Raw genomic sequence first — 57,671 nt, 5'->3', positions numbered from 1 at the left:
AGTCAACTATATAAACCAATTGTTAATATATCATATTTTAAGTTTTATATCTATAAGTATTGTATAATTCCTTAGCTAAAAAAATAAAAGGAGTCACCTTTATTATTAGGATTCTCCTTTTTACTTTATCATTACTGAACTTGTTTTCCTAAGAAAGAAGCTGCAACCTTTATTAATTTTTCATCATTTTCAGTTATTTCACCTTCTTCTTTATTTGCAACTATAATGGCACCAACTGCATCTCCACTTTCACTTATTATCGGCATTATAACTTGATTGTTATACTCCGTAGAATCTCCTTTAAATACAGGAACAGTCTTATTATCCTTAGCAAGATTTGATGCTCTACTCTCTATTAAGTCTTCTAATTCTTGACTTATAGCCTTATCTTTATATTCCTTCTTAGATAATCTAGATACTGATATTACACTGTCTAAATCAGTTATAACAACACTAAATCCAGTGTGTTCGGCCAATGTTTCACTATATTCCTGTGCAAATTCATTCATTTCACCAATAGGAGAATATTTTTTAAGTATTACTTCTCCATCCTTTGCAGTAAATATTTCAAGAGGATCTCCTTCTCTTATTCTAAGTGTTCTTCTTATCTCTTTTGGTATAACAACTCTTCCTAAATCATCTATTCTTCTAACAATTCCTGTAGCTCTCATCTTCATCCCTCCATAATATATGTGTAAATATATTTTTTACCAAAAGTAAAAAAATATACAAAATTTTTTCCACATATGCTAAATTATTTTAATTATCTAGAATCATTCCAAAAATTAACAGGATCTTCATTGTAATCTATTGCTATAACTTTGTATCCATTTTTGGTTAAATAATTCAGTATTTGAGGAAGAGCAATAGATGAACTCAGGGTCTCGTGCATAAGAATTATAGGGGCTATCTTATTTTTTTCATGTTCTTGAACTTGTTGTATGACATTTTTTATTATTATGCTCGGTTTTATATTTTTTCCAAGTGCGTCTTTGCTGTCTACATTCCAATCCCATATTCTATATCCTTCACTTACACAAGCATCTCTATATTCTTTAGTCATATACGGGAAGCTTCCGTATGGAGTTCTTATAACGTTTGATGTGAAACCGATTTTGCTCATAACAACCTTTGAGTCATTTTGCATCTCTGTAACTAAACTTACAGGTGATTTGTAAATTTGTTTTACATCATGACTCACTCCATGAAGTCCTATACTATGTCCACCTTCAACTATCTTTTCGAGTTCATCTGGATATTTTTTTATACTACTTGATAGTACAAAAAAAGTTGCATTTGAATTATACATTTTAAGGCTTTTAAGTATATCCTGAGTATATAAAGAGGGTCCATCATCAAATGTTATATAAGCGATCTTCTGTTCTTCTTTATTATTATTATTTTTGTTTCTACACTTAAAAATTTTATTTTTTAATTTCTCAATCAAGCTTTCATCGCTTATAACTGAATCATTATCAGTAGCCCTTATTATGTTCTCACTTTCTATATAAGAAACTGTATATCCAAAATAGCTTGCTATAGATTTAAACGGTATCATCAAGCATCCATCTTCTACATACATATTACATATTATACAATTACCATCATTAGTTATTATTATTTCATTATCAAAATCTATTTCTACTTTTTTATCGCCCTTTATTATAGTAGCAATATCTTCCTCTTCATCCCACTTTATAATCCCATTTATAGATGTCGCAAACATCTTTATCGGAAGAAATGTAGTTCCACACTTTATCTGAGGAGAAATATTCTCGTAATATATTAAATCTTCATTGATTACTATAAGTGGCTTATTATAATTATCCTCAGCAAATATAGTCAATGAAGTAGATATAACAATTAATATGCAAATTATTACTTTCCTCATCCAAATATCTCCCTTCAAAAAAACTATACTCTGTAATAATTTGCTCTATATAGTCTTTTTTATTAATGTAATTTATTAACAAAAAAGGACTATCGTAAGATAGCCCCTTTAATTTATTTCTTTATATTCTTTTCATGTCTTTCAATTTTATTACCTTTTTCAAGCTGTTCAATCTTTTCTTTATATGAATCAGTTTCTATAGTAGCCTTTATTTGATCCTTAACATCTTCAAAAGGTATAATTTCATTCACTTTATCAATAACCTTTATTATATGGTATCCAAATTGACTCTCTACTAAATCAGATATTTCTCCAGTTTTCATTTCAAAAGCTGCCTTTTCAAATTCTGGAACCATAACGCCTTTTCCAAAATATCCAAGATCTCCACCATTATTTCCTGAAACAGTATCTTCTGAGTATTCTTTAGCAAGAGATGCAAAGTCTTCTCCATTCTTTGCTCTTACTAATATATCATCAGCTTTTTTCTTTGCTGCCTTTTTGTCTGCATCTGATACAGGCTTCATATCGTCCCCAACAGTCTTAAATAGTATATGAGAAGCTTTTACTTCTTCTTTTTTGTACTTTTCTTTGTTAGTCTCATAGTACTCTTTTAATTTCTCGTCGTTCATTTCTAAAGATCCTATATAATTTTCTTTGTATTTAGATATTAATATATCTTTTTTAAGTTGATTCTTTAAGAATTGATCGTCTATATTATTTTCTTTTAAGAAGTTCTTAAATTCTTCATTTGATTCAAGTTGAGTTTTGAATTGTTTAAGCTGAGCATCTAAGTCTTTATCTTCTACAGATATATTTTCTTTTTGAGCCGCTTGATAAACTACCTCATCATTTATCATATTGTTAAGAACTTGTTCTTTTATAACCTCTATTACTGTCTTTCCTTTTTCAATTTCTTTAGTCCATATATCTGGTCCATATATTCCCTCAAAATTCTTTTTATACATAGCTAGCGTCTTTTCGTATTCACTAACAGTTATTACTCTATCATTAACCTTAGCGACTACGTCTTTTGATTCTTTCGAGCTACATGCTGTAAGCGAGAATACCATTAAAGCCATAAGCAGTGCCACCATTATTTTTTTCATATCAAACATCCTCTCATTTTTTTTAACAAGGTTATTATATCATCTTTTCCAAAACGTTAGCAATTTCTGTAATCAATTTGTAATGATTTTTTTCCTTGGGTTTAAATTTATAATACGGTTTTAGATATACTGTATCTTTTAGCTGCTTTATAGATTCTACTTTTAGCTGTTTTCCAAGTGCTTTAATATATGCTATCATTATTAAAGTTTTAAGAGGAATAGGTATATCAGAGAATCTATCTTCTATTTCTTCTTCTATATCATCTTTGTCTTTCTTATTCTCTATAGCTGCTATTTTTTTGTATATCTCAATCTTGGTTCTCTCATCTTCTATATAATTACCAGGTATATAAGCATTTACATTTAAATCTACTTCTGTATCTATTTGTTCAACTACATCTTCGCCTTTTACTTTTCTTATAGATTCATTTAGCATTTTGACATAAAGATCATATCCTATTACCGCCATATGACCATGTTGTTGAGATCCCAGTATATTTCCTGCTCCTCTTATTTCAAGATCTCTCATAGCTATTTTAAATCCTGAACCAAATTCAGTAAATTCCTTTATAGCTTTAAGTCTTTTTTCTGCTACCTCACTTAGCATTTTATTTTTTTCATACATAAAATAAGCATATCCCTGTCTTGATGACCTTCCAACTCTTCCTCTTAACTGATAAAGCTGAGATAGTCCCATTTTGTCTGCATCGTATATTATTATTGTATTTGCATTTTGGATGTCCATTCCAGTTTCTATTATTGTAGTACAAACCAATACATCATATTCTTTTTCAAGAAATCCTATCATTATCTTTTCTAAATTTCTAACACTCATCTTTCCATGCCCAAGGGCCACTCTTGCAGATGGTACGAGTTTTTTTATAAGGGTAGCTATTCTCTCAATGCCCTCAACTCTATTGTAAACAAAAAATACCTGACCTCCTCTTGATATTTCTCGCTCTATTGCATCAGCTATAATGCTTTCTTTAGATTCAACAACATAAGTAAGTACAGGATGTCTTTCTTGAGGTGGCTCCTCTATTAAAGACATATCTCTTATACCACTAAGTGACATATGTAAAGTTCTCGGTATAGGCGTTGCAGAAAGAGTTAATACATCCACTGATGCTTTTAATTTTTTAAGCTTTTCTTTATGCTTAACTCCAAATCTTTGCTCCTCATCTATTACTATAAGTCCTAGTTGCTTAAATTCAATATCCTTAGATATTATTCTATGAGTTCCAATTACAACATCTACAAGTCCTTTTTTAATATCATCAATTATTTGTTTTTGTTGCTTTGGAGTTTTAAATCTACTTAAAACTTCTACCCTTATAGGAAAATCTTCAAATCTTTTTTCGAATGTATTAAAGTGTTGTTGAGCTAATATTGTAGTCGGCACCAAGAACGCTACCTGTTTTGATTCCATACAAGCTTTAAATACCGCTCTTATTGCTACCTCTGTTTTTCCATAACCAACATCTCCACATATTAGCCTATCCATTACCTTATCGCACTGCATATCCGATTTAACATCTTCTATTGCCTTTATCTGATCCCCAGTTTCTTCAAACGGGAATAAAGATTCAAACTCTCTTTGCCAATGGGTATCCTCGTTGTATACATATCCTTTTGCTTTTTTCCTTTTTGCATAAAGTTCTATTAAATCCTTTGTCATATCTTCTATTGATTTTTTAACCTTATTTTTTGCCTTTGACCATTCATTATTTCCAAGCTTATTTAGTTTTACATTCTCAACATTTTGACCTATATACTTTTGAACCTTATCCATTTGATCAGTTGGAACAAACAAACTATCTGAGTTTGCATAAATTATTTTTATGTAGTCTTTTTTAATTCCCTCTACTTTTAATTGTTCAATTCCAGCATATCTTCCTACTCCATGGCCCTCATGTACCACATAATCTCCAACACTAAGTTCTAAGAAACTTTCTATCTTTCTCCCATTCTTGAACTTCTTCTTTTTCTTTTGAGATATTCTTTTGTGAACTCCAAATATTTCTTTATCAGTTATTAAAGCATACTTAAAATCACTACATAAGAAACCTTCTGATATACTTCCTGGAGTTATCATTATTTGAGAACTTTTAATTTGAGAACCTTTATCTTTTGAAAATATAACTTCAACTCCTAAGTCTAGTAAGTCATTATATATTTTTTTGGATTTTTCCAAAGATCCAGGTACTATTAGTATTTTGTATCCTTGTTTTTTTAGATTATTTATTTCATCTATAAATAATTCCATTTTTGAATTAAATACTGTTATTTCTCTTGAATTAAAATTAATTATACTATTTGGCTTAAATTCCTCTACTTGCTTTGATAACACACTATTTTGTATTATAAACCTATCCTTAATGAAATAATCTAATTCTTCAAATCTATTTATCAAATTTATTTGAGATGATAAAACAGTATGTCTTTCTAAGTTGACCTTGTAGTTTGACTCAAATTCTTCATAATAGTTTTGAGACTTTTCTTTTATTCTCTCAGGTTCATTAAATATAATTAAAGCATCTTTTTTTAGATAAGAGAATATACTTTTGTCTTGATCTTCATACATATAATCTATATAATTTTCAAGTCCTTCAAAGTACATAAGTTCTTTTATCTTTAACATATTAGAGTGAACATCATCACTAGTATCATCTTTTATTTCATTTTGAAGATTATCTAGAGTTTTCTCTATATCATCTGGATATAGAATCTCTCTTGATGGTATTATCTCAAACTCTGTTATCTTCTCTATCGATTTTTGAGATATTATATCAAACATTCTTATAGAATCTATTTCATCATCGAATAATTCTATTCTCAAAGGGTAGTCTGTATTTGCACAGTATATATCTATTATTCCACCCCTTATACTAAACTGTCCTACTCCCTCAACCTTATTAACTCTTTCATACCCAAGCCTTACAAGCTTTGATGATAGTTCATCTATATTTATAGTATCATCCATAGTATATTTCAATATATTATTTTTAAATACATCTTTTGGTATATATTTTTTGAGTACTGCCTCTATTGAACATACAATTACTATGTTTTCTTCTTTTACAAGCTTTAATAGAACTTTCATCCTCTTAGACTCTTCTTGTCTATCCTTTGCATCTAAGAAATAAAACAATATTTCTTCAAAAGGTAAATATACAGCTTTATCTCCCATATAAAAATTCAAATCTTCATATATATTCTTAGCTTCAAGGTCACTATGAGTTATTATTATAGCCTGTCTATTTAATTTATTTATAATACTATAGCTCATATGAGTTCTTTGAGAAGGTATTAGTCCATTTATCAAAAGAGGAGACCTCTTATTATTTATCATTTCTAATAGAGTATTAAATGCCAAAGAATTATTCAATGGATATGTGAAGATATTATTCATATTTATCACCTTTCATTAACCATTATATTTATTCATAGATACATCAATTCCCTCTTTTATTATAGCTTCAACAGCGTATGCTGATCTTTGTAGACTTTCATTTAAAGAATCCATCTCTTCTTTTTTAAATTTAGACAGCACAAATGAAGCTAGGTCTTGACCATTTTGAGGTCTTGATACACCTACTCTTATTCTTTTAAAATCATCAAATTTAAGATTATATATTATAGATCTCATTCCGTTATGAGTACCAGCGCTTCCTTTTTTTCTTATTCTAATTTTACCCACGTCAAGATCTATATCATCGTATATAACTATTATATTATCAGGCTCTAGTTTATAGAAACTATATATATCAAGTAAGCTTTGTCCACTTAAATTCATGAAAGTCTGTGGCTTTACAAGTATTACTTTCTCAGTTCCTATTCTTCCCTCTCCTATAATAGCTTTATGCTTTATTTTGTTAACTTGTATATTATTATCCTTTGCTAAAATATCTATAACATCAAATCCAACATTGTGTCTTGTTTTATCATATTGCTTCCCTGGATTCCCAAGTCCTACTACTACATACATTTAAAATCCTCCTGTTTTTGCATTTTTGGTAACTATATTATTATAACATATTTAAAAATTTTTATATTACAATATAAAAACAAATTCATATGCTTAATTCAAAAGAAAAAACGTTAAAATACCTCTACGCTGTTGATTTATGTAGGTTATTAAAAACTGTCTACAAAAATACCGTGAATACAACGATATCTTTATCAAAATATCTAAAATCATTCACTAACATTTTTATAGACAGTTTTTTAATATTAATACCTATAAACTAAAATTGATCCTACCTCATTACTGCTGTAGCCCACGATTCCTAACGGACTCCGTTGCTCAAAATAGTTTTTACTTATGTTTTCTTGCCAATATCATGAATAAGTTTAAAATCATACAATTTACATGACAATTAAAAATGACGCTCATTTAAATGTTAGCTACTTTTAGTTAATATTTTACTATAAAACTTAAATTGTGGTGTTAAAATATCCGTTAAGAAACTTCTTTGTCTGACCAAAGGAAGTTTAAGAAGTTTTAGGATATTTTATAAAGCATAATTTGTAGTTTTATTAAAATATTGACTAAGTAGCGTTATTTCAATGAGTGTCATTTTGAGCTTAACAACTAAATTCAGTTATTAATTCTAATCTTTTATAACAATTATATTTTAAATACCTTTATTTCATCTGTAAGCTTCATAGCAAGACCATTAAGATTATCTGCAAGCTTTGCTACTTCTTCAACTGCTACTGACTGTTGTTGCATAGAAGCATTAACCTCTTCAGATGATGATGCACTTTCTTCTGATACTGCTGCTATATTTTGTATTGACTCTACTATCAAATCTTTTTCTTTATTCATATTCCTTATAAAATCACTTATAGAAGATATCTTATAAGCTATATCTCCAACAGACCTTGATATAACATTGAATGAATCATTAACCTTGTTAACTGAATCTACTTGTTCTTTTGATACTTCTTTTACTTCATTCATAATACTCACAGCATTATCACTATCTTTTCTTAAATTATCTATTATATTATTTATATCATCCGTTGCAACTCTTGAACCCTCTGCAAGCTTTCTTATTTCATCTGCTACAACTGCAAATCCCTTACCATGTTCTCCAGCCCTTGCTGCCTCTATAGATGCATTAAGTGCTAATAAATTAGTCTGGTCTGCTATATTTGTTATCGTATTCAATATATTTTCTATATCGTGAGATTTTTTATTAAACTCTACTATAGCTTCTTCTACTTTAAGAGTAGCATCTGAGTTTTTATTAGTTTTTTCGATTAATTCTTCAACAGCTTCAAATCCAGCCACATTTGAATTAGCCACATTTTCAGCGGACTTAAACATATCGTTAGTATTTTGATTTAATTCATCAAACTTACTTGCAAGACCTTCTACTAGTTCATATCCTTTTTCAGCCTCTTGAGCTTGAGACACAGCTCCACTTGCTATTTCTTCAATAGTAGCTCCCACCTGTTCTGAAGTTGCACTACTTTCTTCTGCTATTGCGGCTAGATTTTCAGATGATTCTCTTACATTAATAGTCACATCAGTTATATTAGTTATCAATCCTCTTAATGTATTCATTGTGCCATTAAATATATCAGCAAGTTCTTCAAATTCATCTCCAGTTTTAATTCTAGATTGTACTGTTAAATCACCCGATCCTACATTTTGAGCATGTTCTATTATAAGTCTTATTTGTTTAGTTATATAGTTAGAGAATATGTAAGCTATAGATATCGCTATTAATAAAAATAACAATCCAACTATTAAAGATTTTTTTAACATATCATAAGCTTTATTATATATTTCATCAATATACATACTTCCTATTATTGTCCATCCAGTTGATTCCATAGTCTTAAATTCTGCATACTTCAACTTTGATTTTCCATCTTCTTCATGTTCATATTCTACGCTAGTTTTATTATCATCAAGTGCCTTTGCTATATCCTTAGAGTCTATAAATTCACCTATTTTTTCAGGATTTTTGTGACTCATCATTATCTTATCAGATGATATAAGAATAGGATATCCATTACTCCCTATAGTCATCTTATTTATATTTTTTGATAGTGTATCAAGATCTATATCTATACCTATAACCCCTATAAAATTATTGTTAGTATCATATATAGGTACAGATGCCGTTACTACTAATTTATTACTATGTACATCTATGTATGGCTCTGTCCATGATATAGAGTTTTTTTCAACTGCATTTTTATACCACGGTCTTTGCTTTGGATCAAATCCATCTTCATATTCAGCATGAGGATATGTATACATACTATTATCTTCAAGTCCTAAATATATAGATATAGAGTCTTTATGTGAATCTATAAAATCTTTAAAAATATGCATCATAAATTCTTCATATTCTGGATGTTCTGCTATTGATTTGACATCTATATTATTTGATATCATATTTATACTTTCATTATACCCATTCAAGTAATTATCTATAGATATCTCTATTCCATTCATAGTACTAGATGTAAGTTCCTTTAAATCTTCATCTATTATAGATATACTTTTTTTATAAGAACTTATTCCAAGAACTATCAAAGGAATACTGATAAGAACTGTAAACATTATTATCATTTTATTTTTTATTCCCAATTTCATGTCTTAATTCCTCCTTATGCTTATATTATACTTTCATATCTAATTTTAACATATATTTATGTTTTTTTCATACTTTTTGCACTATTCCCTATTCTTCTATTAATATATTCCTAAAAACAAAAAAAATGGCTAAATAGCCATTTCTTTTATTTGAATAAACAACTTACAGATTCATTTGAGAATATTTTATTTATAGCGCTTGCAAGTATCGGTGCAACAGATTGTACCTTTATCTTGTCTATTCTTTTGTCTTCTGGCAAGTTTATAGTATCAAGAACTATAAGCTCTTTTATAACCGAATTTTGTATTCTCTCTATTGCAGGTCCTGATAAAACAGGATGTGTACAACAAGCATATACTTCTTTTGCTCCAAATTCTTTTAAAGCATTAGCTCCATTAACTATTGTTCCTGCAGTATCTATCATATCGTCTACTAATATTACATTTTTACCTTCTATATCTCCGATTATATTCATAACCTCAGATACATTTGCCTGTTGTCTTCTCTTATCTATTATAGCGATTGGTGCATCTAATTGATTAGCAAAGTTTCTGGCTCTTGTAACACTTCCAAGGTCTGGTGATACAATTACTAAATCTTCTATTTGTTTTTCTTTAAAGTATTTAGCAAGTATTGGTACTCCAAGTAAATGATCTACTGGTATATCGAAATATCCTTGTATTTGAGCAGCATGTAAGTCCATAGTAAGTACTCTATCTGCTCCCGCAGCTGTTATTAAGTTTGCAACTAATTTCGCTGTGATTGGATCTCTAGATTTTGCTTTTCTATCTTGTCTAGCATATCCATAATACGGTATTACAGCTGTAATTCTACCTGCTGATGCTCTTTTTAATCCATCAATAATAATTAATAATTCCATTAAGTTATTGTTTACTGGACTATTAGTTGATTGAATAACGAATACGTCTGTTCCTCTCACTGTTTCTTGAATGTTTACAGATATTTCTCCATCACTAAATGTTGATACATCAGTTTTTGCTATGTCTGCATTTAAATGCTCAGCTATTTTCTTTGCAAGTTCAGGGTTAGAGTTTCCTGTAATAATTTTGATTTCACTACCACTAGTATTCATATATGAATAACCTCCCAGAAGAATTTTGTATATAATTATTTTTTAAATATACCTTTTTTATCTACCCAACCTTTTTTGTTAACTTGTTTTGCTCTTGCTATTGACAAAGATCCATTTGGAACATCATCTGTTATAGTAGATCCTGTAGCTACATATCCTTTTTCTTCAACTGTAACAGGAGCTACTAAATTACAGTTTGATCCTATGAAGGCGTTATCTTTAACAATTGATTTAAATTTATTTTTTCCATCATAGTTTACAAAAACTACTCCACATCCTATGTTGACATTTTTACCAACACTTGCATCTCCTATATAAGCTAAATGAGACGCTTTTGAATTATCTCCTATTGTAGAGTTTTTAACTTCTACGAAGTCTCCTATTTTTACATTCTCACCTATTGAGCTGTTGGGTCTTAAGTATGCATATGGTCCAACTGTTGTATTATTTCCAACAGTGCTGTCAATTATAGTAGATGATTGGATTTTAACATTATTATTTATTAAAGAATTCTCGATTCTACAATTAGATCCTATTGTACAATCTTCTCCTATTGTAGTATTTCCTTTTATTATAGTTCCTGGATATATTATAGTATCCATCCCTATTTTAACATCACATTCTATATATGTATTGTTAGTATCTATTATAGTAACTCCATTTTCCATATGGTATTGATTGATTCTATTTTTTAGTATGTTCTCTGCTCTTTGAAGGTCTACTCTTGAGTTTACACCCATTAATTCTTCTATAGTCGAGCCTTCATAAGCCCCTACTTTATGCCCTTCATTCTTTAAGATTTCTATTACATCTGTAAGGTAGTATTCACCTTGATTGTTATTATTAGATATCTTAGATAAACTCATTTTAAGCTCTTTTCCATTGAAGCAGTATATACCAGAGTTTATTTCATTAACCTTTGCTTCTTCTTCTGTCGCGTCTTTTTGTTCAACTATTTTTAATACATCTTCATTAGCATCTCTTATTAGTCTGCCATATCCTGTAGGATTATCTACCTTCGTAGTTAAAACAGTTGCAACGCATTTATTTTCTTTGTGATAATCAAATAGCCTTTGTAGAGTAGACTCTTTTATAAGAGGTGTATCCCCGCATAAAACTACTATTTTATCATCTTCTTTTATATGATCTTTAGCCATTATAACAGCATGTCCTGTTCCTAACTGTTTTTCTTGTATAGCAGTTTTTACAGTATCTTTTAGATTGTCTTTAACCATTTGGGCTTCATGTCCAAGAATCACTACATTTTCACTGCATCCAGCCTTCATAGCTATGTTTATAACATGATTTACCATTTCAGTTCCACATACTTTATGCAATACTTTAGGAAGCTTAGATTTCATTCTAGTTCCCTTACCAGCAGCAAGTATTATAGATTTTAAATTCATAATTTCACCTCATGTACATATTAGTGTATCACTTTCACTTAAATACTATAGCATTTTTTGTCCAAAAAGTACATAATAATACGATATAAAATAATGGATATTATATATTTCGTTCGATTTTGATTTTTTGAAAATCTTTAGAAAACTCAAAAAAAAATACTTATACTATTAAGATTTTTTTCTTAACAATATAAGTATATTTATCAATTTTATATTATTCCATTGCAACTTCCATTTTAGCTAAAGCTTCCTCGTAAGCATTTAGTATGCTGTCTTGAAGTACTTGTCTCATATGAGAGTTAATAGGATGAGCTATGTCTCTAAACTCGCCTTCTGTTATTTTTCTGCTTGGCATAGCTATAAAAAGACCATTTTGTCCTTCTATAATTTTTATATCATGTACCACAAATAAATTATTAAAAGTAACAGATACAATACCTTTCATCTTACCATCATCTGTTATCTTTCTTACTCTAACGTCTGTTATTTCCAAAATACCCACTCCCCTTTATAAAAAAGTCTTTCTTTGAATGTTTTAAATGTATACTTTTTTGAAATTCGTAACGGAAATTATACTTACCTATAATTTAAATATGAATATAATTCCCTACTCATTATAAAAAGTTACATCGTTATTAATATATTCTATGGTAATATATTCTATGGTAATATATTCTACAAACTTTTTCAATTCCCTTTTAATTTTTTTACAATTTTTATGTAATACTTACTGATTTTAACACATTATTTTTTTATTTTATTTTCAAATAAAAAAAATGCAATTTTTATAAAAATTGCATTTTTTACTTACTAGAAAATTATAAAATTTTCAATTTATAGATAACGTTGATTAAATTACTAAATTTGCAACTATTTTAAGCAACCGAGACCGTAAGACTCGTTGGCGACATGAGCCATGCGTTAGCATGAAGCCAATTTTTTGACTAATCTGTTATAAAGTTTTTATTCGGTTCAACATTTATAGTTCCATTTGATTCGTCTATTCCTTTTAGGTCTATTAAAGATACGTAATCTTTTACAAGTTTTTCATTAGGAGTAGTTGTAGATATTAAAACTCCTTTTCCTATAACTTCAGCATTAAATTCATTCATAAGATCCTGCATACCTTTTAATGTTCCTCCACCTCTCATGAAGTCATCTATTAGTATTACCTTAGATCCTTCTTTTAAGGCCTTTCTAGGAAGTGTCATAGTTTGAACTATATTCTTGCTTCCTGATACATAAGTTATGTTAAGAGATGAACCTTCTGATGCCTTTGTATCCTTTCTTATTATAAGAAGAGGTAGATTCATAGCTTTTGCTGTCATAAGTGCCATAGGTATACCTTTTGTCTCTATTGTAACTATATAATCAGCTTCACTATAATCTATGTATGATGCAAATATCTTACCTATTTTTGATGATATCTCTGGACTATATATAAGATCTATTAAGTATAAAAATCCTCCTGATAAAATTCTAGATGGGTCATCTATCTTCTTACACAGTTCATTTAAGAAAAGTTCATTATCTTTGGCTGATATTTTTGGAATATATTTAACTCCACCTGCAGCTCCTGCTATTGTTATGACTTTTCCTAAGTCTAGTTTTTCAAATACATTTTTTACGACCAATATATCTTCACTTACAGTTGATTTTGCAGCATTAAATTTTTCTGTAAAATGGCTTAGCGTAAATACTTTATTTGGATTGTCTGAAAGTATTTTAACTATTGCTCCAATTCTTTCAGTTCTTTTAAATTTCATATACTACCTCCTGTTAAATTGTTTTGCACAATAAATTTATACAACTCAACCACTAAAATATATTATTATGTTATAATAGAATTTACGTTTTATACATATTAATAATAATAGATGTAATTTATTATTTGTAATTTTTTCAAATAAATGTAAATCATATGTGTTTTATCGATTTTATATTATTGTATTTCAAAAAGTCTATTTTATAAAATTTTTAGATATAGACTTTTTCATTATAACATAATATCAGTTATTAAGGAGGGATGATTTTAGATGCATATACACTTTATAGGAATAGGCGGAATAAGCATGAGTGCACTAGCTAAGATATGCTTAAATAAAGGATATGTGGTTTCTGGTTCTGATTTTAAAGATTCAGATACTGTGAATAATTTAAGAAAGCAAGGTATGAGAGTATTCGTTGGTCACAAGAAAGAAAACATATCTGATGATATAGATTTGGTGGTTTATACAGCTGCTATAAGTGATGATAACGAGGAGCTTAAAGAATCTCATTCTAAAAATATAAATACTTTATCTAGGGCTGAGTTTTTGGGTCAAATAATGAAGGAGTATGAAAATTCTATAGCAGTATCTGGAACTCATGGAAAAACTAGTACTACTTCTATGTTATCTGTGATTTTTGAGTATTCAAATCTTGATCCTACTATACTTGTAGGTGGTAACTTACCGGATATAGGTGGTAATGTTAAAATAGGTAATTCAGAAAATTTTATAACTGAAGCTTGTGAATATGTTGATAGCTTTTTAAATTTCAATCCTAAGGTATCTATTGTTTTAAATATAGAAGCAGATCACCTTGATTATTTTGATGGTCTTGATGATGTTAAAGATTCTTTTAATAAATTCGGTAAACTTCTTCCTAATGATGGATACTTCATTGTGAATGGGGATGATTCCGACTGTATTGATGTTTTGGATGGTGTAAATTCTAATATTATACGATATGGAATATCAGTTGATAACAATATGGTTATTAGTGATATTTCATTTAATAAATTTGGGCATGGCTCATTCTCTCTTTCACTTGATAATAACAATCTTGGAAAATTCGATCTTTGCGTTCCAGGACTTCATAATATATATAATGCAACAGCTGCTATATGCGCATCTTTAGTTTCTGGTGTAAATGTAGATATTATAAGAGATAATATATATAAGTATAAAGGTGTCGGAAGAAGATTTGAGTACAAGGGTACTTATAATGAAGCTACTATAATAGATGATTATGCTCATCATCCAACAGAAGTTAAGGCTACTTTAGCAGCAGCTAAAAATATGTGTAGTGGAAATCTATGGTGTATATTCCAACCACATACTTATACTAGAACTTCTTCACTTTTAGATGAGTTCGCAGCTTCTTTTAATGATGCTTCTTTTGTTATAATAACTGATATATATGCAGCAAGAGAGAAAAACGATGGATCTATTCATTCTAAGGATTTGGTTGAAAAGATCAAGGAGTATAATGAGAATGTTATTTATATAAAGGATTTTGATGATATTGCTGATTATATAAGAGATCATGTTAAGAAGGATGATGTGGTTATAACTACTGGGGCTGGAAGTATATATGAAGTTGCCGATAAATTGATTTAAGTTTTTAATCGCAATAATTAAAAATTTAATTATAATAGATTAATCAATTAAGCAGTATGTAAATAATTTTGTGTTTTTACAAATGTTTTTCAATCCCTTTACTTACCAAAGTATGCTTGATAAAAAAGTACCTGTCAAGGTTGAAACAAACAGACTTACAGCCGATCTTGACAGGTACTTTTTTATCAAAATTTAGAGCTTTACAAGGGGTTGAAAAAAGTGGCTTAAATACCGATTTATTTATATAACTCAATTTAAGAAAGTTTTTTAATTATTTTAGTTAAAAAAGATGGTTATTAATTTAATTATGTTAGCTCCGCTTAGGAATCAAAATATATACTTAGTATAATAATTGTAAATCTTAGAATACATGTAGATACATTGCTAAAATAGAACTCTGCGACAGCACCGTACCATATAAATCATCAGTATTTACTTACCAATATAAAAATGACGCTCATTTAAATGTTAGCTACTTTTGGATTAATGTTTTTCCATAAAACTTAGATTGTGCTGTTAAAATATCCGTTAAGAAACTTCTTTGTCTGACCGTAGGGAGTTTAAGAAGTTTTAGGGTATTTTATAAAGCACAATCTGTAGTTTTTAAGCAACGGAATTCATTAGAATTCGTTGGCGCCATGAGCCTAAGCGAATTTTATTAAAACATTAATTAAGTAGCGGTATTTAAATGAGCGTCATTTTTCACTAGAGTACCAATACCCTTTATTTTGGTGTTAAATAAATCTTATATATTATTAACCACAGAATCTACAATCAGATCTGCTCCATTTATTTTATAATATTTATCCTTTATCTTTATATGATTCTCATATACTGTTATATCTTGTTCTTTTGAATCACCTTTAAGCTTTAGCTTGTATCTTTCAAATTCATAATCCTTAAATTCAACTGGTTCTTTAATTTCACTAAATAAATATTTTACTAATTCGTCCTTTAATTCTCCTTCTAGTTCTTCTTCTATATCATTTGTCTTATCTTCTACTTTGATTGTTTTAATCCATTCATATCCTATTTCATCTGATTCATTTTCATCTTTTGATATGAATAATACATCACAAAGGTAGTTATATAGTGTATCATCTATTTCATAATATGCCGTATAGTCTTTATAATATATTCCAAGTCCAGTTTTTCCTAGTGTCTTTGCATATATTTCATAACCATTTAATTTTATGTTTATATCGAAATTTTCTTTAACCTCATCCATAAGTTTTGATGCTTTGTACTCACTTATATTTGATTTTTTATGTATTTTATCATTGAATTCTTTTATGTTTTCAAGTTTTTTTTGCTTGTCCTTATAAGATATTTGAACTTCCTTTATGTCCTGAATTTTTTTTATAGTATCAAATGATGTATTTATAGCTTTGTCTATAAGACTTTTTAGCCCTTTGGCTTCTTTATCTGATATTTCATAGTATTTTGTGTCGTTATTTTTCATTATTTTTATATAATTAAAGTCTGTGCTAAACTTTATATCATCCGAATATCCAGTTAACACTTCCTCAAATTCAGCTTTTTCTATTTTCTTGCTTTTTTGAATGTAGTATTTAAAGTCATTCAAATAATCTTCTTCTATTTTTATGTCTTTTATATTTTTATTTGATAACATTATATTTTGTTCTTTTAATAAAATGTTCATAAGGTTGACTTCTTGAGTCGTTGTAGTTGTTGCTTGTTCTTCTTTTGGTTTAGTTTTTAAGCTGGTTATGAAAAAGCTTAATAAAAATACTATTCCCGAAAATATTAATATAGATTTTATTACTTTTTTATTCACTATATCACCTCATTATATTGTAGTCTTATGATTGCATTTTTCACAGCAATTCACCTTGGGTTCAACGTGTACTATAACAGCTTTTATATTGTCTGTGCTATTTATTATATTTGCTTCTACGTTGTGTGCTATTTCATGGCCCTCAAATACACTGATTTTACCATCAACGCATATTGTTAGGTCTATGTATGCCATGGCTCCATGACGTCTACTTCTAAAGCTTTTTACATTACAAACTCCTTTAGTATTCATAGCTATATTATTAAGCTTATTTTCTTCTTCCTTTTCTATAGAATAGTCCATAAGTTCATTAGATGATGACATTAATATTTCTATACCAACTTTTATTACGAATAATGATACTACTACTCCTGCAAGTGGATCCAAAATCTTAAATCCAAACATAGCTCCTATTATCCCTATTAAAGCTCCAATAGTTGATAAAGAGTCTGATCTATGGTGCCAAGCATCTGCCTTAAGGGATGGTGAATTAATTTTATTAGCTACCTTTATTGTTATATAATACTGATATTCTTTAAAGAATATAGATATAATTCCAACTATTAATGGAAGCATATTAGGTGTTTTAACTTTATCTAAGTTAAATAAAAGCTTAAAAGAATTAATTCCTATCTCAGCTCCAACAAATAACAGAATTAGTGATAGTACGAATGCAACTAATGTTTCAGCCTTTTCATGACCGTAGTTATGCTCTCTGTCTTGTGGTTTTTTCGATATATTATTTCCAATTAAAACTCCTACAGATGTAGCTATATCAGAAGCAGAATGCATACCATCTGCAAGCATTGCATTAGAATTTCCAAAAAAACCTGCTAATAGCTTTATAACTGTTAATACAATATTTATTATTATAGATTTTATGGTGACGGTTGTTGACTCTTCATATCTTGTTTCCATAATACCCTCCTAATTTGATAATGGGCATTCAACTTTATCCAAAAGCTAAATACCCATATATAGTATTATTAATTTGAATCAAATGGTATCTTTATTTGTATATTGATTGTACCATCTTTATTTTTAATAATATCTAACTTACCATTATTAAATTTGATTATTTTTTTTATCATATTTATGAAATCATCGTTCAATCCTTTATCTCTATCTCTTTCGTACTTATTACTGTATATATTAAATTGCATATATTGTTCGTTAGTTTTTTGAATACCAATTTCAACTAATCCATTCTTATCCTGAGCTTTTATTACATGTTGAATTATGTCTATTATAATAAATCTAAGGTTATCCTTTGAAAACCCTATATTAGGAAGAGATTCGTCTATATTATACTCTATATCAACATCCTTTAAAAGACCTGCTGCCTCTATTAAATAATGTATTTCTTCTATTATTTCATGAGGTTGGTAAGATTTTTTGTTTTGATTTAAAGGTTTTGATAATTTTAAAGATTTATTTAATATATTCTCTATCTTTTTTAATTCATTTATAGCTATATGTGATAAATCACTAGGTTTTTTAGCGTGATTGATTTGTACATATCCTTTAATCGTAGATAATGGATTACCTATTTCATGAGCAATTCCCGCAGATATTTGAATTAACATCTCCATTCTTTTTCTTTTATATATCCAAAAATCCTGCTCCCTTTTCATTTGAAGATAATATATCTTTATAATCAGGTATATTATCATTCCTGTAAATATCAATATAGTTAAATTCATTATAAATTCTTCAAACAAAGGTATATATATTTTATTCATGTTTTTTGCATATAAAACAGTCCAAGGAGAATCCTTTATTTTTTCATATGAAATTATATTTTCTTTCCCATTAATATTTATTCTATTTATATATCCCTTTTTGTTTTGTCTTAATTTTTTTTTAATATCTTTTGCTAATTTATCATTTGTATTAACTATTATTTCTGTATTTATTTTAAAAGGCTGTAGCACATTATTATTATTATCATCTATTGCAAATATATATTCATTCTTATACTTAGTAGCACTATCTAAAATTGAAAATAATTTTTGAGAATTTATATTTATAAAAAATATAAGTTCCTTATCTTTATCTTTATAAGGGCTTAATATTGATATACAATTTTTATATGTTTTAATACCTTCTATAATATCTACGGTATTTTCCTTAGATAAAATATAATCTACATATTCTTCGTCTATTACAGGCTTATTAAAGCTGGTTTCGTATAGTTGTGTATTCTTACTTATATAATTTGTAACTATTCCTTTATTATTTATTATTCCTACACCTTCTATACATTGTTCTTGTTTTATTATACCTAATATTATTTCCTCTATATCAAAATTATAATTGTTAGATTCCATAGAATGATAACCATATTTTATTATCTTCAAATTTTCTTCTTCATCTTGTAAATAACTGTTTATTTGGCTGACTATAGAATGTAATTTTTCATTGTTTAGATTTATCATAATATTCTTATTATCTACTATTGTTTGAAATAACATATAATAGCATATAATACTAAATAGAAATACTAAAATAATTAAAAAATAAATTTTTTTGTCATTGCAAAAACGTTTCATATATTATCAGCCCTTCTTCTTACCCATATTCATTCAAGTAATTATTATATCATTCTTCGTTTAAAATAAAAACTGATTTGAATAATATATTTACTCAAAAAAATACGGTAATGAATTTTTAAAGTTTCAAAAATTCATTACCGTATTTTTAAATTAAGTTTCACTTTATTTGTCTGGTACTGCTATTAATCTACTTTTGCAATCTATACAGCATATCCAGTATCCATAGGTTTTATTTTTGTCATCACATGGTATAAAGTTACAAAAACCAGTATCACCTTCATCTGGTTGTTCATTACGTCTTCCAGGTATTCCATAAATATAATACTTTCTCTTTCCATCACAACTATATTTTATTCCAAATATATAGTGTCTATACTTGTATGATAAAGATGTCACGTCTGAATATATAGTGTAATTTATATAATTTATATATCCTAAATAAGGCATTATATAACTGCATATAGTTAGAGGATTTACATCTATTCTCCACCATCTCGTATTATCTATATCTTTTATAAATGGTTTTATTTCTTTATGTTTGTTTAATAATTTTTTTAGTTTTCTAGGTATAAGATATAATTTTTGGTCATATTTTTTTCTATCTATATCTTGATCTTGGTGTTTACTATTATCTATTTTTTCTTCTCTCTTTTCCTCTTGTGAATAATGAGTTTCTTCTTGCTTTTTTTTTTTATCATTTTTCACTTCATCTTTTATTTCTGCTTCTTCTTGTTTAAGTTCTATTGGTTCTTCTTGTTTAAGTTCTATTGGCTCTTCTTTTCTTTCTAGTTCTTCTTCCTCAACCTCTGTTTTTTCTTTTATAGGATCAATAATTGTCTCCATTTCATCTTCTTTATTCAAATCTTCAACTACTGATTCTTCTATTTTTGTATTTTCATTTATAAGTTCCTCGTAATTGTCTATAACCTTCCCTTTAAACCCTATTAAAGGTATATTATTTTTATGTGTTAATGCTATACTTTTTACATCTAAATTTTCTTCATCAAAATTTATTTTAAATTCTCCCTTACCACTTTCATTAACTAAAACTCTTCCTATATCCTTTGTAGTTAAATCATCTTGTATTAAAATTATTCTATACCCTGATTTAACATATTTTACGTTTTCAACGTAAATCATTATATTTACTTTTTCTTCTTTTGTTTCAATTTTTGCAAATGCCTTAGGTGATATTTTTTCTTTTAATCTAAATGATGGGTCTTTTGATTCTAGTATCATATAATCTCTTTTATATCTTTTTCTCAACTTTATCCCCCCATTGAAATAAATCTATATTATTACTTATATGTTTTAAGGGGGAATAAGATGCATACTTTCTCGAATGTATTAAAAGAAAAGCTATCTGGATTTCGTACAAACAAAATCCAGATAGCTAAATTCAGTTATTAAACTTTATTTTAATGTATTGATTAATTTCTTATTTATCGTTCAATTTGTCATATACTTTATTAGCTAGATTAGCAAACTCATCTATAGATAGAGTTTCCCCTCTTCTTTTAGGGTCTACTGATGCTTCTTCTAATATTTGATTTACTTCTTCTTTAGAAAGGTCTATATCGTATGAGCTTATTGCATTTAATATAGTCTTTCTTCTCTTTGAGAAAGCTGCCTTTACTACTTTAAAGAATAATTCTTTATCCTTTAAGTCATGCTTTATTTCCTCATGAGATCTTAACGCTATTACTGTAGAATCTACATTCGGTTGAGGTATAAACATACTTCTTGGAACTTTTGCAACTATATGAGGTTCGCAGTAATATTGTACTGCTACAGATAATGATCCATAATCTTTAGTTGATGGAACTGCACTCATTCTGTCAGCTACTTCCTTTTGAACCATAACTACTATATCACTTACAACTATATCTTCTTCTAAAAACTTCATTACAATAGGTGTTGTTATATAGTAAGGAAGATTTGCAACAAGCTTTATAGGTCTTCCGTCAAGCTTTTCATTTACAAGTTCTTTTATATCAACCTTTAGTATATCTTGATTTACAACCTCTACGTTATCACATTCAGATAATGTATCTTTAAGTATAGGTATTAGTTTTTTGTCTATCTCTACTGCCACTACTTTTTTTGCAATATTTGCTATTTCTTTAGTCAATGTACCTATCCCCGGTCCTATTTCAACTACGTAATCATCTTCAGTAATTCTTGCTCCATTTATTATTTCATCTATTATATTAGAATCGATTAAGAAGTTTTGTCCAAGGGACTTTGAAAACTTAAATTTGTATTTGTCTACTACGTCTTTTGTATTTCTGTATGTTGAAAGTTTTTCCATGTAATCGCTCCTATTTATCTATATTTTTAATTGCTTCTTCAAATTCTTCTCTAGTTACCCCATAATTATTCAATCTGCTTAAAAATTGCTTAGCATTTCCATATCCTATACCTAATGTTTTTCCAAGCTCATCTCTCTTTGTTGATGCATCCTCAAATCCTATAAGTTTATTTATAACTAAATCTCTTTGAGTAAATTCTTCTCTTTTTTGTACGTTTTCTGTTCTAACTTTATTTAAAGCTGCTATTATACTTTTAACAGATGCATTCTCAATGCCTATATCTCCATCTTTTATGGCTTCTTGTCTTGGCAAAAATGCGTGTTTACATCCAGGTATTTCAGCTGCTATTTTCTTTCTTATTTTTTCTCCTGCAAAATCAGGATCTGTAAATATTATAACCCCTCTTCTTTTTTGTGCTTCTTTAATTCTACTCATAACTCCTTTTGGAAATCCAAATCCACCTGTTGTTATAAGTTCAGCATCTACTGCCTTTTTAACAGCTGTTACATCATCTCTTCCTTCGACTACTATTATTTCTTTTATCAGATTAATCACCTCTAAAATCTATATTAAAATTCGCTTTATGCTAACACATAGCTCATGGCGCCAACGAGTCCTAACTAACTCCGTTGCTTAAAATTCACTTATGCTAACGCATATTACTATGTTAATTATATACGAAAATCTTATTGATGTATAATTAAAATTCCCAATATTATTTTTAACAAAAACAATATTGGGAATACTTATTTTTAATATTAAATTATTTTAGAACATATACTTTTAAATTTTTTCTTCCAAATGCATTTGCTTTTGATAAACTATTCATGTATACGTCTATCCTATTTCCTTTTATAGCTCCACCTGTGTCTTCTGCTACACATGTCATTCCTAAATACGGTATGTACACCTTACTTCCTAGAGGTATAACCTTAGGATCTACAGCTATAACTCCTGGTCTCACTGTTGTTCCCATATATGTTTTACCATATCCTTTATCTCCAGGTCTTTTACCTGTGCTTTCAAATCCAGCTGTGTATGCACTAATACTTACTGTTAATGATCTTTTGAAATTTTTTGTCTCGCCTCTTGATGTAACTATAAAATCTTTAGTTCCCTTCTTGACAATTTCATTAGTAGGCTCTTGTATAATATTCTCAGAAACTAATATTCTACCTTCTTCTTTTCCATCACTGTATCTTACTTTGTAAGTAACTTCTTTTTTACCATAAGATCCATTTTGTACTTTTTCAACCTTACCTATTTCAAAGTTATTATCATATACAGTTTCAACTTCATATCCAACATCTTCAGTTTGTGTAACTAATTTTTCTTCAACTCTTACTATTTCTATCTCTTTCTTTTTAGTTAATTTTTGGTCTAGTTCTGGAGTTACCTTGTCCAGTTCTGATACAGGTATTTTATTTTCTTTTAATATACCATCCACTGTATCTTCTGTAGTTATTATTGTTTGTGCTTCTCCGTTTAAAACTAAATTCACTTCAAATGCTCTTTTAATTGTTATATTCATATTGTCTTTTAACTTCGAATTTAAATCGGGGAGGACTTTATCATTTTTACTTAATTCAATATTTTGCTCTTCTAGCAATTCTTGAACAGTATTTGAAAAAGTATGTATTTCTTGATTTTTATTATTTACCGTTACTGTAACGTCATTTTCTAGTGCGTAATATATTGAAGTGCATGTAATAACCAGTGCTATAGCTATTACTGTAGTGTATACTTTTTTAATTTTTAGAGCTTCTTGAATCTTCCATATACTTTTGTTTATTAACATTTTTGCTAATTTAAGTCTCATATAGATCCCTCCTTTTTTAGTTGGAAAAGACCCTCCCGTAAAGACTTGATACATTATATTCGATTTCTTTTTTATTGTCAAATTTTTGTTTGAAATTTGCTATTTTTTTTAGTATTTACTTTTTTATGGTCTTATATACATAGTTTGTTATGAAAATGTTTTTCCCAATGGGGGTATGGGGTTGCTCTTAATTTCTATGATATGTTTTTATAATGTGTTTTATTCCTGATTTATATAATATTATTTATAGAAAGGAGATTTCCTTTAATTTTTGTATTTTAATGAATTGAATGATACTTTTTTGATTCGGTGGATTGTCAAAAAAAACTTAGATAAACTCTAAAAATCTAAATTCAAAAATAACGCTAATTGAAATTATTCTTATAAAAGAATTACCATTCGACAAGTACTCTAAAATAAGAAAGGTGGTATTATTTATGAAAAGCTCGGAACTGAAAAACTATCAGCAAATTTATTTAACATGGATAGTTTTCCTGACCAATCTCAAATTAATATTCTTTTAAGGCGAATGAATGCTACAAATATATCTCAATTTGAAGATATTCATAGTAAACTTTTCAAAGAAAAAAAATCAATCTGGATATCAGTTATCAGCTGCTTTGGCAGGAAAAAATGCTGAAACAGTTGCAATGTATCTCGATTCTGGAAATGTCCATTGCTCACATAGATTCAAAGACCTTCTAAATTCTTCTTTGGAAAAATATAGGTATAGGAGACTTAGTGAGAAAAGTAGGAAATGTAAAAGGATTTGTAAAGCGTACTTTCAATGAAATAATTGTAGATATTCCGACGGTAACTAAACTTGCAAACCTTATTGCTAACGCAATGTGTAATCCTTCGTATGAGCAGTTGAGTTTTAATTTATGATAATTTAGGTAAGAAATAAAACAGAATATTCATTACAAATAATGGTAATGAATTAATTACCTTTGTTTCTTTTTGTCTTTTTTGAAAACAACATATATTTAAATCCATTTCATATCTAAGAAACATATTAAAAAACAAATGGCATTAAAATGTTAGCGAATGATTTAAATATTTTTGTATAAAACTTGAATTACAGCGTTTGAATATCCGTTAAGAAAGTTCGTTGTTTGACCTTGAGGGAGTTCAGAACTTTTAGGAGATTCAATAAGATGTAATTCTTAGTTTTATTAAAAATATTTACAACATTAGCGGTATTTTAATGTCATTTGTTTTGGGATTAAGAGCTATAATTTTTCCAAATTAGAGATTTGATCAATTGGTATTTTATAGTGAATAAATAATTACATTTGTACGAAATTTAGGTAGCTACTTTTAGATTAATATTTTACTATAAAACTTAGATTATGGTGTTTAAATATCCGTTAAAAAACTTCTTTGTCTGACCGTAAGGGAGTTTAAGATGTTTTAGGATATTTAATAAGACATAATCTGTAGTTTTATTAAAATATTAATTAAGTAGCGGTATTTCAATTAGCGTCATTTTAAGCTAAATCACTAAGTTTATATTACTTTATATTAAAGAATCTTTTCCCATTTTCTTTTGTAACTTCACATACTTTTTCGTATGATATTTCTTTTTCTATTGCTATTGTTTCAGCTATATATCTTACATATGATGAGTCGTTTCTCTTTCCTCTATAAGGATGTGGTGTAAGATATGGGGAATCTGTTTCTATTAACATGTACTCTAGAGGAATTTCTTTTATTACCTCTTTTGTTTTTTTGTTGTTCTTAAATGTAGCAGGGCCTGCTATTGATATCATGCATCCCATTTTAATATACTCTTTTGCAAGTTCTACATTTCCTGAGTAGCAATGTAGAACGCATCCTATTTCTTCACTCTTTGTATTTTTAATTATATCTAATGTATCTTGGTGTGCATCTCTATCATGAATTATTATAGGAAGTTTTAGTTCGTTTGCTAGTTTAATTTGCTCTTCAAACCATTTCTTTTGAAGATCTCTTGGAGAATTATCATAGTAGTAATCAAGCCCAATTTCTCCTATTGCTACTACTTTTTCATTCTTCGCTAATTCTCTTAAAACTGTTATGCTTCCTTCATCCATATCTTCAACATCGTGTGGATGAACTCCAACTGATGCGTATATAAAATCGTGTTTTTTAGATAGTTCTACTGCTTTTAAAGAAGATGGAATATCAGCTCCTGGATTTACAAGAAGTTCTACTCCTGATTCTTTTATTTTTTTGATTACTTCTTCTCTATCTTCATCAAATCTATTATCAGTTATATGTGAGTGTGTATCAAATAACATATTTCCACCTCTATCTTATTTCACTACCAGAGTCTATTCCCTCTATAGTTGGAAGTACTAGTAATGAATCATCATCTGTTGCTGCTGATAGTATCATTCCTTGAGATTCTACACCTCTTAATTTAACAGGTTTTAAGTTGCATACTACCATAACTTGTTTTCCTACTAAGTCATCTGGATTAAAGTGTTTTGCTATTCCAGATACTATTTGTCTTTGCTCATTTGCAAGTTGTATTTTGAATACTAAAAGTTTATCAGCTTTTGGATGTTTTGATGCTTCCAGTATTTTACCTACTCTAAGTTCTACTTTATCAAATTCATCTATTGTTATTTCTTCTTTATGATTTAATTTAACTTCTTCTACTTTTGGTTTTTCTGAAAACATTTCTTCAAGCTCTTCTACTTCTTTTTGAACATCTATTCTCGGGAATAAAACTTCTCCTTTTGAAACTTTTGTTCCTTCTTTTATTTGTCCAAATTCATGAGTACTTTCCCAAGTAAGTAATTCAGATTGTTTACTTATTCCAAGTTGCTTGTATATTTTATTAGCAGTTTCATTCATGAATGGGCTTATTAAAACAGATACTATTCTTATAGCCTCTGTAAGATTGTATAAAACAGTATCTAGTTCATCTTGCTTTTCTTCATCTTTAGCAAGAGCCCACGGCATAGTCTCGTCTATATACTTATTACTTCTTCTTACAATCTTAAATATTTCTTCTAAAGCTTCACTAAATTGAAGTCTATTCATAGCATTTTCTACTTTTTCAAATGCGCTACTTGACATATCTATTAGTTGTTCGTGATAATCTCCTAGTGTCTTAGGACTTGGAAGTATTCCTTCTCTGTATTTTATAACCATTGCAACAGTTCTACTTACTAAGTTTCCTATATCATTTGCAAGATCCGAGTTTATTCTTGTTAAGAAGTTTTTGTTAGTATAGCTTCCATCTTGACCGAATGTAAATTCCTTAAGAAGGAAATATTTAAGAGCATCTATACCATATTTTTCAATTAGAGGTTCTGGGTATACTATGTTTCCTTTTGATTTTGACATTTTATCGTCTGCAAATAATATCCAGCCATGTCCATATACCTTCTTAGGAAGCGGAAGATCTAGTGCCATAAGTATTGCTGGCCATATTATAGTATGGAATCTAACGATCTCTTTTCCTACTATATGAACATCTGCAGGCCAGAACTTGTTGTACTCAGTCTCATCATCACTTAAGTATCCTAGAGCTGTTATGTAGTTACAAAGAGCATCAAGCCATACATAAACTACATGCTTGCTATCAAGAGGTACCTTAATTCCCCAATCAAAAGTTGTACGTGAAACGCATAAATCATCAAGCCCTGCTTTTAAGAAGTTGTTTAACATTTCATTTTTTCTAGATTCAGGGAAACAAAAATCTGGATTTTCTTCAAAATACTTTATAAGTCTATCTTGATATCTAGATAATTTAAAGAAATAAGCTTCTTCTTTTGCTACATATACTTCTCTACCACAGTCTGGGCATTTATTTCCTTCAAGAAGTTGAGTTTCAGTCCAAAAACTCTCACAAGGTGTACAGTACCATCCTTCATAAGCGCCCTTGTATATATCTCCTTTGTCATGTAATTTAGTGAATATTTTTTGAACTATAGTTTTGTGTCTGTCTTCAGTAGTTCTAATGAAATCATCATAAGATATATCCATAGTTTTCCAAAGATCTTTTATCTCTCCTACTATATTGTCTAAGTATTCTATTTCACTTAATCCTTTAGCTTTAGCTGTTTTTTGTATTTTTTCTCCATGCTCATCTGTTCCAGTTAAAAACTTTACATCATATCCACAAAAACGTTTAAATCTAGCTATAGCATCTGCTGCTACTGTTGTGTAAGTGTGTCCAATATGAAGTCTTCCACTCGGATAATATATTGGAGTTGTAACATAAAAAGTTTTATTTGACATTGTATTTCCTCCTCTTAGTTTCTCTTAATAAAAATCGCCCCTACTAAAATAGTAGGGGCGAGTATATTCTCACGGTACCACCCTAATTTACTCAAATTTTTGAGTATCTTAGTAGACTTTTAACGGGTCCAATCGTTTTAATCTTAAAAGCTAATGCTTTCTCAAATAAAAAGCTCCAGAGCCATATTCAATAAAAATACCAACGCTATCTTTCACCTTACATAGCTCTCTGTAGAAGATTTCTTTATCTACTCTTTCCTTCAACGCTTATATTAATATTTACTTCATTTTAACCAAAATTCTATATAATTATACTCATAATGTCAAGTATATTAATTATATTTCTATCCACATTTAAAAACTTCATCTATATCAATTGTAATATCACTATCTATTTCATTGTTTAACGCCATAGTTTCTAATATACCTATGGCTTCTTTATGAGAAAATGGCTTTTTGTATGGTCTTTCTTCTGTAAGAGCTTGATATATATCAAGACATGCTACAAGTCTTGAATTGAAGTCTAATTCATCAGCTTTAAGTCCTTTAGGATACCCACTTCCATTTAACTTTTCATGATGATTTGATGCCCATCTCGCTACATCATCAAATCCATCTATATTAGAAAGACATTTATGTGTATAATATGAATGTTTTTTCATTATTGATATTTCTTCATCATCAAGTTTTTTTGGTTTGTCTAGTATTTGTATAGGTATTGCCAATTTTCCTATATCGTGTAATTTCCCCGCTATTACCAATTTCATTTTTTCGTTATGATCATAATTATAACTTTCACACATTATATGTATTTTTTCAGCCAATCCATCGCTATGTTTTTGTGTAAACTGAGATTTACTATCTATAATCTTTGAGAATATATTCATTATTTTTAAAACTTCATCTATATCCATTTTTTGTTCATATGAAGGAACTTCTGACTTTAGTGAGTCTTCTATATTATCATCTCTTAACGATTCCCAAAATCCATCTTTATTAGATATTTTTAAGAATGCATCTATTATTTTGGGATTAAATCTTTTATTTTTTTGTTCTTTTATGTATTTTATAAGTTTTTCTTTCTTTTCGTCATCTACTTTTTTATATTTGAACACAAAATCTATATAATCTGCAAAGGCTATAAATTGAGCTATTAATGGAATATCAATTCCTTTTACTTTAAAAAAACCCTTGCCATCGTATGTTTCATGATGATATTTTATTATATTTTTATGTTTAGTTAGAAAAGGAAAAGATCTAATATTTCTCTCTCCAATAATACAATGTTCTTTAAATGATTCTCTTAAATAAAATTCTTTTAGATTATCATATCTTACTTTGTTGTCTAAAAGTGTTTGAGTAAGACCATTGTCATGAAGTATACTAAATGATACTGTATCTATTTGCTCTTTTATAGTCAAATCGAAGTATTGTGCTAGTTTTAGGGATACATATGCTACCCGTTTTAAATGATTTGTCTCTACAGACAATATATCTATTTCTATAAAATCTAATACTGTCGATATACTCATCAGAAAATCATTAAACTTGAATTCCATATTTTCTAAACTCCCCCTTTCTAAACTTTTATTTATAATATTATATCATCTTTTTAAAAAATTCGCTTCCTGCTATCGCATGGCTCATATGGCCAACGATCCCTAACAGTCTCCTTTGCTCAAAAATAGTTGATACTGGTGTCTTTTCATCAATGTTATGCATGATTTGAAAATCATGTAATTTTCTATAAAATAAAAAAGCTGTTTTTCTCTAGAAATTAATTTCTAGAGAAAGACAACTTTTCTTCACTTTATTTGAAAATATTAAGTAGTATTCCTGCTGCAACAGCTGAACCTATAACACCTGCAACATTTGGACCCATAGCGTGCATTAAAAGGAAATTTGAAGGGTTTTCCTCAACACCCATTTTTTGTACAACTCTTGCTGACATTGGCACAGCAGAAACTCCTGCTGCTCCTATCATAGGATTTATTTTGCCGTTGGTCATCTTATACATGATTTTACCGAATAAAACTCCACATGCAGTTCCAATAGAAAAAGCTGCAAGTCCAAGCGCTACTATTCCAAGTGTTTGAACTGTAAGGAAAGTATTAGCATCTGCTTTTGCTCCAACTGTAAGTCCTAAAATAATTGTTATTATGTACATCATAGAATTTTGAGCAGTTTCAACAAGTTTTGGAACAATTTCTGATTCTTTAATTAAATTTCCGAACATAAGCATACCTATTAAAGGTGCAGAAGATGGTAAAAGTAAAATTGTAAAAACAGCTACTATAATTGGAAATATTACTTTTTCCTTTTTAGATACAGGTCTTAACTGCTCCATTTTAACCATTCTTTCTTCTTTTGTAGTTAACATTCTTATAATAGGTGGCTGAATAATAGGAACTAAAGCCATATATGAATAAGCAGCAAGTGCTATGGGACCTAAAAGATCTTTTGCTAACTGACTAGTAAGATATATAGCAGTCGGTCCATCAGCTCCTCCTATTATTCCAATTGATGCAGCTTCAGGTCCTGTAAATCCAAGAAGTATAGCACCTATAAATGCAAAGAATATTCCAAATTGAGCTGCTGCTCCTAATAAAATACTTTTTGGATTTGCAATAAGTGGTCCAAAATCAGTACTTGCTCCAACACATAAAAATATTAGTGGTGGATAAATTCCAAGCTTTGTTCCCATATATAAATAATGTAATAGTCCGCTATCCCCCATTAAGTTAGCTTTTGGTAAATTTACTAAAAGCATTCCAAATGATATTGGAATTAATAAATAAGGTTCATAACCTTTTTTTATAGCTAAATAAAGAAATGCAAATGATATCATAATCATAATCAATTCTTTATAAGTAATAGCTGAAAATCCAGTTGAAAACCAGAAATTTTGTAACATCTTTAGCATATTAATCACTTCCTTTTTTAGCTATTATCCTATAGTAATTAAAACATCTCCACCTACTACATTTGCTCCTTTTGACGTATTTATTGAAATTATTTTTCCATCCATTGGAGCAACTATTTCATTTTCCATTTTCATAGCTTCTAAAACAAGTAATACATCTCCTGCTTTAACATCATCTCCTTCATTTGCTTTAACAGAAACAATTGTTCCTGGCATAGGTGCTTTTACATCTTCGCCTTGAGTAGAAGTTTTCTTTTGTGTAATAGGTGTTACTTTTTCTACTGTTTTTAAAGATGATTTAGTTTCTATTTTATCTTTTGTATCATTTACTTCATTTACTTCTTCTACTTCAACTTCATAAGTCTTTCCATTTAAACTTATTCTATATTTTTTCATATCAATGACATCTCCTTCTATTCTCTTTAACTCTATGCTACTCTTATTATGCTCTTAATTCGAATTTTCGAATTATTATTGTTGTTACTTGCTAAAACTGCAGCGGTAAGAGCTGCAACAAGATCTATTTCTTCATCTAATTCATTAATTTCTTCATATTCATTATCTTTAGATGCTGTGACTGCTGTTTCTAAGCTTTTTAATTTTTGTTTTTCTAAATCTCTTTTATAAAAAACTACTTTAAATAATTCTAAAACTTGAGAAATTATAAACAAACTTATAAATACTACACTCATACTTAAAAACGTAATTTTAAGAGATTCTAAAATAGTTACACTTTCCATAATATTACCTCCTTACATAATAACTTCTATATTACAAACATCATCTTTTTTATTTTCTAAGAAAGTTTTTGCAACCTGAGGAAAAAGAGCGTATGATAAAATGTCTTCTTCATTTTTATATAAACCTTGTATTTCTTTTTTTATATCTTCAAATCCAGGTTCTAAAAGATCTGCTGGTCTTATAGTTATAACTTCTTCATTTCCTATAATTTTTTTCTTTATTTCTTCTTTTATAGGAGCTGGTGATTTTCCATAAAGACCTTTTACATAATCTTTTATCTCTTTAGGTACCATTTTATATCTTTCTCCTGTTAAAACATTAAATACTGCTTGAGTTCCTACCATTTGACTAAGTGGAGTTACAAGTGGTGGAAATCCTAAGTCTTCTCTAACTCTTGGAACTTCAGCTAAAACTTCTTCATATTTATCTTCTGCATTTTGCATTTTAAGCTGAGATAAAAGATTTGAAAGCATTCCTCCTGGAACTTTATAGCTTAAAGTTTTAGGCTCAGTATTTAATACTTTAGGATTTAGAACTCTATTTTCTAAGTATTTTTCTTTTATAGGTTTAAAATATGATGCTATTTCATTTAAAGCTTTTATATTAAGCTTAGGATCTCTTTCACTTTCTGAAAGTGCTATTGCTAAAGATTCAGTAGGTGGTTGAGAAGTTCCTCCTGAAAATGGTGATATAGCAGTATCTATAATATCAACTCCAGCCTCTACTGCCTTCATATATGTCATTGATGCTATTCCACTAGTAGCGTGAGTATGTAGTTCTATAGGAAGTTTTGTATTTTTCTTTATTTCATCTATAAGTTCATAAGTGCTGTAAGGAGTAAGTATTCCTGCCATATCCTTTATACAAATGGAATCCGCTCCTATACTTTCCATTTGCTTTACTAGTTTTATATAATAATCTAATGTGTGAACTTTACTTGTTGTATAAGATATAGCACACTGACAGTGAGCTTTTTCTTTTTTTATAGTTTTTACTGAAGTTTCTAGATTTCTCGTATCATTTAAAGCATCAAATACACGAATTATATCTATTCCATTTTCTATAGATTTTTGTATGAATTTTTCAACTATATCATCTGGATAATGCTTGTATCCTAAAATATTTTGACCTCTTAAAAGCATTTGAAGGTTTGTATTTTTTACTCTTTTTCTTATTTCTCTTAGCCTTTGCCATGGGTCTTCATTTAAAAATCTAAGACAAGCATCAAATGTTGCTCCTCCCCAAACCTCCATAGCATAATAATTAGCTTCATCCATAACCTCAAGTATTGGAAGTATTTCGTCCGTTGTAAGCCTTGTCGCTATAAGTGATTGGTGTCCATCTCTTAAAGCGGTTTCTGTTATTTTAAGTCTATTCAATACATTCACCTCTTTATTTAATAGAATTTTCGATTCTTTCAAGTCCTTCTTTTATATTATCAATAGAAGTTTCATAAGAAAGTCTTATATAATTTTCAACTCCAACACCAGGAACAACCGCCACCTTAGCTTTATCAAGAAGATAAATTTCTTATGTAATAGTGTTAAAATCCAGTTCTCCTGCTCCAAAGCTTATTACATTTGCTCCATCTGCTTTCATCTTTTTTGCTTTTGCCTTAATATCAAGTGTCACTTATGGTGAAATTTTCATGTTTTTTATTGATAAACTTTTTTTCATTTTTATATCCCCTTAGTTGAAAATATTTAATTTATATTCCGTAGATATTCTTATAATATAATTTTAACAAGTTGAATTTTTTATGTACAGTTGTCAAAAAAGGCTTTTTAACAAAACAGATTTATTATTTTAGTTATTTTCTTGTTTTATGCTATAAAAAAAAAGTAGACCTTTTTATTGTTTTTTTAGTAAAACTTTGCATAAATAAACCCTCGAAATTAAAAATATCCGAGGGTTTATTTCTTAATTATTAAGCAATTTTTAATCCAACAACTAAAAATAACAGCTCTTTTTTATTATCTGTTATTTTTATTTTTCTTTTTATTAGCATTAGGTCCCTTAGGTCCTTCTCCTATACCATTAGGTCCTTCTCCAAAGTTTGCACCCATTCCTTCTGATGCGAACTCATTTCCATACTCTAAACCCATTCTTTTACTAGCTTCTCTTGCATTCAATTCAGCACTCTTATTTGTCGATTTCTTCTTAGCCATAATAATAGCCTCCCTTTACAATCCATGTTTTTTTTCATCTGTCTTTAACTACGTTGTCTGCTTTATTTTATGGATTATATAAATTTTAATTCAAATAAACAGTTGTAAATTTATTGTATATTTGGAATCTGTTATCAGGGTATGTTAATTTAGTTCAATCACTAATATTGTTTACAATTGTAATTTCTAAAGTAAATTATATTTACATATAATTCAAAATAAAAAATAAGAAAAGAAGCAGAAATCTGCTTCTTTTCTTGTTATTTATTATTTTTTCTATTTCTCTTTAAATTAGCATTAGCTGATTTGCTAGATTTAGGACTATTAGGTCCTTCTGCAAATTTTGCACCCATCTCTTCTGATCCAAACTCATTTCCAAATTCTAATCCCATTCTCTTTGAAGCCTCTCTTGCATTCTTTTCAGCATTCTTGTTTGCTTTATTCTTCTTAGCCATAATATTATCCTCCCTTTATAATCCAACAACTTTGTTTTTAAAGTCATATATCTTCAATTGAGTTGTCACAGTTATTTTATGAATTATATAGTTTTTAATCCGAGTAAATAACTGGTAGTGTATTGTTCCTTTAAAATTTACTTATAGATTTAAAGATTCTTTAGTAAATATTCAGTAAAAAAGTTCTTATTTACTATTCATTTTATCTACTTATTTTTTTTCTTATTAGACTTAGGTGCTTTTCCAGGTGTTGCTGCAAATTTTGAACTTATATTTTCTGCTACAAACTCATTTGCAAACTCTAATCCCACACTCTTTGCAGTCTCTCCTGTACTAATTTCTGCACTCTTAGTAGTACCCATTTTTTTTGTCTTATTCCTTTTACTCATAATAGTATCCTCCCTTTAAAATACAACAACTTTGTTTTTAAAGTCATATATCTTCAATTGAGTTGTCACAGTTATTTTATGAATTATATAGTTTTTAATTCGAGTAAATAATTGGAAATATATTACATACTTAAAATCTACTATTAGGACATAATAATTAGATATAAATCTTTATGGAGGATAGTTTTATGAATAAAAATACAATTTCAGATAAACAAGGTATACTCTTAATGACTATTTTCATAATAGGGACTACCTCTATTCAAGTAACAGGCATTAAAGCTAAACAAGACGTCTGGATAGCTATAATTTTAGCCACTTTATTATCTATGCCTGTTTTATATACATATTCTTACATTAATAGTATTTCAAATAATGATAATGTTTTTAATGTTATTCAGAACTGTTTTGGGAAATTAGTAGGAAATATAATAATATTACTTATGAGTCTATTTATAATTCAGAACACGTGTGAGGTTTTAATTAATGTAGCTTTTTTCATAACTACTGTCAGTCTTAGAGAGACTCCTATATGTATTTTTTTAATATGCATAATATTTTTATGTAACTGGATAATAAAGGAAGGTATAGAGGTTATAGGAAGATGGTCTGAATTTTTTATATTTCTATTGATATTTTTTTTAATTTCTACTCTATTTTTGCTTGTTAAAGATATGAATGGAAAAAATCTTCTTCCTATATTTAGCAATGGATTTAAACCAATTTTTAGAGGAGCATTTGATGCGCTTATGTTTCCTATTACGCAAACTGTAGTTTTTGTATTCGCTTTTTCATCGTTAACGAACGATAAATCACCCTATAAAATATACTTTATAGGGGTTTTAATAGGTATGTTTTTGCTTATATTAATTTCTTTAATCAATATATCTATGTTAGGTGTTGATAGAGTAATGTCGATTTATCATCCTACCTATTTTTCTGTTGGCAAAATAAAGTTAGGTAATTTTCTTCAAAGACTAGAAATAATCTCTGCTACTATATTTATATTGGGAGCATTCGTCAAAATAAGTATATACTTATTAGCTTCATGCAAGGGTATTTCTTATGTTCTAAATTGTAGTGATTATAGAGTAATATCAACTCCTATATCACTTATTATAATAAATATAACATATATATCTTTTGAAAATATAATGGAGTTTTGGGAATGGACTGGAGACGCTTGGAATTATTTTGCTCTAGTATTTCAAATTATAATACCTATGATTATATTCATCTCTCTATTAATTAAAAAGAATATTGCATATAAAAACCGAGGCTAAAACTCCAGCCATATGACTTATAAGGGCACAAATTAATGTATGTCTTATATTCTTTATCTTTAAATTTCCATAGTATATAGCCATTGTATAGAATATAGTCTCCGATGATCCTACTATTGTAGCACCCATTCTTTCTTTTAATGTATCAATTCCTACCCTAGGTATCATATCCTTGTATATAGCAAGAGTTCCACTACCAGATAATGGTTTTATTATTATTAATGATAATAGTTCCTTAGGTATAGAAAATATCTTGAGTATAGGAGAAAATATATATTCAAGTATTTCTATTCCATATCCAACTTTAAATATTCCTATAGCTAAGAATATTCCTAATATGTACGGCCCTATTTTATATGTAGTTTTTATTCCATCAAATGCTCCTCGTATAAAACTGTCATATATATCTATACCCTTGTATTTTCCATATATAATTATTATGAGTATTATAAGAGGTATTAATATATTCGAAAAAAAATCCATTCTAGTACCTCCTTTGAAGCATTTTGCACGATATTATACCTACTATTGTAGATACACACGTTGCTATTAAGGTGGTAATTATTATTTCATTTGGATTAGATGCACCCTCATCCATTCTTATCTTGAGAACTGTAAATGGAACTAATTGAACGGATGACATATTTATAACCAAAAACATTATCATATCATTTGTTGCTGTATTTTTTTTAGGATTTATTTCTTGAAGCTCCTCCATTGCCTTTAATCCAAATGCAGTAGCACCATTAGAAGCTCCTAGTATATTTAAAGACATATTCATTATCATATAAGAAAGTGCCTTGCTCTTTTTAGGAATAGAAGGAAATAATTTATTCATAACGCAGTATAAAGATTTTCCTATTCTATCTACAAGCCCAGATTCTTTAGCTATATTCATAATTCCCATCCAAAGAGCCATTATACTTATAAGACTTATTACAAATTCTATACCCTTTGAAGCTTCATTCATTATTACCATATTAAGTTCAGGAAGCTTTCCTGTAAATATGCTATTTATTATCCCAATAGAAATCATATAAAACCAAATTTTGTTCATAAAAAAACCCCCTCAGTAATTTTATGAAGGGGGTTACTTTAGTTATTCTTAAAATTTTCAATGTGCCCGCTAATTCCCATTAAAAATCCTAAATCATATAAAAATCCTCTATTATTAGTTTCATAGATACGTACTTTCGGATTTATAAAACTAATAAAAAATGTAATAGGAACTATAATTCCATGCCATAGCCCAGCTAAAAATCCAGCCGGTCTAGCATCTGGTAATTTATACTTTGAGTTAGGCCCTGCTATAGATAAAATATTTGCCAAAGTTCTCACCCCTGAGGTTTTTTCTTGAATTTATTACAAACGCTAATAGACTTCATTGTCTGACCTTAGGGAGTTGATGAAGTTTTAGGATATTTAATAAGATGGAATCTGTAGTTCTATCAAAATGTTAACTAAATAGCGGTATTTCAATGTACGTTATTTTTCGCTTAACGTCTAAAATACGCTTATGAAATTATTTCTTTAACTCCACTCAATACATCATCAAAGTTCTCAAACTCTATAAATTCAGTCCCCTTCTCTTTCAAATAACTTGCTAAATCATTTTTTGCAAATATATAATCAGCCTTCTTTGATGCACATTTATCAGAATGTCCATCTCCTATATATATAACCTTTTTATTATCAATATTTATATTATTTATTAAGTTACTCTTACAGTTTCCACATTTTTTACAATCTTCATTCGTATTAGGGTATACACCTAGAAGATTTGATCCTTCAAATTGTAGCATGTTAGAAAAACTCATAAGCCCTTCTATATTGTTATTTTCTAGTATATGGTCTATATTAAAATCAAATCCATCGCTTATTATATAAAATTCTATATATTTTTCTCTTATATAATCCACAAATTCTTTGAACTTAGGATCTATGTCTATTCCTCTTACAAATTCTTCAAGCTCCATTTCATTTGTATTCATCATGTCCAATATTTTTTGGCTTATTTCACGAGCATCACACTTCCCACTCATCCATATTTCATCAAGCTTTCTCCACTGGTCACCTGCAAATTTATCTGCCATAGCGTTAACCGTATCTTCTATTGTTATTGTTCCATCGAAATCGCATATAACTATATATTCCACTTATATACCTCCTCAGATCCCCTGTTCTTATTTAAGTTATCATCTTAATCAAAGCTTATATAATTAATTAAAGCTTACTAAGACTTTAACATATAATTACATATTTTAAAAGTATTGTGTTCTTTTAGAATATTACACTTATATATCGGGTAAAATAGGTTAAATTATAACAGTTAGGGGAGATAATATTGAATCTATTAGAAAAATATTACGGAAAAGTATTACATACTTCTTTTAAAGTTATGAACCCTTTAAAAAAAATAATAATAAATACTCACTGCAAGGTTCATATATTTATAAACATGCAGGCACTAACTATATTAAAAGTAAACCATTACACCAAAGAATATAACTTTTTTTCAAAGCACATAAAAACCATAAATGAAGGAGCTGTTTGGGCAGATCAAGATTTTAAAAGCAATGGTCATTTTTATCACCCTTATAAAAAGAAGGGAATCTATGGTGGAAATAATGCTTTAAGTCTTGCAAAAGGTTATTATAATAAATCTGTGTATTTTTGGAACATAAATAATGTAAATAAATCTATGTTTTATTTAGGTGCGTGTATGCATATAGTTCAGGATATGACTATACCTCAACATGCCAATATAAAACTATTAGATAATCATAAACAGTTTGAAACATTCGTAAAAAAACATCACGATTCTATAAAAGAATTTATATGCAATAAAAAACCTATAATGTTGAGTTCTATAGATAAATTCATCAGGTACAATGCGAGATTTTCTTTGAAGATAAATATAAAATTCAAAAACATTGTAAATACACAAGAAAGATTTTATAAAATATCAAAAAACATTCTTCCGCTAGCTCAAAGAACCACAGCTGGATGTATGGTATTCTTTTATTATAATGTTGTCAAAAAAATAAACGCTGATTAAACAAACTATAATCAGCGTTTATTTTTTAATTACTAGTTTTTTAATCTCCACCTAACTATTGGTAATTTAATAAAACCACCAACTATTTTTAAGCAACGGAGTCTCTTAAGACTCGTTGGCGACATGAGCCATGAATTATCATGTAGCGAATTTTATTCGTCTGCTAATCGGCCATGGCCCTGCTTATAAAAATTGCCCTTTTGAACATTATTCTTTCTATACCCTAAATCAGCTTCATAATAAATATCTCTATCAGCTTCTACACCTTTGTATTCATCCATTATTTCTTTACTATTTTTTAATCTTTTGCTTTCTTTATCCATAATATCACCTCCTATATACGATTATTTTTTCGTTAATTTTTTAATATATACTAATGTTATTGTGAATTTCTGAAAATATTGATAAAATCTAAAATGTAGCTACAAATGGAAAGGATGATAAATTATGCGAAATTTAACTTTACTTACCGACCTATATCAGTTAACTATGATGAATGGCTATTTTAATAAAAATATACATGAAGATCTAGTTGTATTCGATATGTTTTTTAGAAAAAATCCTTGTAATGGAGGTTATACTATAGTTTGTGGTATACAGCAACTAGTTGATTACATAAATAGCTTAAAATTTGAAGACGATGATTTAGATTATCTAAAAAAACTAAACTTATTCTCTGATGATTTTTTAAATCTATTGAAAAACTTTAAATTTACAGGAGATATATACTCAGTTGAAGAAGGGTCTGTAATGTTTCCTAATGAACCTATAATAAGAATAAAAGCTCCTTTATATCAAGCTCAGCTTATAGAAACTACACTTCTTAACATAATTAACTTTCAATCATTGATAGCTACCAAGGCCTCTCGTGTTTGCTTTGCAGCTGATGGAGATTCTATATCAGAATTTGGTCTAAGACGTGCACAAGGACCTGATGCAGGTATTTATGGGTCTCGTGCTGCTATTATAGGTGGTTGTTCTAACACTGCAAATGTACTTGCTGGTCAAATGTTTGATATTCCTGTTATAGGTACTCATGCTCATAGCTGGGTTCAAAAATTTGATTCTGAGTTAGAAAGCTTTAGAGCTTACGCTAGTGTATATCCCGAAAAAGTTCTTTTACTAGTCGATACTTACAACGTTTTAGATAGCGGTATACCTAATGCTATTAAGGTATTCAAAGAACTTAGAGAACAAGGTCATGAGCCTATTGGAATAAGACTTGACTCAGGAGATCTTGAGTATTTATCTAAACAAGCTAAGAAAATGCTTGATGAAGCTGGATTTGAGAATCTATCAATAGTTGCTTCAAATGACTTAGATGAATATAAAATAACTCATCTTAAAAATTCAGGAGCTAAGATAAATAGTTGGGGAGTTGGAACAAAACTCATAACTTCTAGTGATTGCCCTTCTCTTGGAGGAGTTTATAAGCTTTGTGCTTCTGATGATGGAAACGGAGTTGTTCCTAAAATCAAAATATCTGAAGATCCAGAGAAAATAAACAATCCAGGTTATAAGAAAGTAGTTAGAATATATAATAAATCAAAAAAAGCAGAAGCAGATGTTATAATGCTAGATGAAGAAAATATAGATACAAGTAAGCCTCTTACAATATTTCATCCTATTCATACTTGGAAAAAGAAAACATTTAAAAATTATTCAATAAAAGAATTATTAAAACCATTGTTCTTAAATGGTAAATGTGTTCATGAACAAAAGAGCGTTATGGAAATAAGAGAATTTGCAAAACAAGAATTAAATACATTGTGGAAACAATATAGAAGAATAGAATCTCCCGAAGTATATAAAGTAGACTTATCTTTAGACCTTTGGAACCTTAAAACTGAAATGATAAAAGAAAAGAAAAAAGAAAGCTTGTAAAATTATAAGCTTTCTTTTCTTTAAATAAATTATAAAATGAGTGTGTAAATAAACTATTCGTTAACCTAAACCAAACTACATTCTTTATCAAAATTATTTTCAATATACTTTTCAGCCATTACTGTAGCAGTTGCACCATCTCCGCAAGCACTAACTACTTGTCTTAACACCTTAACTCTGCAATCTCCTGCTGCATATATTCCTTCAACATTAGTCTCCATATTTGGACTAGTTAGTATGTATCCACGCTCTAGCTCTACTTTTCCATCAAATAATTTAGTTTGAGGAGCAAATCCTACAAATATGAATACTCCAAAAGTTCCATCTTCTTTATCAGCTTCATATTCAGTAATTTCACCTGTTTCTAAATTTCTAAGAGTCATAGCTTCTAATCTTTTATCACCTTTTAATTCTGTTATTTCCATGTTCCACTTAACTTCTACCTTATCATGATCTAACACTTTAGCTTGTACAGATTTTGCCGCTGTAAGATGATTGGATCTTGATAATATAGTTACTTTTCTTGCAAACTTAGTTAAGAACATTGCTTCTTCACAGGCTGAATTTCCTCCACCAACTACGAATACCTCTAAATCAGTAAAGAATTCTCCATCACAAGTAGCACAATAACTAACTCCTTTTCCTTTTAACTCTTTTTCTCCAGGTATATTAAGCATTCTTGGGCTAGCTCCAGTTGCTATAACTACAGCTTTTGCTCTATATTCTTCTTTTTTACCTTTTAAAACTTTTATTTTATCATCAAATTCAACTTCTTCAATAGTATCCTTTACTCTTTTCGCTCCAAACTCTTCACATTGTTCTTCCATTCTAGCTATTAAGCTTGGTCCACTAGCATTTCGTATAGATCCTGGATAGTTAGCAACTTCATTAGTAGTAAATATTTGTCCACCAGCTCTATCTTTTTCTATTATAAGAGTATTCATTTTTGCTCTAGCTCCATATAGTCCTGCTGATAACCCCCCTGGTCCAGCTCCTATTACTATTAAGTCATATACATCTGACATAAAACTCCATCTCCCTTTAATATAGTTAAAAATATAACCCTTTTATATATTATTTCGACATTTTACATTTTTTCCCTCTAAATTTGTAAAATTTTTTTATGACTTATATTAACTACATCAATATACCACTCCAAGAAGTAATCCAGAAGCCATCATACCTAAAACAAATGTAGCAAAGTCTGCTTATGTTACGTACTAATTCATAGGTGGTTTCAAAACTTAATTCTCAAATAGAGCTTTAAGCTAAGATAAAAATATATAAAGCTCCATAGGAAATAAATAATCCATGTTATAAGAAACTAAAGCGATAAAAAACAAGAAAAAAGATAGCTTATAATTTCACAAGCTATCTTTTTTCTTGTCTTTAAATAAATTATAAAATTCTCAACTTATCTACATAAACCATACGTTAGCATTAATCAAATTTTATTCTTCGTCAAAGTTATTTTCGATATACTTCTCAGCCATTACTGTAGCAGTTGCTCCATCTCCACAAGCAGTAACAACTTGTCTTAACACTTTAACTCTACAATCTCCTGCTGCATAAACTCCTTCAACATTAGTCTCCATGTTTGAACTAGTTGGTATATATCCACGATCTAATTCTATTTTACCTTCAAATAACTTAGTTTGAGGTGCAAATCCTATGAATATGAATACTCCGAAAGTTCCATCTTCTTCGTCAGCTTCATGCTCAGTAATTTCACCAGTTTCTAAATTTCTAAGAGTCATATATTCTAATATTCCATCACCCTTTAACTCAGTGATTTCTACATTCCACTTAATTTCTATCTTATCATTACTTAAAACCTTAGCTTGTATAGATTTTGCAGCAGTAAGCTCAGGATCTCTTGATAATATAGTTACTTTTCTTGCAAACTTAGTTAAGAACATTGCTTCTTCACAAGCTGAATCTCCTCCACCAACTACGAATACCTCTAAGTCAGTAAAGAATGCTCCATCACAAGTAGCACAGTAAGTAACCCCTTTACCTGTTAACTCTTTTTCTCCAGGTATATTAAGCTTTCTTGGAGTAGCTCCAGTTGCTATAACTACAGCTTTTGCTTTGTATTCTTCTTTTTTACCTTTCAAAACTTTTATTTTTCCATCGAAATCTACATCTTCAATAGTGTCCTTTACTCTTTTAGCTCCAAACTCTTCACATTGCTCTACCATTCTAGCTATTAAACTTGGTCCTGTAGCATTTTGTATAGATCCTGGATAGTTAGCAACTTCATCAGTAGTAGCTATTTGTCCACCAGTTCTATCTTTTTCTATTATAAGAGTATTCATTTTTGCTCTAGCTCCGTATAATCCTGCTGATAACCCTCCTGGTCCAGCTCCTATTACTATTAAATCATATACCATAGACATAAATTTCATCTCCCTTTAATATACTTAATATTATAAGTTTTTATAATATTCCGACATTTTTTCGTATATTTCTTTATTGTTTTTCACTTATTTTTTGTTCTTTATAGCTTTGGTTTACAGCATCAAGGTCTTCATTCTTAAGCTCTTTAATCAATGATATACATCCTAAAATCATTATTACCGCAAGCGGGAATGCCGCTGCTATAGATGCTATTTGAAGTGTTGAAAGTCCTCCTCCAAGTAAGAGTCCAAAAGCCATTGCAGATTGTATAAGTCCCCAAATAACCTTTCTCTTAGTAGATGGATTTAAATCTCCATTAGAAGACATCATACCTAAAACGAATGTAGCAGAGTCTGCTGATGTAACGAAGAATGTACAAAGAAGTACTACCGCTACTAAAGATATTATCTTTCCAAGTGGATAGTAACTCATTACCACGAAGAAAGCTGTTTCTGTAACTTTTACAGCTTCTGTTGCTATATCTAGTCCTAAGTTAACTCCTAAAGTTCCAAATACTGCAAACCATATGAAACTTCCAAGAGTTGGTACTAAAAGAACTCCTATTATAAATTCTCTTATAGTTCTTCCTTTTGATATACGAGCTATGAACGTTCCAACGAATGGTGCCCATGCAATCCACCAAGCCCAGTAGAATAAAGTCCATCCACCTAACCATGAATTATCTCCAAATGCATTAATACGGAAACTATAAGGTATAAAGTCGCCTAAGTATTGTCCAAGTCCAGCAGTAAATGCATTTATTATTTTCACAGTAGGACCAAGTAAGAACGCTAACACCATTAATACGAAAGCTATCCCTAAGTTAAGATTTGATAAGAATTTAATCCCTTTATCAAGTCCTGTAACTGCTGATAACATGAATAATATAGTAACTATTACTATTATTATTATTTGCGATGTAATATTTGCTGGAATTCCGAATAAGTGATTAAGTCCACTGTTTATTTGAAGTGTTCCAAGTCCTAAAGATGTTGCAACTCCTGCAACAGTTGCAAATATAGCTATTATATCTATAACTTTACCAAGTACTCCATTAACTCTTTTTTCACCAAATAGAGGTATGAATATACTACTTATAAGGCCTGGTGTATTTTTTCTAAATTGGAAATATGCAAGAGCTAGAGCTAATACACTATATCCTGCCCACGGATGAAATCCCCAATGGAAGAAAGAAGTTTGAATAGCAAGTTGAGCAGCTTCTGATGATCCTGCTTCAGCAAGTCCAAGAGGTGGGTTTACAAAGTGATTAAGAGGCTCTGCAACTCCCCAGAATACAAGTCCTATACCCATTCCTGCACTAAATAACATAGCAAACCATGAAACATATGAATAATCTGGTGTTGAATCATCTGGTCCAAGTTTTACATTTCCATACTTACTAAAAGCTAATCCTACTGCAACTAACACGAAAAAGAACATTCCCATTAGATACATCCATCCAAAGTTATCTCTTAAAAATACATAAAGTCCATTAGCAGCATTTCCAAAGCTTTTATTAGCTATAAGAGCCCATGCAACAATTCCTAAAACAACTGCTACTGATATATAAAACACTAAATTATCATTATTTTTATTAGTCTTATTAGTCAAATAAATTCCTCCTTTAAATGCTAGGAGATATATACATATATCTCCTAGTGCTGTCTTTAGGGGTTAATTCTTAACTTACGTAACCTTCTTTTTTTAGTATTTCAAAAGCAGCATCAACCTTAGCTTCATTTATCATAACTATCGGTCCAGTACATCCCATACCACTTTCTGCATATACACCATTTTTCCATAAAGCCTTAACAGCATCTTCAAGATCTAATATATCAATACCAGAAACTGAACCTGTTACTATTTCTTTATCTGGTGCTGCAACTTCTTCTTCATCTTTTTTCTTTTCTTTAGTTAAAGAAGCTAATACATCACAAAGCTTTGCATTTTTTGCAGCTTTGAATTCATCTTTAGCAACTTCTTTTATATTACCTTTTGCAACTTGTCCTGCATAAGCTATTGCATTGGCTACAACTGGTACTCCAGATGCTCTTGAAAGTATTAATATAGTTCTTCCATATCCTTCTCCAACACCAGGACCATATCCAAATCCCATAGCTTCATAGCTTCCACCAGTATTAAATGATGAAAATACCTTCATAAGAAGATTACCTGTTAATGTATCTGTAACCATTACATCTGGTGTTCCTGTTAATAGATCATTCCCTCTCATAACAGCTCCGCCGTCAGCTCTTAATGATTCAGTAAAGTTAACCTTGTATCCATTCTCATTTAATTCTTTTAAAGCCTTCTCTACTTGTCTAGCTCCATCTAGGTTTAATATCCCCACAGTAGGATCTTTGATTCCTAAAGATTTTGCTGTTATTATTCCGTATAAAGCATTCTTTACCATAGCTTCAACTCTATGAGCTGATGAAGTTCCTGTTGTAGTAGCTATGATCATTTCTTTTCCTATTCCAGGAGTTACAACTCTACCTACAGTAGATACTCCTATTGGGAAATTGTAATGCATAGTTACACAAGAATCTATTTCTTTAGAATCTAAAAGTTTTTCCATAACCTTATGTTGCTCATCTTCTGTATTTGCTTCTACTACTTTAAGATTTGTATCAACTTTAGGTCCTATTAGTACTACTTCTATTGACTTATCTCTACTTTGAGCAAGTTCTGCTCCTTTTAGTATATTGTCAACACCATGTTCGCTTCCAAGAAGAGTTATTCCAACTCTTTTCTTTTCACCAAACTGTCCACTCTCTATAGCATCTGCAATATCATTAAATGCTTTTCCTATTATATTCTTTAAGTTCTTATCACTCATTAATATCACCTCTATTCAGCTGATAAATGTGATGCAAATTCTCTCATGGCCTCAGCTATCATTATTTTAACGCTTTCGCTAGAAACTCCTTGTTCTTGATCTACTTTACCATCATTCTTTTCTATAACTATTGATACTCCATCAAATAGGTTAGTCATGCGTCCAAGGAATAAACTTCCTTTTCCAACTACCATAGCTCTGTTTATTTCATCGTTTAACATAGCTTCTCTTGCAAAACCTACATACGGTACTCCAGATGGTATGTGTCCTTGAGTCGGAGCCCAGCCTGGCATTCCATGATCTTTAACAAAGTTCATAAGATCTTTCTTTTCAATATCTTTTCTCTTAACTCCTAAAGCACCTATCATCTTGTAGTTAGATGTTGGTACATCTCCTGCTCCTGCTGGCTTAGTTATATCAGGATTTTGCATCTCTACTGAATACTTATCTATATCAGTTATCTTTAAGTTACCTTTATCAAGAGGCATAGTTATTAATGAAGTTATTACAGCTTGAGGAGAAGATCCTGTTCCAACTGTATGTCTTCCAACTAAGTCAGTTCTTAAAACTGGATTTACTCCATCATTTTTACTTACAAGTATTGCAAATCCTCCAAGTACATCCTCAAGTATAGGCATTTCTTTTTTTACATGGTCTTTTCCGTTCATTCCAAGTTTTGCAGTAGCTCCACCTGCAACTATAACCACATTATCATATACTCCAGCTTTAACAAGAGCTGCAGCTTCTATTAATGCATGAGTAGGGGCAGCACAGAATCCTCTGGTATCAGAACCAGTTGCATTAACACATCCTGCAACCTCAGCTATAGCTTTTGCGAAATTTCCTCCACCTCTTTGGTTAATATCTCCACAAGCTTCTTCTGAACACTCAACAACATAGTCAATTTCCTGTGGATCTATATTATTTTTATCTAATAGGTTAAGCATAGCAACTACTCCCGATGCTTTAACTACTAAGTTTTCAAATATTATATGTGCATTTAAGTTAGGATCTATATTATGGGCTGCTTTTACACAACCAACTATTTTTCCATCGTTATATAAAGCTTCAGCGTGATTTTCATTTATAAATTTCTCTATAGTAGCTAATTCATCGCCTTCTTTTATTTTGTTTACTAACTCATCTTTAATTAAAGGATGAGTTTCTAATTTTTCTTTTACACTTTTAGCAAAATTATTTTCAAGCATTACTAAATCAAATACATCTACACATTGTAAAAGTCCTATAAATTCTTCTTGAGGCATTATTTCTCCAAATTTACCAAATCTATCAGTTTTATCGCTTTCCTTGTCAAACCAAGGACTTTCAACTTTTCCTAGTTCTTCTGGAGTCATGTTTCCTATATACGTTTGGTTAGGTAAATATTTTACAACTTCTTCAAAACTTCTTAAATGTTTTGGTAACTCTTTTAAATATTCCGATTCTGGATTTACTATTCTTTCAGTTACTTGAGTTGATCCATTGTGAATTATCATATCTGGGGTATGTACAAGTATGTACCCACTTCCCTTCACTACAGCATAAGACATTACATTCACCTCCGCGTTATTATGAAACTACCTTATTAATATTTTGTATTTTTAAATCTTTATATCCTTATTCCATGTCAAATGACATATATTTAACAAGTTTTTTGTATAAAAAGGAGTGATATACTATACCACTCCTTTATTTAATTTAAGCTATTAAATCCATAATGCTTAATTAATCATTAAATTTACAGAATTCGTCTCTTATGTTTTTCATTTCTTCTACTATTTCATCTACTTCAAGAACCATTTCCATCATACCGATTTGATCCTCATATACAGATGCATCAACCTCACCTTTGAACTTGTCCTCTACAGCGTGATATGCTCTAAGTCCAAGTTCTACTCCTGCAAGTGGTCCTGCAAAAGTTGGATCTCCTGCAGTTACTGTTTCGGCTGCTAGACCAGCAGCTTCAGCTTCAGCGGCACCTAAAAGAACAACAATGTTTTCAGCTCCATGCTTCTCAGTTAAATCCTTAACACGTTGTTGGTTCTCTAGATCCATCGCTCCTGCAGCAGTTCAGACAAAACACTCAGTAGATGAGAATACAACCTCTGCTCCAGTACCTTTTAGACACTCTTCCATAGCAGGGCCAGGTATTCCATCTCTGTCACCAATTACGATGACTTTTTTTCCATCATAAAATCCCATGACTATACATCCTCTCTTTTTTGTATTTTTTTAATTTCATTTTATAATTAATTTCAAATTGTAACCTAAATTATAAAAAAGTCTTTATTTATAAAATTTCACTTGTAGACTTTTTTGAAACTCATAACGAAAATTATACATATTTATAATTCTTAAAGAAATATAATTCCCTATTAGTTATAAGTACTTTTTAATCATTTCTTCTATATTTTCAGCTGTTGCATCATCCTTAGTCAACTCTTCAACTTTCTCTCCATCCTTATAGATAGCTATAGTTGGAAGTCCTAAAACCTTTTGCTTTATAGCAACTCTTCTAGCCTTTGAAGTATCAAGCTTTGCAAATTTTAATTGATCTGCATATTTTTCTGATAATTCAACAACAGTTGGCATAAGAGCTTTACATGGCTCGCAGCTTTCACTCCAAAAGTCTACTAACATACATCCTGTGCTATTTAGAACTTCTTCTTCAAATGTTTTTTTATCTAAAGCTAACATCCAAATCACTCCTTTTATCTATATGGTTCTAGCAAACTAGCAATTTAAATCAAATTACTAGCTCGCTATATTTTTACCCTAAAGTTTATATTTTAACCTTGTAAACAGTTTGATCTTTAGCATCATCAGTTAAAGCCTCAAGTGCTACTCCAACTCTGTGATGTCTTAATTTCCATTGCTCTTCTTTAGTTGTAGATGGATCTCCTAATGGATATGGTATTGATATAGTTGGAACCATCTTGTTAGATCCTACAGTCTTAGCAACTGGTATTAAGTTAGCCATTTGAACTATAGGGAATCCAGCTCTTTCAATTTCTTTTACTATCGTTGCACCGCAACGAGTACAAGTACCTCACGTAGAAGATAAGATAACTGCGTCTACGCCTTCTTTTTTAAAGTATTCAACCATTTCTTTACCCATTCTAGCAGCTTCTGCTTGAGTAGTTCCTGTTCCAACTGTTGTATAGAAGTATTCATGAAGTTTTCCTATTACTCCTTGCTTTTCGTACTCTCTTAAAGAATCTATAGGAACTATAACATTAGGATCAGCATCTGCCGCTGCTGGATCAAATCCTGCATGTATTGTTTTGAATACTCCACTTTCTAATTTATCCATTCCTTCTATACTGTATCTACCCCATCTTGTTGCAGATGCAGACTGTATTCTATCTGGATTATCAACTGGTACTATCCCACCAGTAGTTGCAAAAGCTATAGTAGCTTTTGATAAATCCTTTAAAGGAGCTGCTATTTCTACTCTATCTAATTTAGGAATAGGAAGCTCAGTTACGAACTCTTCTCCATTTATCTTTTTAAGAAGCATTTCAACAACACGCTCAGAAGCTGGCTTTGCATCTTCTAACCAAGTTTGATGTCTGATTCCTCTTACGAAGTATCCTTCTTCTTCAGCTGTTCCTAATTTTTCTCCATTTAATATCTTATTTCCATATGTTGCTATTTTCTTTATATCTTTTCTCATAGCTGCAGCACTTTTTCCACCTGGGAAAATTACTACATCTTTTTTGAACATTTCAACTCCAGGATTTTCTATATGCATAGATGATATAACTGGAACATTAAATTTCTCTTTTACTATTTTAGATATGACTCCACAAGCATTTCCATATCTACCAGCTTGGAATGCAGGCCCTGCAACAAATATATCAAATTCTTTGTCTTCTAAGAATCCTAAAATCATTTTTACTGCTTCTTCTTCATTAGATCCCATGAAGTTATCTCCACATATAATTGTATGAGTAACCTCAGCATCTAACTGCTTATTAAGTTCCATAGCAGGTCCTACTAAGCCCTCTCTAATTTCAGGAACAAAATCAGCCTTATCTTCTCCACCAACTTGTCCGAAAAATTGGTTTACGTAAAGTATTGCTTTTTTCATCTTAGCGACCTCCTTAATATTCTTTCATTGTCTTTGGAGACCATCCTGTAACTTGATCACCACAGAACATTGAGTTATTTTCCATTATTATAGATCCATCTTCCTTAACAGAAGATCCTAATACTTCATCATCTGACCATCCACCAGATAATCCATCTCTTGCTAAAGATTCTAGCTCTCCAATTACAGTTTCCATAGGTGGAAGTTTTATTAATTCTGATACGTTACCGCAAGATACGATAGCATTAGCTTTTTCATCTAATGTAACTAATGGTTGAGAGTTTCCATCTCTACCAGTACACTCATTTGTAAGTCCTACAACTTTGATTCCTTCATTCTCAAGCGCTACCACACAAGCTATGAAGTCAGCATCTGGATTTCCATATCCTTCTTCAGCAACTATAGCAGCATCTGCCCCTAAAGATTTTGCCATTTGAGATACAAATATAGCAGAACGCTCTTTTTGCTCAAGTGCAACATTTAAGTTTGAAGTTATAACTCCTAAGAAGTTTACTGTCTTTCCATGCTCTTGATATAATCTCTTTATAGCAGAGAAGTTTTGGAAGTCATATGTAGACCATTTAGAAGAACAAGGCATAAAACTTCCTGATATTATAGCTCCATCTAATATTTCATTAGGATTCATAAATGTTGGTAGATAACGGTTCATATCCCATCCGTATACCAAATCATTGTATCCCATTTCTTCCATTTGTGATTGACACTGAATTACGAATACCACACTTGGTAAATCATTTACTTCTTTTGATCTCTTAGTTACTGGCTCTAATTCATATGTTTCTACTTCTTCTGGCTCTAATTCTTTAACTGCATTTCCTATATATTCAGCAAGTCTCATACCTGCCCATCTTAAAGCTTTGTTTTTCTTTTGTTGCTCTCTTTTTTCAAAATCTTCATCAGTATCAGCAACTAATACTATATTTTTAAGTTGAGAGAAATAAGTATATTTTGCTCCCTCTCCGCTCATATCTATTAATCCATCTTGGAACCCTCCCCAGTGTTTTCCAACAACTAGCACACTACATCCTTTTAATGCATGCGTTTTCCCGTTTCCAGCTTTTACAAGATCTCCTGTAACCCCTGGGAATAAAGGGTCTCCATTTAATTTAACTCTTGGCTCTATCGCTTCCTTAACAGGCACCAGGCGAACGTTTTCTCCAGGCTTAACAATTTTTAAATCTGCATCAGTTATATGCTCATCTTCTTTTACAAATTCTAAAGCTTCTTCTTTATTAATTGTTAGGATACCATCCTTGTAGAATGTCTTATCTCCAAATACTATATCCTTAACATGAAAATTACCTATTTCTAATTTCACTATTTGACACTCCTTTCATTTTAACTTATTACAGTTTTTTTCGTTAGAATATTCGAATAATTGAAACTTAGGTGAAGCTTGTTAATTTTCAAAAAATTGAACTTAAAAAAATCCCTTTGCGTTTTTACTTTACTTTTTACAATATCCATTTTTCACGAGTTTTATTTAACTCGTTTAACTCATTTGTTGTTAATTAATTAACTTGATTTAATCTTAACATAATCATGATTATATTGCAACATAATTCATAAATTTTTTTTATATTTTTTTAACGAAGTATTGTTTTTTTTAATACATTATGTCTTTTTAAATTTAATTTTTAATATTTTTTTATTATTTATTTTTATTTTTGATTGTATTATATATCTTATAACATGATAAAATACTATTATATAATTATACATATAGGAGGTTTTTTTGTATGAAAATCAAGAACAGCAAAAAACATGCAATGATGGTTTGCTTTATAGACGCTACAGCTAAAATAATAGAAGAAGAAGGTATTGATTATGTAACAATTAGAAAAGTAGCTTCTTTGACTGGATACAATAGTGCTACACTTTATAACTACTTCGAAAACCTAGATCATCTTATATTTTTATCTTGCATGAGGTTTACTAAACCTTATACAGATAATCTACCTAGATACATTGAAAACTGCACTAGTTCAATAGATAGAACCCTTCGTATATGGGAATGTTTTTGCTATTATTCTTTTAGTAATCCTAAAATATTTCATTCTATATTTTTCGCTAAACTAACTAATTCTTTAAACGATTATATAAGGGAATATTATGAAATCTATCCTCAAGAAATAAGCAATTCATATCACAGTATATACTCTATGCTTTTAAAAAATAATATCTATGATAGAGCTTATGTTTTGTTAGATGATTGTGCAAAAGAAGGTTATATAAAAAGAGAAGATATATTAGAAATAAATGAACTTTTTATGCTTATATACAAAGGCATACTCTCTAATATTATAGATAACGAAATACATGTAGATATTTACAAATTTGTATTTAAAACCATGAAATATATTAAGATAAATCTAAATCACTACTTAATAAAAAAACATGAATTGTTCGTGTAATTTTTTATACAATATACCATTTTATGTTTTAGTTTGTTAAATTTATGTCTTTTTGTGCCGTTTCTTGAAAACGTATTCCTATTTTGTCTTTCATTTCCAATTAAAAAGATTCATTTTTTCTTTCATTTTTCAGAATATTCGTCTTTAATTGTATATTTATATTTATCCTAAAGCTAAGAGTTCTAATACTGCATCTTCTTAAAGATGTGGTAATGAACTCTACAGTTTCTGGATTAGTTTCCCCAAATGGAACTTCTCAACTAGAAATTCACACCAAATAAAAACTCTCTCTTAATTAAATTCCATTTTATATTATCCAAAAATAATTCTTTAAAAGCATTTCCATAATATACTCTATTAAACACTCCATATTTGTATTAAAATAATATTATAAAATATTCTAAGACATAAGAAAGGATAATCAATATGAAGAAAAAACATCTAGTTACAGCAGTACTAACCCTGTGCTTTAGTTTTTTGTCAGGATGTAGCCAATCTCCTATAGAAAATAATGTAGGTAAAGAAAAAATACAAACTCAAAACGAACAAAAAGAAGAAGGTAAACAACAAAATATTTTTTACGTTAAACCATCTCAACTAAATGTAAGAGAGTCTCATTCTACCCAATCACCTATAGTTTATAAGTTATCTAGATTCGACAAAGTCGAAAATATAGATAATAATTCTTATGTTGATGAAAATGAACAACAAACTAAATGGTATAATATTAAATTTGTAAATGATAATAATGAGGACAAAACAGGATGGGTATCATCTGAATTTTTAACTCAAAATAAACAAGATCTTTTAAGTGAAAATTTAAAAGGTGTTGATTTATCTAATTATCCTAAAACTTATGAGTATGAAAATAATAAAAGACAAAAGGTAAAAGGGATTTACGTTACAATAAATTCTATTCTTGGAGATAATTTGGATAGATTGATTAAGCTTTGTAATGAAAGCGAAATAAATGCTTTTGTAGTCGATGTTAAAGATGATTATGGAAATATGTTATTTAAAACAAATGCCTCTGAAAAATTTGCTCCAAAAGCAAATGAAAAGGCTGTATCTAAAGAAGATATGTCTAAATTGATAAAAAAATTAAATGAAAATAATATATATTTAATAGCTAGAATAGTTACATTTAAAGATCCTATTTACACAGAGTACTACCCTGAAAGAGCAATTATAAATAAAGAAACTGCTTCAACATTCGTAAGTAAAGACGGTCTAAGATGGGCATCGCCTCACGATAGAAATCTTTGGGAATACGATGTTAGTATTGCAAAAGAAGTAGCTCAAATTGGATTTAATGAAATTCAATTTGATTATGTAAGATTTCCAGCATCTAATGGTGGCAAATTAGATGAAAAACTAGATTATAGAAATAATGATGGAGATACTAGCAAGGCTCAAACTGTTCAAAGCTTTTTGAAATATGCTAAAGAAAATATTTCACCTGAAAATGTATATGTTAGTGCTGATATATTTGGTCTTGTCGGTTCTGTTCCAAATGATATGGGTCTTGGTCAATACTGGGAAGCAGTTAGTAACGTTGTAGATTATGCATGCCCTATGATGTATCCTAGCCATTATGGAAATTCAGTATATGGAATTGATGTTCATGACGCTCATCCTTACGAAACAGTATTTCAATCAGCTAAGGATTCTGTGAATAGAAACAAACATGTAGATAATCCAGCTACTATTAGACCTTGGATACAAGATTTCACAGCATCTTGGGTAAAAGGTTATATTAGATATGATGAACCTCAAGTAAGAGATCAAATAAAAGCTTTAAATGATAACGGAATAGATGAATATATACTTTGGAATGCTGGTAACAGATACAGCTTCGAACAATAAGGAGGACTTATGAAAAATAAAGCTATAATTCTTTTCATTTTGTTGACTTTGTTACTGTCTGGCTGTTCTAAATCGGATGTTTCAAAGAGTGAATCTAATACTTCTAATGAAAACACAGAATCTACGAGTTTGAATGAGTCTAAAGATGAAAATACTACTAATAAAATAAATTATAATGAAGTTAAGCCAAATGAACTAGGAAAAATAATGGTCTTGATGTATCACAATATAGGACAAGATGAATCTACATGGGTTAGAACTCCTGATAATTTTAGAAAAGATCTAAATACTTTATACAAAAAAGGATATCGTGCCATAAGACTTAATGATTATGTAAGTGGAAATATAAATACAAAAGTTGGTTTTACTCCTGTTGTTATAACATTTGATGATGGAAATGAAAATAATTTTAGAGTATTTGAAAAAGATGGTAATATAAAAATTGATCCTAATTGTGCTGTTGGAATTTTGGAAGATTTTAAAAAATCTCATCCTGATTTTGATACTACTGCTACATTCTTTTTAAACTCAAATATATTTAATCAGCCTGAATATGTAGATTATAAGTTGAAATTTTTATTAGAAAATGGCTATGATATAGGAAATCATACTTCATATCACACTGATTTATCAAAGTCGGATAAAGATACTATACAAAATACTATAGTTCAAGAAATAGAGGTTATAAATAAATATATTAAAGATTATCCTATAAATACTTTAGCTTTGCCATTTGGAGGAAAGCCACAGGGAGAAGATTATATATATGCAATTAAAGGAGATTATAATTCTATATCATATGATAATAACGCTGTACTGCTAGTTGGATGGGATCCTTATAAATCTCCTTACCATAAGGACTTTGATTTTAGTAAAATTCACAGAGTTAGAGCTAGTGAAACCAACGTAGACAATGTTGGTCTATATGATTGGCTAAACAAATTCGATGAAAACAAAGAAATAAAGTATATAAGCGATGGTGATCCAACCACGATATGTATACCTGAAACTTATAAAGATGTATTAAATACAGATATACAGGACAAAATTATAATAACTTACTAAGTTGAATTATTCCCAAATATGTCTATGAAAATAACGTTAATATAAATATATTTTCTAGGCATACTTTTTATAATTTCATATTCACTAGAAAAATGTTATAATTAATTTATCGGAAAGTTATTAATTCAGCTAAAAATTGAGATGGAGTAAAAACTCCATCTCAATTAAGTTTTACTTTATATACGTAAATTTTAATCTTTATATTATATAATGGAGGTAATCGATGGATCGTACTGATCGTAAAATTATAAAAATTCTTCAAAGTAACGGAAGAGTTTCAATGAAAGATTTAGGTAATTCAGTAGGTTTAACTTCTCCTGCTGTTTCCGAAAGAGTTAAACGTTTAGAGGAAAATGGAATAATCTCAGGATATAAAGCTATAATAAATCCTAAAAAGTTAAACAAAAATGTGAGTGCTTTTATAAATATATCTCTTCCAGCGGATAGATACTCTCATTTTGTTGATTTTGCAAATAATAATGATAGCATAGTAGAATGTCACCATATAACAGGTCAAGGCTGTGTTATTATCAAGGTTATGGTACCTAATATGGATGATCTTGAAGATTTAATAGATACTATTAAGCAAATGGGCAGTACTCAAACCCATATTATACTTTCCTCTCCTATAGAATCTAAATCTATATTATAAAAAAGTCTTTCTTTCAAAAGATTTCAAATGTAGACTTTTTTGAAATTCGTAACGGAAATTATATTTATCTACAATTTAAATAGGAATATCAATTTCCTACTCATTATAAAAAATATGTCTATAAAAATACCTAAAAAGCAACTGCTTGTATTTTTATAGGCATATTTTTGTGATAAATAAATACTTTTACATATTATTGTTTAATTTAGAAATAATAATGTGAGGAGGTGTATCTATGATTCTAAGAAGAGTTACTGAAATATTACAATCTAATGATAATATTGAGGTTCTGTATAAAGATGAACCTATATGGATTGAAAATCTTGATAGTAGAACAAAAACGGCTTATGTGAAAAGTATAGATAACGATAAAAGAATGGTAGTTCCTATTATTGAGTTAGTTGAAAATGAAAATATAGTAAGACATTAAAAATACTTACTGATTAACTTAATCTACCCATGTTATCTATAAGTTGAGAAATTATTTAATGTGGTAATCAAAAACTATCTATGAAAATACAAAAACAATAACATTATCATTTACTTCTCAGGATTATTATCCAGATGAAGAGATGATTATATAAGAAGCTTAAGAAATTCTAGGAATATATATCCAGAGCATAAAGGTGAATTTTGGGATGCTTCTAGATATATAAATGATAAAAACATAAAAGATAAATACTATTTGATTAAAACCGGAGACATAATAGGAGATTTATTATTAGCAGTAGATAAAAAAAGTAAGGTCAAGTATTTTACTAATACCTAACCTTACTTTTATTTAAATACATTTTTTATCCAAGTAGTCCTTTTTCTTTATAATCTTTAGTATTTTCTATTGCTTTCTTTGTACTTTCTTCATCTGTATAACTAAAACCTGATACTTTTTTTGAAGCTGATTCTACTGAAACAGTTACAACCTTATTTTCCCCATATTTATATGCAATAGTGCATAATGATGGATCCATTCTTACATCTCCTAAGAACTCTAATTTTTCTGCATTGTCTACTAGTTTGTTTTTCTTTATATAATCTAATACAATTTTCTTTGCATCTTCTGTTTTTATTTCTTGTTCCTTTGTACAAGTTCTATTTGCATCTATTATTGATATTCCCATTATTTGTCCGCTTTTTTCGTCTATTCCTATACAATAACCTATACCCTTATGAATATCTTCATTATACTTATCTAGCTCAGCAT

The 57,671-nt window shown here is 29.3% G+C and carries 52 protein-coding genes, 1 pseudogene and 1 other annotated feature; of the genes and pseudogenes, 10 read left to right on the top strand and 43 right to left on the bottom strand.

The genetic code is table 11. The features are described from left to right. Positions 1–131 precede the first annotated feature (131 nt). The 11 genes and pseudogenes from spoVT to purR all read right to left on the bottom strand — a co-directional run bounded on the left by spoVT (position 132) and on the right by purR (position 13,882). Positions 132–671, bottom strand: a complete 540-nt coding sequence (gene spoVT, locus WJW32_RS05080; RefSeq protein ID WP_340255923.1) for a stage V sporulation protein T — start codon at positions 669–671, stop codon at positions 132–134. 92 nt (positions 672–763) lie between these two features. Next, positions 764–1,891: a polysaccharide deacetylase gene (locus WJW32_RS05075; RefSeq protein ID WP_340255921.1), complete on the bottom strand. Its 1,128-nt coding sequence runs from the start codon at positions 1,889–1,891 to the stop codon at positions 764–766. Between the two features lie 113 nt (positions 1,892–2,004). Beyond that, on the bottom strand, positions 2,005–2,520 hold the full coding sequence (locus WJW32_RS05070) for a peptidylprolyl isomerase (protein ID WP_340255969.1): 516 nt from the start codon (positions 2,518–2,520) through the stop codon (positions 2,005–2,007). A gap of 39 nt (positions 2,521–2,559) precedes the next feature. Next, positions 2,560–3,009, bottom strand: a pseudogene (locus WJW32_RS05065) (SurA N-terminal domain-containing protein); the annotation flags it as partial. Between the two features lie 22 nt (positions 3,010–3,031). Continuing rightward, positions 3,032–6,409 (bottom strand): transcription-repair coupling factor, encoded by a 3,378-nt coding sequence (mfd, locus tag WJW32_RS05060; RefSeq protein WP_340255918.1) that lies wholly within the window; start codon positions 6,407–6,409, stop codon positions 3,032–3,034. 15 nt (positions 6,410–6,424) lie between these two features. Next, entirely contained in the window at positions 6,425–6,985 is a 561-nt protein-coding gene (gene pth / locus WJW32_RS05055) for an aminoacyl-tRNA hydrolase (RefSeq protein ID WP_340255915.1), read from the bottom strand. 642 nt (positions 6,986–7,627) lie between these two features. Next, a complete protein-coding gene (locus WJW32_RS05050) occupies positions 7,628–9,616 on the bottom strand; it encodes a methyl-accepting chemotaxis protein (RefSeq protein ID WP_340255913.1) in 1,989 nt (662 codons plus the stop codon). 146 nt (positions 9,617–9,762) lie between these two features. Beyond that, entirely contained in the window at positions 9,763–10,710 is a 948-nt protein-coding gene (locus tag WJW32_RS05045) for a ribose-phosphate diphosphokinase (protein WP_340255910.1), read from the bottom strand. Between the two features lie 35 nt (positions 10,711–10,745). Beyond that, complete coding sequence (gene glmU / locus WJW32_RS05040; protein ID WP_340255907.1) at positions 10,746–12,116, bottom strand: bifunctional UDP-N-acetylglucosamine diphosphorylase/glucosamine-1-phosphate N-acetyltransferase GlmU; 1,371 nt, start codon at positions 12,114–12,116, stop codon at positions 10,746–10,748. Positions 12,117–12,330: 214 nt separating this feature from the next. Then, positions 12,331–12,609, bottom strand: coding sequence for a septation regulator SpoVG (gene spoVG, locus WJW32_RS05035; protein ID WP_099190948.1), 279 nt, complete (start codon positions 12,607–12,609; stop codon positions 12,331–12,333). Positions 12,610–13,060: 451 nt separating this feature from the next. Next, entirely contained in the window at positions 13,061–13,882 is an 822-nt protein-coding gene (gene purR / locus WJW32_RS05030; RefSeq protein ID WP_340255903.1) for a pur operon repressor, read from the bottom strand. A gap of 270 nt (positions 13,883–14,152) precedes the next feature. On the opposite strand from purR, the gene murC reads away from it, so the two are divergent. Beyond that, on the top strand, positions 14,153–15,499 hold the full coding sequence (gene murC, locus WJW32_RS05025) for a UDP-N-acetylmuramate--L-alanine ligase (RefSeq protein WP_340255900.1): 1,347 nt from the start codon (positions 14,153–14,155) through the stop codon (positions 15,497–15,499). A 745-nt stretch (positions 15,500–16,244) separates the two neighbouring features. Here the strand turns inward: murC and WJW32_RS05020 are convergent. From WJW32_RS05020 to WJW32_RS04990, 7 genes are all read right to left on the bottom strand, one after another. Beyond that, entirely contained in the window at positions 16,245–17,297 is a 1,053-nt protein-coding gene (locus WJW32_RS05020) for a hypothetical protein (RefSeq protein WP_340255897.1), read from the bottom strand. Positions 17,298–17,309: 12 nt separating this feature from the next. Then, positions 17,310–18,215 carry a cation diffusion facilitator family transporter gene (locus WJW32_RS05015; RefSeq protein WP_340255895.1) on the bottom strand — a complete coding sequence of 302 codons (906 nt, stop codon included), beginning with the start codon at positions 18,213–18,215 and terminating at the stop codon, positions 17,310–17,312. Between the two features lie 68 nt (positions 18,216–18,283). Then, entirely contained in the window at positions 18,284–19,849 is a 1,566-nt protein-coding gene (locus tag WJW32_RS05010) for a histidine kinase dimerization/phospho-acceptor domain-containing protein (RefSeq protein WP_340255892.1), read from the bottom strand. 165 nt (positions 19,850–20,014) lie between these two features. Continuing rightward, a complete protein-coding gene (locus WJW32_RS05005) occupies positions 20,015–21,118 on the bottom strand; it encodes a hypothetical protein (RefSeq protein WP_340255889.1) in 1,104 nt (367 codons plus the stop codon). A 172-nt stretch (positions 21,119–21,290) separates the two neighbouring features. Beyond that, positions 21,291–22,163, bottom strand: coding sequence for a 16S rRNA (adenine(1518)-N(6)/adenine(1519)-N(6))-dimethyltransferase RsmA (gene rsmA / locus WJW32_RS05000; protein WP_340255887.1), 873 nt, complete (start codon positions 22,161–22,163; stop codon positions 21,291–21,293). Positions 22,164–22,173: 10 nt separating this feature from the next. Then, on the bottom strand, positions 22,174–22,710 hold the full coding sequence (gene rnmV / locus WJW32_RS04995; protein ID WP_340255966.1) for a ribonuclease M5: 537 nt from the start codon (positions 22,708–22,710) through the stop codon (positions 22,174–22,176). 217 nt (positions 22,711–22,927) lie between these two features. Then, entirely contained in the window at positions 22,928–23,983 is a 1,056-nt protein-coding gene (locus WJW32_RS04990) for a ubiquitin-like domain-containing protein (RefSeq protein ID WP_340255885.1), read from the bottom strand. 741 nt (positions 23,984–24,724) lie between these two features. Here WJW32_RS04990 and WJW32_RS04985 point away from each other — a divergent pair. Then, positions 24,725–24,871 carry a hypothetical protein gene (locus tag WJW32_RS04985; protein ID WP_340255883.1) on the top strand — a complete coding sequence of 49 codons (147 nt, stop codon included), beginning with the start codon at positions 24,725–24,727 and terminating at the stop codon, positions 24,869–24,871. Between the two features lie 626 nt (positions 24,872–25,497). On the opposite strand, the gene WJW32_RS04980 is transcribed toward WJW32_RS04985, so the two are convergent. The 10 genes from WJW32_RS04980 to WJW32_RS04935 form a co-directional block, all read right to left on the bottom strand. Beyond that, complete coding sequence (locus tag WJW32_RS04980; RefSeq protein WP_340255880.1) at positions 25,498–26,265, bottom strand: TatD family hydrolase; 768 nt, start codon at positions 26,263–26,265, stop codon at positions 25,498–25,500. A gap of 10 nt (positions 26,266–26,275) precedes the next feature. Continuing rightward, positions 26,276–28,219: a methionine--tRNA ligase gene (gene metG, locus WJW32_RS04975; protein WP_340255878.1), complete on the bottom strand. Its 1,944-nt coding sequence runs from the start codon at positions 28,217–28,219 to the stop codon at positions 26,276–26,278. A gap of 50 nt (positions 28,220–28,269) precedes the next feature. Continuing rightward, positions 28,270–28,492 (bottom strand) — a binding site (T-box leader). A 71-nt stretch (positions 28,493–28,563) separates the two neighbouring features. Next, positions 28,564–29,778: an HD-GYP domain-containing protein gene (locus tag WJW32_RS04970; protein ID WP_340255877.1), complete on the bottom strand. Its 1,215-nt coding sequence runs from the start codon at positions 29,776–29,778 to the stop codon at positions 28,564–28,566. A gap of 251 nt (positions 29,779–30,029) precedes the next feature. Beyond that, entirely contained in the window at positions 30,030–31,142 is a 1,113-nt protein-coding gene (locus tag WJW32_RS04965; RefSeq protein WP_340255874.1) for a sodium ion-translocating decarboxylase subunit beta, read from the bottom strand. Between the two features lie 24 nt (positions 31,143–31,166). After that, positions 31,167–31,538 (bottom strand): biotin/lipoyl-containing protein, encoded by a 372-nt coding sequence (locus WJW32_RS04960; protein WP_340255872.1) that lies wholly within the window; start codon positions 31,536–31,538, stop codon positions 31,167–31,169. A gap of 32 nt (positions 31,539–31,570) precedes the next feature. Continuing rightward, entirely contained in the window at positions 31,571–31,882 is a 312-nt protein-coding gene (locus tag WJW32_RS04955) for an OadG family protein (RefSeq protein WP_340255869.1), read from the bottom strand. Positions 31,883–31,894: 12 nt separating this feature from the next. Continuing rightward, the gene (locus tag WJW32_RS04950; RefSeq protein WP_340255867.1) at positions 31,895–33,262 is read right to left on the bottom strand and encodes an oxaloacetate decarboxylase subunit alpha; all 1,368 of its coding nucleotides are present in this window, start codon (positions 33,260–33,262) and stop codon (positions 31,895–31,897) included. Between the two features lie 594 nt (positions 33,263–33,856). Then, on the bottom strand, positions 33,857–34,051 hold the full coding sequence (locus tag WJW32_RS04945) for a hypothetical protein (protein ID WP_340255864.1): 195 nt from the start codon (positions 34,049–34,051) through the stop codon (positions 33,857–33,859). A gap of 260 nt (positions 34,052–34,311) precedes the next feature. Next, positions 34,312–34,506, bottom strand: a complete 195-nt coding sequence (locus tag WJW32_RS04940; protein WP_340255862.1) for a hypothetical protein — start codon at positions 34,504–34,506, stop codon at positions 34,312–34,314. A gap of 206 nt (positions 34,507–34,712) precedes the next feature. Next, positions 34,713–34,895 carry a hypothetical protein gene (locus WJW32_RS04935; protein ID WP_340255859.1) on the bottom strand — a complete coding sequence of 61 codons (183 nt, stop codon included), beginning with the start codon at positions 34,893–34,895 and terminating at the stop codon, positions 34,713–34,715. A 188-nt stretch (positions 34,896–35,083) separates the two neighbouring features. On the opposite strand from WJW32_RS04935, the gene WJW32_RS04930 reads away from it, so the two are divergent. Further along, positions 35,084–36,178 carry a GerAB/ArcD/ProY family transporter gene (locus WJW32_RS04930; RefSeq protein WP_340255857.1) on the top strand — a complete coding sequence of 365 codons (1,095 nt, stop codon included), beginning with the start codon at positions 35,084–35,086 and terminating at the stop codon, positions 36,176–36,178. Here the strand turns inward: WJW32_RS04930 and WJW32_RS04925 are convergent. The 4 genes from WJW32_RS04925 to WJW32_RS04910 form a co-directional block, all read right to left on the bottom strand. Further along, a complete protein-coding gene (locus WJW32_RS04925) occupies positions 36,140–36,661 on the bottom strand; it encodes a nucleoside recognition domain-containing protein (RefSeq protein WP_340255854.1) in 522 nt (173 codons plus the stop codon). The genes WJW32_RS04930 and WJW32_RS04925 overlap by 39 nt on opposite strands. Before the next feature lies 1 nt (position 36,662). Next, positions 36,663–37,235: a nucleoside recognition domain-containing protein gene (locus WJW32_RS04920; protein WP_340255851.1), complete on the bottom strand. Its 573-nt coding sequence runs from the start codon at positions 37,233–37,235 to the stop codon at positions 36,663–36,665. Positions 37,236–37,273: 38 nt separating this feature from the next. Then, the gene (locus tag WJW32_RS04915) at positions 37,274–37,507 is read right to left on the bottom strand and encodes a hypothetical protein (RefSeq protein ID WP_340255849.1); all 234 of its coding nucleotides are present in this window, start codon (positions 37,505–37,507) and stop codon (positions 37,274–37,276) included. Between the two features lie 185 nt (positions 37,508–37,692). Continuing rightward, positions 37,693–38,334 (bottom strand): MtnX-like HAD-IB family phosphatase, encoded by a 642-nt coding sequence (locus tag WJW32_RS04910; RefSeq protein WP_340255848.1) that lies wholly within the window; start codon positions 38,332–38,334, stop codon positions 37,693–37,695. Positions 38,335–38,522: 188 nt separating this feature from the next. Here WJW32_RS04910 and WJW32_RS04905 point away from each other — a divergent pair, with 188 nt between their 5' ends. Next, positions 38,523–39,236 (top strand): zinc dependent phospholipase C family protein, encoded by a 714-nt coding sequence (locus tag WJW32_RS04905; protein ID WP_340255845.1) that lies wholly within the window; start codon positions 38,523–38,525, stop codon positions 39,234–39,236. 152 nt (positions 39,237–39,388) lie between these two features. Here WJW32_RS04905 and WJW32_RS04900 read toward each other — a convergent pair whose 3' ends face one another. Next, entirely contained in the window at positions 39,389–39,559 is a 171-nt protein-coding gene (locus WJW32_RS04900; RefSeq protein ID WP_340255843.1) for a hypothetical protein, read from the bottom strand. A 124-nt stretch (positions 39,560–39,683) separates the two neighbouring features. Between WJW32_RS04900 and WJW32_RS04895 the strand changes: the two genes are divergently transcribed. Continuing rightward, the gene (locus WJW32_RS04895; protein WP_340255840.1) at positions 39,684–41,120 is read left to right on the top strand and encodes a nicotinate phosphoribosyltransferase; all 1,437 of its coding nucleotides are present in this window, start codon (positions 39,684–39,686) and stop codon (positions 41,118–41,120) included. A 65-nt stretch (positions 41,121–41,185) separates the two neighbouring features. Here WJW32_RS04895 and trxB (WJW32_RS04890) read toward each other — a convergent pair whose 3' ends face one another. From trxB (WJW32_RS04890) to WJW32_RS04850, 9 genes are all read right to left on the bottom strand, one after another. Beyond that, positions 41,186–42,145 (bottom strand): thioredoxin-disulfide reductase, encoded by a 960-nt coding sequence (gene trxB / locus WJW32_RS04890; protein ID WP_340255838.1) that lies wholly within the window; start codon positions 42,143–42,145, stop codon positions 41,186–41,188. 426 nt (positions 42,146–42,571) lie between these two features. Then, positions 42,572–43,519: a thioredoxin-disulfide reductase gene (trxB, locus tag WJW32_RS04885; protein WP_340255835.1), complete on the bottom strand. Its 948-nt coding sequence runs from the start codon at positions 43,517–43,519 to the stop codon at positions 42,572–42,574. A gap of 73 nt (positions 43,520–43,592) precedes the next feature. Continuing rightward, complete coding sequence (locus WJW32_RS04880) at positions 43,593–45,131, bottom strand: glycine betaine uptake BCCT transporter (RefSeq protein WP_340255832.1); 1,539 nt, start codon at positions 45,129–45,131, stop codon at positions 43,593–43,595. 70 nt (positions 45,132–45,201) lie between these two features. Continuing rightward, positions 45,202–46,359 carry a glycine/sarcosine/betaine reductase complex component C subunit alpha gene (gene grdD / locus WJW32_RS04875; RefSeq protein ID WP_340255829.1) on the bottom strand — a complete coding sequence of 386 codons (1,158 nt, stop codon included), beginning with the start codon at positions 46,357–46,359 and terminating at the stop codon, positions 45,202–45,204. A gap of 11 nt (positions 46,360–46,370) precedes the next feature. After that, positions 46,371–47,909, bottom strand: coding sequence for a glycine/sarcosine/betaine reductase complex component C subunit beta (gene grdC, locus WJW32_RS04870; RefSeq protein ID WP_340255826.1), 1,539 nt, complete (start codon positions 47,907–47,909; stop codon positions 46,371–46,373). Between the two features lie 175 nt (positions 47,910–48,084). After that, entirely contained in the window at positions 48,085–48,561 is a 477-nt protein-coding gene (grdA, locus tag WJW32_RS04865; RefSeq protein WP_340255823.1) for a glycine/sarcosine/betaine reductase complex selenoprotein A, read from the bottom strand. A gap of 177 nt (positions 48,562–48,738) precedes the next feature. Further along, positions 48,739–49,056, bottom strand: a complete 318-nt coding sequence (gene trxA, locus WJW32_RS04860) for a thioredoxin TrxA (protein WP_340255820.1) — start codon at positions 49,054–49,056, stop codon at positions 48,739–48,741. A gap of 85 nt (positions 49,057–49,141) precedes the next feature. Further along, entirely contained in the window at positions 49,142–50,452 is a 1,311-nt protein-coding gene (gene grdH, locus WJW32_RS04855) for a betaine reductase selenoprotein B (RefSeq protein ID WP_340255817.1), read from the bottom strand. Between the two features lie 13 nt (positions 50,453–50,465). Then, positions 50,466–51,791 (bottom strand): glycine/sarcosine/betaine reductase component B subunit, encoded by a 1,326-nt coding sequence (locus WJW32_RS04850; RefSeq protein WP_340255814.1) that lies wholly within the window; start codon positions 51,789–51,791, stop codon positions 50,466–50,468. A gap of 421 nt (positions 51,792–52,212) precedes the next feature. On the opposite strand from WJW32_RS04850, the gene WJW32_RS04845 reads away from it, so the two are divergent. From WJW32_RS04845 to WJW32_RS04825, 5 genes are all read left to right on the top strand, one after another. After that, complete coding sequence (locus WJW32_RS04845; protein ID WP_340255811.1) at positions 52,213–52,887, top strand: TetR family transcriptional regulator; 675 nt, start codon at positions 52,213–52,215, stop codon at positions 52,885–52,887. Positions 52,888–53,313: 426 nt separating this feature from the next. Next, on the top strand, positions 53,314–54,753 hold the full coding sequence (locus WJW32_RS04840; RefSeq protein ID WP_340255808.1) for a putative glycoside hydrolase: 1,440 nt from the start codon (positions 53,314–53,316) through the stop codon (positions 54,751–54,753). A gap of 9 nt (positions 54,754–54,762) precedes the next feature. After that, the gene (locus WJW32_RS04835) at positions 54,763–55,818 is read left to right on the top strand and encodes a polysaccharide deacetylase family protein (RefSeq protein WP_340255805.1); all 1,056 of its coding nucleotides are present in this window, start codon (positions 54,763–54,765) and stop codon (positions 55,816–55,818) included. A 223-nt stretch (positions 55,819–56,041) separates the two neighbouring features. Then, positions 56,042–56,470, top strand: a complete 429-nt coding sequence (locus WJW32_RS04830; protein WP_340255802.1) for an Lrp/AsnC family transcriptional regulator — start codon at positions 56,042–56,044, stop codon at positions 56,468–56,470. Positions 56,471–56,705: 235 nt separating this feature from the next. Continuing rightward, a complete protein-coding gene (locus WJW32_RS04825; RefSeq protein WP_340255799.1) occupies positions 56,706–56,900 on the top strand; it encodes an H-type small acid-soluble spore protein in 195 nt (64 codons plus the stop codon). Between the two features lie 364 nt (positions 56,901–57,264). Here the strand turns inward: WJW32_RS04825 and WJW32_RS04820 are convergent. Continuing rightward, on the bottom strand, positions 57,265–57,671 hold a 407-nt coding region (locus WJW32_RS04820), incomplete at its 5' end, for a hypothetical protein (RefSeq protein ID WP_340255796.1).

This window comes from Tepidibacter sp. Z1-5 (assembly GCF_037844525.1).
Lineage (GTDB): Bacteria > Bacillota > Clostridia > Peptostreptococcales > Peptostreptococcaceae > Tepidibacter_A.
Note: the sequence above shows the minus strand (reverse complement) of the source record. Positions and strands in the feature narration are given on the sequence as shown.

Bases quoted from the DNA above. Each gene is read 5' to 3' on its own strand.
- spoVT (WP_340255923.1), bottom strand. From the start codon at position 671: ATGAGAGCTACAGGAATTGTTAGAAGAATAGATGATTTAGGAAGAGTT.
- WJW32_RS05075 (WP_340255921.1), bottom strand. From the start codon at position 1,891: ATGAGGAAAGTAATAATTTGCATATTAATTGTTATATCTACTTCATTG.
- WJW32_RS05070 (WP_340255969.1), bottom strand. From the start codon at position 2,520: ATGAACGACGAGAAATTAAAAGAGTACTATGAGACTAACAAAGAAAAG.
- mfd (WP_340255918.1), bottom strand. From the start codon at position 6,409: ATGAATAATATCTTCACATATCCATTGAATAATTCTTTGGCATTTAAT.
- pth (WP_340255915.1), bottom strand. From the start codon at position 6,985: ATGTATGTAGTAGTAGGACTTGGGAATCCAGGGAAGCAATATGATAAA.
- WJW32_RS05050 (WP_340255913.1), bottom strand. From the start codon at position 9,616: ATGAAATTGGGAATAAAAAATAAAATGATAATAATGTTTACAGTTCTT.
- WJW32_RS05045 (WP_340255910.1), bottom strand. From the start codon at position 10,710: ATGAATACTAGTGGTAGTGAAATCAAAATTATTACAGGAAACTCTAAC.
- glmU (WP_340255907.1), bottom strand. From the start codon at position 12,116: ATGAATTTAAAATCTATAATACTTGCTGCTGGTAAGGGAACTAGAATG.
- purR (WP_340255903.1), bottom strand. From the start codon at position 13,882: ATGAAATTTAAAAGAACTGAAAGAATTGGAGCAATAGTTAAAATACTT.
- murC (WP_340255900.1), top strand. From the start codon at position 14,153: ATGCATATACACTTTATAGGAATAGGCGGAATAAGCATGAGTGCACTA.
- WJW32_RS05015 (WP_340255895.1), bottom strand. From the start codon at position 18,215: ATGGAAACAAGATATGAAGAGTCAACAACCGTCACCATAAAATCTATA.
- WJW32_RS05010 (WP_340255892.1), bottom strand. From the start codon at position 19,849: ATGAAACGTTTTTGCAATGACAAAAAAATTTATTTTTTAATTATTTTA.
- rsmA (WP_340255887.1), bottom strand. From the start codon at position 22,163: ATGGAAAAACTTTCAACATACAGAAATACAAAAGACGTAGTAGACAAA.
- WJW32_RS04990 (WP_340255885.1), bottom strand. From the start codon at position 23,983: ATGAGACTTAAATTAGCAAAAATGTTAATAAACAAAAGTATATGGAAG.
- WJW32_RS04980 (WP_340255880.1), bottom strand. From the start codon at position 26,265: ATGTTATTTGATACACACTCACATATAACTGATAATAGATTTGATGAA.
- metG (WP_340255878.1), bottom strand. From the start codon at position 28,219: ATGTCAAATAAAACTTTTTATGTTACAACTCCAATATATTATCCGAGT.
- WJW32_RS04970 (WP_340255877.1), bottom strand. From the start codon at position 29,778: ATGGAATTCAAGTTTAATGATTTTCTGATGAGTATATCGACAGTATTA.
- WJW32_RS04965 (WP_340255874.1), bottom strand. From the start codon at position 31,142: ATGCTAAAGATGTTACAAAATTTCTGGTTTTCAACTGGATTTTCAGCT.
- WJW32_RS04960 (WP_340255872.1), bottom strand. From the start codon at position 31,538: ATGAAAAAATATAGAATAAGTTTAAATGGAAAGACTTATGAAGTTGAA.
- WJW32_RS04955 (WP_340255869.1), bottom strand. From the start codon at position 31,882: ATGGAAAGTGTAACTATTTTAGAATCTCTTAAAATTACGTTTTTAAGT.
- WJW32_RS04945 (WP_340255864.1), bottom strand. From the start codon at position 34,051: ATGGCTAAGAAGAAATCGACAAATAAGAGTGCTGAATTGAATGCAAGA.
- WJW32_RS04940 (WP_340255862.1), bottom strand. From the start codon at position 34,506: ATGGCTAAGAAGAATAAAGCAAACAAGAATGCTGAAAAGAATGCAAGA.
- WJW32_RS04935 (WP_340255859.1), bottom strand. From the start codon at position 34,895: ATGAGTAAAAGGAATAAGACAAAAAAAATGGGTACTACTAAGAGTGCA.
- WJW32_RS04930 (WP_340255857.1), top strand. From the start codon at position 35,084: ATGAATAAAAATACAATTTCAGATAAACAAGGTATACTCTTAATGACT.
- WJW32_RS04925 (WP_340255854.1), bottom strand. From the start codon at position 36,661: ATGGATTTTTTTTCGAATATATTAATACCTCTTATAATACTCATAATA.
- WJW32_RS04920 (WP_340255851.1), bottom strand. From the start codon at position 37,235: ATGAACAAAATTTGGTTTTATATGATTTCTATTGGGATAATAAATAGC.
- WJW32_RS04900 (WP_340255843.1), bottom strand. From the start codon at position 39,559: ATGGATAAAGAAAGCAAAAGATTAAAAAATAGTAAAGAAATAATGGAT.
- WJW32_RS04895 (WP_340255840.1), top strand. From the start codon at position 39,684: ATGCGAAATTTAACTTTACTTACCGACCTATATCAGTTAACTATGATG.
- trxB (WP_340255838.1), bottom strand. From the start codon at position 42,145: ATGTCAGATGTATATGACTTAATAGTAATAGGAGCTGGACCAGGGGGG.
- trxB (WP_340255835.1), bottom strand. From the start codon at position 43,519: ATGTCTATGGTATATGATTTAATAGTAATAGGAGCTGGACCAGGAGGG.
- grdD (WP_340255829.1), bottom strand. From the start codon at position 46,359: ATGAGTGATAAGAACTTAAAGAATATAATAGGAAAAGCATTTAATGAT.
- grdC (WP_340255826.1), bottom strand. From the start codon at position 47,909: ATGTCTTATGCTGTAGTGAAGGGAAGTGGGTACATACTTGTACATACC.
- trxA (WP_340255820.1), bottom strand. From the start codon at position 49,056: ATGTTAGCTTTAGATAAAAAAACATTTGAAGAAGAAGTTCTAAATAGC.
- WJW32_RS04845 (WP_340255811.1), top strand. From the start codon at position 52,213: ATGAAAATCAAGAACAGCAAAAAACATGCAATGATGGTTTGCTTTATA.
- WJW32_RS04840 (WP_340255808.1), top strand. From the start codon at position 53,314: ATGAAGAAAAAACATCTAGTTACAGCAGTACTAACCCTGTGCTTTAGT.
- WJW32_RS04835 (WP_340255805.1), top strand. From the start codon at position 54,763: ATGAAAAATAAAGCTATAATTCTTTTCATTTTGTTGACTTTGTTACTG.
- WJW32_RS04830 (WP_340255802.1), top strand. From the start codon at position 56,042: ATGGATCGTACTGATCGTAAAATTATAAAAATTCTTCAAAGTAACGGA.
- WJW32_RS04825 (WP_340255799.1), top strand. From the start codon at position 56,706: ATGATTCTAAGAAGAGTTACTGAAATATTACAATCTAATGATAATATT.